This is a genomic window from Janthinobacterium salmonicoloratum (assembly GCF_051380845.1).
In the GTDB taxonomy this organism is placed as follows: Bacteria; Pseudomonadota; Gammaproteobacteria; order Burkholderiales; family Burkholderiaceae_D; genus Janthinobacterium; species Janthinobacterium lividum_F.
This window is the reverse complement of the sequence record NZ_JBNYXV010000003.1, coordinates 1-57,671: the sequence shown is the minus strand read 5'-3', so window position 1 is coordinate 57,671 and position 57,671 is coordinate 1. Positions and strand designations below refer to the sequence as shown.

Below are 57,671 nucleotides of genomic sequence, written 5' to 3'. Positions count from 1 at the left end.
GCCAAGGCCGTGGCGGCAGCGGCAGCGGCGGCATCATTGGCCGAGATGACACCCAGCGCCGCCGCATCGGTCAGTGCCGCCTGGGTGTTGGCTGCAGTGGCGACCACGTCGGCTGCATCGGCGATGGCTTGCAATGCCGGGGCGTTGGTCTGGTCCGCTTGTGTTTGCGCCGCATCGGCCGCGGCGTGCGCGGCGGCGGCGTTGGCGGCGGCCGTGACGGCAGCCGCATCGTCATTTTGCGCCGACGTGGCGGCGGCCTGGGAAATGGCGGCGGTAGCTGCAGCTGCAGCGGCCGCGTTGTCGTCATTCGTGGCGACGGTAGCGGCCGCTTGCGCGCCGGGGACGACAGCGGCCGTGCTGACTGCCAGTGCATCGTCGCTGGTGGCGCTATTGGCAGCGAGCAAGGCTGCCGCCGCTGCAGCGGCGGCTTGTGCCGCCAGTTGGTCAGCCAGGATGGCGGCATTCGCCGCTGCCAGCGAAGCTGCTGCCGTGGCTGCTGCCGCAGCGGCGCTGGCGTCATCGGCCAGGGCATTGGCGGCGGCCGCCGCGGCTGCGGCGGCCGCCAGCACGGCCGCGTCGGTGACGGGGATGGTGGTGGATTGATTTCCCGTGCCACCCTGGCCGCCGGTCGAGCCACCCGTACCGCCGGTGCCGCCCGTACCCGTGCCACCTGTACCCGTGCCACCTGTGCCGGCGCCGCCAGCTGCGGCGCCGCCTCCGCCGCCACCGCCTGCTGCGGCGGCAACCAGACCAAGGCCGCCCAGCGCGCCCAGCACGCCAAGTCCGCCCAAGCCACTGGCAGCACCCGCGCCGACGCCACCACCCGCGCCAGCCGACGCCCCGGCGACATCCACGACACTGCCGCTGGGGATGCCGGCGGCGCCTGCACCTGTGCCCGCCGCACCAGCGGCGCCGCCATTGTTATCGCTTTGCGGCGTGCCGAGGTCGGCGCTGCCGTTGCCGGCCTGGCCAGCGGCCGCGCCACCGCCTCCCGCTGCCGCAGCGGCTGCAGCCACGGCGGCCGCCGCGCCCAGTGCGCCGGCATTGCCGCTATCGGCGCTTCCCGTGACTTCCACGACATTTTCAGGCGGCATGGTCGCGCTGGCATCGGTCCCTTTTATCAGTTCGTCTTCGTCATACTGCTTGCGGTCGCCATTTTTTGGATTGACGGCTTTTTTTGCGGGCGTCGTGATCTTGGCGGCAGCGCCTTCGGCATTGACGGGAACTTGTGCTGGATTTTGGGTGGTGGCCATTTGAAAGTCTCCGGAAAAGGTTATGTATTCGTCGAATTTTCTAAAAATAATAAAAAATCAATAATCTGTTTCGATTCCTTGCTTGCTCCGGCGAGGCTTGGGCCGTGGTTGAACTTTGGTGTTTCCGATGTTGATAGTGGCAAGTAAAACATAATTGGGAAAAAAACGCTGGCGGACGAGAGCGCTTCTTCAGTCGTATTAAAAATGTTATTTTTATATTTGTTTGATGTGTCGCCGTTTTCCTGTATTTTGGTGCGCTGACAACTGGCTGATCATGCGATGCACACTGGCAGGTAGCCGTATTTGCACGAGGCATGCACTTGCTTTCACTCTGATGGTAGTTTCAATTTTGAAACTTTCAATTTTATTTTGATCATTTTCCATGACACTATTCTGTCAATACTTTCACTAGCGAATAATCACAGATTGTCACGAAATCGGGCTATTCGGCTGAGTCTGCTTCCGTGCTCCAGTATTTATGCGGCTTTCATCCAAAAAACTATCTTGCTATCGAATTGCTAGTTGTTGTTTTTTTGCCTATCGATTATTAAATTTGATTACTAATAAAATACGATAGAAATAATTATTTGTAATTTTTATATCTATTTAACGCTATCAATTGAATAGTCTTTATGTGTGAAGGGGTCTTCATAATAACTATCAGTAAAGTAGTTATTATTTCAGGGGCCTGAATGAAGTGAAAATGGAAAACGCCCCGGCGGGCGGGGCGTTTTGTATGGGGCAGTGATAGTGCGCTGTCAGCCTTCCTCGCGCCAGCTTCGCAGGCGGATGGCGGCGCAAATCAGCGCCGCGCCTGCCGCTGCGCCCAGCCAGGCGGCTGGCAAGGCCAGGCTGGACCAGGAATTGCTGAACACATCGATGCGTGTCATGTGCGACCCCCCTTCTGCCATGGCGTGCATGCGCGGCAGCAGTTCCGGCTCGAACAGGTACCAGCTGCCGGGGAGAGTGCCCAGCAGGGCGCGCCCGATGACATTCATCTGTATCCAGCTGAGATCGTTTTCCGTCTGCGTCAGCTTACCTGCCCAGACTGTCAGGATCAGCAGCAGCAGCGGCACGCCGACGGCCCACACGAAGACTTTCGACTTGGCCCAGCTCGATACCATCAGCAGCCAGCCCACCGTCGGCAAGGCCCACAGGCAATACACGGGCAGCAAGCCAAACACGCGCAGCGGTCCCAGGTACAGGCCGGAAGAGCCGAGCAGTTCGGCACACACGTGGATGCCGTTGGCCGCCAACACGCCGCTCAGGATCAGGATCAGGGCCAGCGAAGTCAGGCTGGCGGCAGCGGCCACGATCAGCGGCGCGACCAGCAGGGCGATGGCCGCTTTTGACAGCACCGTCTGCGTGTCCGAGACGGGCAACGATTTCCAGAACAGCACGCTGCGGTCGCGGCGGTCGTCATGCAGGGCGCTCAGGCAATAGAAAAACACCAGGAAGCCCAGTGCCAGGAACAGCGGCGCAGCCGCGTACGTGTAGTTGTTGGCGACGGCGTCGATGAATTCCGTGCGGCGCGGGCCAAAGGTGCGCGTATTGAAGACGGTGCTCCAGGAAATTTCCTCGCCATTGACGATGAGCGCCGTGTGCATTTTGCTCTTTGCGACGGTCGCGGCCGCCATCAGGGCGCCCAGCACCGTCATGACGACGCCGATCAGGGCAGGCGTCCACACCAGCATGCCCTTGTGTTCCCACAACTCACGCCGGATCAGCCATTGCATCTTGTTTGCAGGGGAAATACTCATTGGTACGATCCTTTCATGGTCGCGACAAACAGGTCAGCCAGGCTGGGCGTGCGTACTTCGCCCAGGGCGGCCAGTTGGGTGCGGGCGACGCCATCGAACAGCATCACCGACTTGCCGAACACGCTGCGTTCGCTGATCGGCTGCAGGGCGCGCGCCGGATTGACGTGCTGCGGGCCCACCATCACCTCGCTATAGCGCTCGCCCACCTCTTCCATGCTCGAGGCCAGCACGATCTTGCCGTCACGGATGAACATCAGGTCGCTGAGGATGTGTTCCACTTCCTCGATCTGGTGCGTGGTGATGACGATGGTCTTGTTTTCATCGAAATAGTCTTCCAGCAGGTTCTGGTAGAACTGCTTGCGGTACAGAATGTCCAGGCCCAGGGTCGGCTCGTCGAGCACCAGCAGCTTGGCGTCGATGGCCATCACCAGTGCCAGGTGCAGCTGCACCACCATGCCTTTCGACATGGCCTTGACCTTCATCTTCGGCGACAGTTTGGTGTGGGCCAGGTAGCGCTCGGCCTTGCTGCGGTCGAAACGTGTATGCACGCCGGCAACGAAATCGATGGCGTCCGCCACGCGCAGCCAGCCCGGCAGGATGGCCACGTCGGCGATGAAGCACACGTCTTCCATCAGCGCGTCGCGCTGCACGCGGGGATCGCGGCCCAGCACCGACAGCTCGCCATCGAAGCCCGTCAGGCCCAGGATGGCTTTCAGCGTGGTGGTCTTGCCGGAACCGTTAGGCCCGATCAAGCCGACGATGCGCCCCGGCGCGATATCGAAGCTGATGTCGGCAATGGCCACCTGCTTGCCATATTGCTTGCGCAGGCCGCGCGCGCTGATGACGCTGTCCTTGTTCAATGCATTCATGCGTTCTCTCCGTGTGCGCCACCGTTGCGGCTCGCTTGCAGTAGTTGCTCGAGGTCCAGGCCCAGGCGGGTGATGTGTTCCAGCAAGGCCGGCCATTCTTCGCGCAGGAAGCGCTCGCGTTCACTGGCCAGCAATTTGTCGCGGGCGCCTTCCAAGACGTACATACCGAGTCCTCTGCGTTTTTCCACCAGGGCATCGTCGACCAGTTCCTGATAGGCGCGCGAAACCGTGATGGGATTCAATTGATAATCGGCCGCCACCTGGCGCACCGAAGGCAAGGCGTCGCCAGACTGCAGCACGCCATCGAGCATCATGCCCACCACCCTGGCCTTGAGCTGGCGGTAGATGGGGCTATTGTCGTTCCATTCCGTGCTCATGGGATGCGCTCCGATAAGGGCGGGGCGGTGCGGCGCGTGAAAAATGCTGTAGGCATCGAAGCTCCGTGATGTATTGAGTTGGTGTTGTAGTTAACTATATCAGTGAAAATTCAAATGTCAACATATTCATGTTTTTCTATCCATAAGGAAACTATAATGTTGCGTGTTTGAGAATCTTACTTGATAACTTTTGGCGGAAGTCGTCGCCGGTAACCATGAAAGCAGCAATGATAAATCGATATGGAAAATTGCAAAACCTGTTCAGGCGTGCCGGCTGTGGCGCTGTCCTGTTGGCTGGACTGAGCGCCTGTGGCGGCGGTTCCGGTGATTCTGGCACCCCCACGGCACCCATCGCACCGGCTACCGAAGCGCCGCGCTACCTGGTGGGCGGCACGGTCAGCGGCTTGGGTCCTAGCGCCCAGGTGGTGCTGGCGAACGGCAGCGACAAAGTCACCATCACCGCCAACGGCGCCTTTAATTTTGCGGGCAAGCTAGCGGCTGGCGCCAGCTATGAAGGCAAGATCGACAGCACGTCGGAAGGCCTGGGGTGCATCATTGCGAATGCTGCAGCGACGGTGGGCAATGCGGACGTCAACACGCTCGCCGTGCGTTGCCTACCAGTTGTGCTGGCGGGCGTGCAGGAGAAAATCCAGAATGTGTCCGGCATGGTGCAGGATGCGACCGGCAACTATTACATCGCCGATGCTGTGCGACAAGTCATCCATAAGGTCACGCCTGCCGGCGCCTTGAGCGTGTACGCGGGCATTTCTGGCAAGCCAGGCGCCGACGATGGCGCCGCAACCGCAGCCACTTTCCACATGAGTGGCGGGATTTCGACCCTGGTCATCGATCGCGCGGCGAATCTGTATCTTTTCGATAATTGCAATGCCCTCTTGCGCAAGATTACGCCAGCCGGCGTGGTCAGCACGGTCGCAGGACAGCGCAGCGCGGCATGCGACTGGTCTGCTTCGGAAGCAGTGGTCGCCGATGGGCAAGGTGCACTGGCGCAATTCGGCTGGACTACGGGCATGGCCATGGATAGTAATGGCGATGTCCTGCTTGCTGATGCTGAGCGACAAATGATTCGCCGGGTGACGCCCGCGGGACTCGTCAGTTCCGAGACGCTGGTCGATGGCAAGGGGTTCAATAAATCCCCATCGCAACTGGCCGTCGATGCCAGCGGCACGATCTACTTCAGCGACGGGATTGGCAGCCGGATATATCGTTGGCAGCAGGGAGTGGCCGTCGTGGTTGCGGGAAGTAACAAGCGTGTGAGCGAGGATGGCAAAGGCGCCGCCGCCAGCTTCCGCAATATTCGCGGCATGGCGGCCGACCGTGACGGCAATGTGCTGGTGGCTGACGCCACCGCTATCCGCCGCATGACGCCGGATGGTGACGTGACTACCCTGGTTGGCGGGACGGTGACCGATGCGGCTGGCGCTTCCGCCGGCTGGACGTATCTCAATTCCCTGTTGCTGGAGTCGTCAGGCGGCATGATAGTCCACGATGCCAACAAGCACCGGTTGGTCCGGTTCGATGCGACAAAGGTGTTGTCCGCCATGCCTTTCATGCCGGGCAATATGGGGGTGACCGAAGCTGTCGGCGGGGCGGCCCGCGTGGGTTACGTGGGTAGCTCGGGCATGTGCAGCGATCCTGCGGGCAACGTCTATTTGCTCGATATGACAAACAAGGTGTTGCGCCGTGTGACGCCGGACGGAGCTTTCACTGTCTACGCGGGAATTGCCGGCCAGGCAGGCAGCAATGACGGGCCGCGCGCAAGCGCGACGATGCTTGGTCCTGTCGCGATAGCCTGCGACAAGGATGGTGCCGTGTATTTTGCTGACAAGACAGCTACTGGCACTACGTTTAACCTGCGCAAGATCAGCAAGGATGGCCAGGTCTCGACACAGGAAGCTTTACCTGTCGGCACCGGCAAACCTTTGCAGTATCGGCTGGCGATCGACAAGGAGGGCTATATGGCCTGGCTGGGCTGGGGCCCCGACGGCATCTTCCGCCGCCCTCCCGGCGGAACGTTCTCGGCGTTCCTGTCATTTGAGTCCATGAGGCGCTCGCTGGGCGACACGGGGTATGGCTGGGAGTATATGGACCCGGGCAGCCTGGTTTTTGACAGCAAGGGCAATCTGTATTTTGACGATAATGTGCATCAAGTCGTCTTCAGGGTCGATCGCACGGGCAAGGCCAGCGTTTTTGCCGGTACCCTCAACAAGGGCAGCGGCGGCGATGGTCCGCCAGGCGTAGGCGGCTTGCCGTTTTCGGGGGCGCCCAGCCTGGCCTTCGATACGAGCGACAATCTGTACCTGAGCGGCCAAGGCTGGGTGCGCAAGATCAATACGGCTGGCGTCATTTCCACGCCAGCATTGGCATGGGGCCATCCGGACATCAGTATCCTCGCCTTCGGCAACGGTACCTTGTACGGTTTCACGACCCAGGCGGTGCTGCAGACGCCGTTGCCCTAGGCGCTGATCTGTGCGTGTAAATCCAGCGCATTGAACAGGGCGGCCCCGGCCGCCGTATTGTCGAAGATGCACCAGCTGCCCGCGTGCGCTGGTGTGCGCAATTCGGCGGCCAGCGCCGCCAGGTAATCGGCCGGATAGTCCGAATAATATATTTTCGGGCTGCCATGCAGGCGCAGGTAGGCCACGCTCGTCGTCGGCACGTGCGGGCCCGGCTGTCCCGCGGGCGGATCGGCGCGCACGCGCGTGATGCGCTGCATCGTTAACAGCTCGGTCGCGCCTGCCTCGAACCAGCTGGGGTGGCGCGCTTCGCACGCGAGCATGCCGCCGAAGCGTTGGCGCAGCGCACCGAAAAAATCGGCGGCCACCTCCGCATCGAAACGCAGGCTGGGCGGTAGCTGCACCAGCACGCAGCCCAGTTTTGTGCCCAGTTGCAAGACTTCCCCCGCAAAGCGATCCAGTTCGGCCGCATAGTCGCGCAAACGCCGTTCGTGCGTGATGCTGCGTGGCAATTTCACGCTGAAGCGGAAGTGCTCAGGCACGCTGGCAGCCCAGCGCGCGTAAGTGGCGCTCTGGTGCGGGCGGTAGAAGGAGCTGTTGATTTCCACGCAGTCAAGCACCTGAGCATAGCGCTGCAGGTGGCTGCCATCGCGGGGGAAGTGGCTGGCTGCGGCGCTGGAAAGGCTCCAGCCGGCCGTGCCGATGTAAACAGTATGCATGGCGCCATTACAGCAAGGTCAGGCGGGCGCGGCTATCGGACAAACGCCCGTGCGGTGGTCGGCGCAGGCCTAGTCGATGATGTTGCCGCTGAGATCGTGGCGCGTGATATTGCCGCGCGCATCGATGGCGATCCAGCCGCCGCGTGCTTGTTCCGGCGCTGTCACGTCGCATTCCCAGTCGGGCAAGACATAGCGCAAGGTATTGTCGACCTGGTGCAGGGCGGGGCGGTGCGTATGGCCGTGAATCATGACGGTGCTGGCGTGCTCGGCAAACACTTGCGCGACAGCGTCGGCGGTGACATCCATGATGTCCATGGATTTTTCGCCATTGTGCTCGCGGCTGCTCTGACGCAAACCATCGATGATGGCCTTGCGCTGCGCCAGCGGCATGGACAGGAACTGTTTTTGCCAGGCGGGCTGGCGCACCATGGAGCGGAACTCCATGTATTGCACATCTTTCGTGCATTCGGCGTCGCCATGCAGCAAGACGATGCGCTGGCCGGCAATCGTGGCCACATGCGGTTCACTGAGCAGGGTGGCGCCGGCGGCGGCGGCAAAGCCGGAGCCGACAAGAAAGTCGCGGTTGCCGGCGATCCAGTACACGTGCACGCCCGCATCGCTGACGGCACGGATGGCGGCCGTCATGCGCGCATTGAACGGGTCTTCCAGGTCATCGTCACCGGCCCAGTATTCGAACAGGTCGCCTAATAGATATAGCGCTTGCGCATATTGCGCATGGTGTTCCAGGAAAGAAAGAAACGCCGCGCTGGTGCGCGGGTGCGAGCTCTGCAGATGCAGGTCGGAAATAAAGAGTGCGGCAGGCATTGTCATCGTTCAACGCTCCCAAAAAGTGAAGTGCATGGAGAGGCGAAAACGCTGCAATGCCTGTTATTCATGATGCAGTAGCCGAATTAAACAGCTTCTACCTTCTCGATGATGACGTCCGTCACTGGCACATCGGCGAACATGCCGGCGCGCGAGGTTTTCACGGCGCGGATGGCGTCGACGACTTCCTTGCCTTCGGTGACTTTACCGAATACGGCGTAGCCCCAGCCGTCCTGACCTGGATAGTCGAGGAAGCTGTTGTTCTTGATGTTGATGAAGAACTGGGCCGATGCCGAGTGCGGATCCGACGTGCGGGCCATGGCCAGCGTGTACGTATCGTTTTTCAGGCCGTTCTTGGCTTCGTTTTCCACGGTGGTGTCGGCTGGCTTTTGTTTCATGCCTGGCTCGAAACCGCCGCCCTGGATCATGAAGCCGTCGATGACGCGGTGGAAAATCGTGTTGTCGTAGTGACCGGCTTTCATGTAGGCCAGGAAGTTGGCAACCGTTTTCGGCGCTTTCTCGGCGTCCAGTTCAGCGGTGATCTTGCCCAGATTGGTGGTGATGATGACGGAGGTCATGATGATCCTTAATAAATTGGATGATAAATGATTCAACGGCCCCCGTGGTTCAGGGCCGCAAAAACGCTATTTTACAGTTTTGCGGGCGCGGACTTGAGTAAAGTCGCCGATTCGATCACCACGGGGGTAACCGGCACGTTCTGGTGCGGGCCCTTGTCCGCCACGGGAACGGCCTTGATCTTGTCGACCACGTCCATGCCGCTGACGACCTTGCCGAACACCGTGTAGCCGAAGCCGTCGCGGCCAGGGTAGTCGAGCGGGCCATTGTCGTTGACGTTGATGAAGAATTGCGCGGTGGCCGAATGCGGGTCGCCCGTGCGCGCCATGGCGATGCTGTAGGTAACGTTTTGCAAGCCGTTTTGCGCTTCATTCTTGATCGGCGCCTTGGTGGCTTTCTGCTTCATGTTCTTGTCGAAGCCGCCGCCCTGTATCATGAAGCCGTCGATGACGCGATGAAACACGGTGCCTTTGTAGTAACCGCTCTTGACGTACTGCAAGAAATTGGCCACGCTTAGGGGCGCTTTTTCCTGGTCCAGTTCCAGCACGATCTCGCCCATGCTGGTTTTCAGGGCCACGTGCGGCGTGGGGTCGAGGGCAGCCGTTGCTGCGGCCGTTGGCGCTGCCGCCACGACGGCTCCGCCCAGGGTCAGGCCGGCAAACAGGGTGCAAAAGCGGGCCAGGAAAGACAGGCGTTTCGATTTGATTTCTTGCATGAAGGCGTCCTTGATCGTTATTTTTCTTTAAACTTGCTTTAATTGTAAAGATGTGAAAATTCGGTTGAACATCGTAAAAACCTGATTCATATCGGGCCAGTATGGTTTTTATCAATGTTATACTTGACCGCTAACGCCCTAATTCTAACAAACAAGAACAACAATATAGCGGGTCGTACAGTCTCGGCGCACACGGCAGTTCAGTGGCGCGGCACCCCTGGTGTCCGCGCCTGTCTGTCGTTTTGCCAGGCTGGCGGCCGCTTCACTTGCAAAGCACGATGAGCAATCTAAAGATTTACAACACCCTGGCTCGCGAAAAGCAGGTATTCGTCCCGATGGAAGCGGGCAAGGTACGCATGTACGTGTGCGGCATGACCATCTACGATTATTGCCATATCGGCCATGCGCGCATGATGATGGCCTTCGACGTCATCTACCGCTGGCTGAAAGCCTCCGGTTTCGACGTCACCTATGTGCGCAACATTACGGACATCGACGACAAGATCATCCGCCGCGCCGTGGAAAACGGCGAGACGATTTCCCAGCTGACGACGCGTTTCACCCGGTACATGGATGAAGACACGGCCGCGCTGGGCATCCTGACGCCCGACCACACGCCGCGCGCCACCGAATACGTGCCGCAGATGCTGCGCCTGATCGAGCAGCTGGAAGCGAAGGACCTCGCTTACCAGGGTGCGGATGGCGACGTCAATTACGCCGTGCGCAATTTCCCCCACTACGGCAAGCTGTCGGGCAAGTCGCTCGACGACCTGCGCGCGGGCGAGCGCGTGGACGTCAACACGGGCAAGCGCGATCCGCTCGACTTCGTGCTGTGGAAGTCCTCAAAAGAATCCGAGCCGGAAGAAGTCAAATGGGACTCGAAATGGGGCAAGGGCCGCCCGGGCTGGCATATCGAGTGCTCGGCCATGTCGTGCGCCTTGCTCGGTGAACAGTTCGACATTCACGGCGGTGGCGCGGACTTGCAATTTCCGCACCACGAAAACGAGATCGCCCAATCCGAAGGCGCGTTCGGCCATACGAGCGTGAATTACTGGATCCATAACGGCTTCGTGCGCCTGGACAATGAAAAAATGTCCAAGTCGCTCGGTAACTTCTTCACCATCCGCGAAGTGCTGCAAAAGTTCGATGCCGAAGTGATCCGCTTCTTCATCCTGCGCGCGCACTACCGCAGCCCCCTGAATTACTCGGACGTGCACCTCGACGATGCGCGCCTGTCCTTGACACGCTTGTACACGGCGCTGGCCGACGTGGTAGTGGAAGAGGGCGCCATCGACTGGAGCGAAGCGCATGCCGTGCGCGTGGCCGAGGCCATGGATGACGATTTCAATACGCCGCTGGCTGTGGCTGCCCTGTTCGACCTGGCGACGGAAGTCAACAAGAGCAAATCCCCAGCCCTGGCGCGTCAATTGAAGGGCCTGGCGGGCGTGTTCGGTTTGCTGGAACGTACGCCGCAGCAATTCCTGCAAACGACCGTCGGCGCTGTCGCCGGTGGCGTCGACGAGGCGGCCGGCATCGAAGCGGCGATTGCGGCGCGCAGCGCGGCGAAGAAGGCGCGCGACTTTGCGCAGTCCGACAAGATCCGCGCCGAACTGTTGGCGGCGGGCATCATTCTTGAAGACAAGCCTGACGGCTCGACCAACTGGCGCCGCGCATGATGCCAACGTCCAGGGAAAACGGGGAAGCCCCGGTGGTGGCGCAGGTGATCCAGGTGCCGCATTACTGGGAAGAGGCGAAGATCGAGCTGATGAAGCGCGACCGCATCATGAAAAAGCTCATCCCGCAATTTGGCGACCTGCACCTGGTCGGCCATAGCGACCCGTTTACTACCCTGGCCCGTTCGCTGGTGGGGCAGCAGATTACGCCCAAGGCGGCGGATGCTGCCTGGAAAAAGCTGCTGCTGGCTTGCCCGAAATGCACGCCTTCGCAAGTATTGAAGGCAGGCGCCGAGCAACTGTCTGCCTGCGGCTTGTCCAAACGCAAGACCGAATACATCCTCGACCTGGCTGACCATTTCAAGGCCAAGCGCGTGCACGCGAGCCAGTGGGACCAGATGGATGACGAAGCCGTCATCGCCGAACTGGTGCAGATCCGCGGCATCGGCCGCTGGACAGCCGAGATGTTTTTGATATTTAATCTGCTCCGGCCGAATGTCTTGCCGCTCGACGACCCCGGTTTGATCCAGGGCATCAGCGTCAATTACTTCTCCGGCGAACCAGTTTCCCGCAGCGATGCGCGCGAGGTTTCCGCCAATTGGGAACCGTGGCGCACCGTGGCGACGTGGTATCTGTGGCGCAGTCTCGACCCTGCAGCCGCCCCTGCCGCACCCGATGCAGCCCCCGGCGCAGCAGCCGGTACGGTAAAATAAACATAGATGACGCCGCGCGCCCTGGCGCCGTGGCCGGTAAAACCTGGAGGTACAATGACTAAAACGACTTTCCTCAATTTTGAACAGCCGATCGCGGAACTCGATTCCAAGATCGAAGAGTTGCGCTTCGTGCAAGACGATTCGGCCGTCGACATCTCGGAAGAGATCGACCGCCTGGCCAAGAAGAGCCAGCAGCTGACCAAAGATATCTACGCCAAGCTGACGCCTTGGCAAGTGGCGCAGATCGCGCGCCACCCGCAGCGCCCCTACACCATGGATTACGTGAATGAAATCTTTACCGATTTCCACGAATTGCATGGCGACCGCAGCTACGCGGACGATCTGTCCGTCGTCGGCGGCCTGGCCCGCTTCAACGGCCAGCCGTGCATGGTCATCGGCCATCAAAAGGGCCGCGACACGAAAGAGCGCGCCATGCGCAATTTTGGCATGCCGAAACCGGAAGGCTACCGCAAGGCCATGCGCCTGATGAAAGTGGCTGAAAAGTTCAACTTGCCCATCTTCACCTTCGTCGACACGCCAGGCGCCTTCCCCGGTATCGACGCGGAAGAGCGCGGCCAGTCGGAAGCCATCGGCCATAACCTGTACGTGATGGCTGAACTGAAGGTACCGCTGATCGCCACCATCATCGGTGAAGGCGGTTCCGGCGGCGCGCTGGCCATTGCCGTGGGCGATGCCGTGCTGATGCTGCAATACTCGACCTATGCCGTGATTTCGCCGGAAGGCTGCGCCTCGATCCTGTGGAAGAGCGCCGAGCGCGCCTCCGACGCGGCCGAAGCGCTGGGTCTGACTGCCCACCGCCTGAAAGCCATGGGCCTGATCGACAAGATCATCAACGAACCGCTGGGCGGCGCCCACCGTGATCCGAAGCAGATGGCGACCTTGCTAAAGCGCGCACTGGCCGACACCCTGCGCCAGTTCCACGGCATGAAAACCAAGGACCTGCTGGCCGCACGCCATGAAAAACTGCTGAGCTACGGCAAGTTCAAGGAAACGACGCCGAGCGAGTAAGCGATCGCCGGCGCAGACCGGCAGCAAGAACACCAGGGACAGGCAGCTAAACGGATCCATACGTTTGGCCACCTGTCCCTCTTTGCATTCCAGGAGTCATATGAAAAAGCAACAAACCGCCACCGTGCCCGACATCTTCGCCCGCGCACTGGAAACCTGCGGACCGCAAGCCGGCGAGACGATCGGCATCGCCCTGAGCGGCGGCCTCGATTCCTCGGCCCTGCTGCACCTGGCGCATGCCTGGGCGCAAGAGAACGGCGTGAGCCTGCACGCCTTCCACGTGCACCACGGCCTGAGCCCGAATGCGGACGCCTGGCTGGCGCACTGCGAGCAGTTGTGTGCCGGCATGGGCATTGCCTTCGAAGCACGCAAGGTCACCTTGGAAAAGAATGCGAAGACGGGCACGGAAGAGGCGGCCCGCAAGCGCCGTTACGCGGCCCTGGGCGAGTTGTGCGCCACGCACGGCGTACGCCTGCTGCTGACGGCCCACCACCAGGATGACCAGGCTGAAACGGTGCTGCTGCAATTGCTGCGCGGCTCCGGCACGGCGGGCCTGTCCGGCATGGATGGCGCCAACAGCGCGCCTGAGCTGCTGGGCAATCCGGACCTGGTGATGGCGCGCCCCTTGCTGCCCGTGTCGCGCAGGCAGCTCGAAGCGTATGTGGCGAAACATGCGATTGCGCACATCCACGATGAATCGAACGATGATCCCCGTTTTGCCCGCAATGCCTTGCGGCACCAGGTGATGCCCGTGCTGGCGCAGGCCTTTCCCGGTTTCCAGGAGCGTTTCGCCCGCAGTGCCCAGCATGCCCAGTCGGCGCAGCGCCTGCTGACGGAACTGGCGACGCAGGATATGACAAACTGTCTGGACGGCGATTGCCTCGAGCTGGCGAAATTGCGCGAGCTGAGCGCGGACCGCTGCTACAACCTGCTGCGCCACTGGTTCGGCACGCGCGGCTTGCGCATGCCGTCGACGGCATGGCTGGCGGAAATGCTGGCGCAACTTTTAGAGGCGCGGCCCGATGCGCAACTGCTGGTGACGCATCCCGAATGCCACGTGCGGCGCCACCGCGACCGGCTGTACCTGACGCCGAAGCTGAATGACCTGGCCGGCATGCGCGACAAGAGCGATGCGGGCATTCCCGGCCTGGAAAAAGCCAGCCAGCAATTTTCGTGGCAGGGCGAAGCGAGCCTGGCGTTTCCCGCGTATGGCGGCGTGCTGCATTTCGATGCGGTGGAAGAGGGCGGTCAGGGCATCGATATTGCCTGGTTGCAGGCACAGACCTTGACCATCGACTTCCGCCAGGGCGGCGAGCGCCTGAAACTGGCCTTGAACCGTCCCACGAAGAGCTTGAAATACCATTATCAGGCGTTTGACGTGCCCGCCTGGGAGCGCGAACGCCTGCCCCTTGTCTGTGCGGCGCAACAATTGCTGTTCGCGGCGGGGATTGGTCTCGATTGCCACTGCCTGAGTCTGCTGGATCGTCCCCGCGTCGCCTTGCGCTGGGTCTCCTGCTGAGCGTAAGGGCGGCCGCTACGGCCACTCCCGGGGTGGCCGCCAAGTGGCTGTCCATGCGCTCCCGACTGCATGGATTGGTTATTTCCATATGCGCAATCGGTATGAGCTAATGCGCTTTTTAGCTTGTTATTTTGCATTGCGGCATGTAGAGTAAAGCCCTCCTTTTTTATTCTTCTTGAGCGGAAACTTCACTCTTATGGCTTTAATCGTCCACAAATATGGCGGTACGTCGATGGGCTCGACTGACCGTATCAAGAATGTCGCCAAGCGCGTTGCCAAGTGGCACGACGCTGGGCATCAAATCGTGGTGGTGCCATCCGCCATGTCGGGCGAAACCAACCGCCTGATTGGACTGGCCAAGGAAATCATGGATCAACCCGATCCCCGTGAACTTGACATGATCGCCTCGACAGGCGAACAAGTGTCCGTCGGCCTATTGTCGATGGCACTGCTGGCGATCGGCAAACAAGCCGTATCCTATGCTGGCTGGCAAGTCGCGATCAAGACCGATTCCGCCTTTACCAAGGCACGCATCCAGTCGATCGATGACGAAAAAGTCAAACGCGACCTCGATGCGGGCAAGATTGTCATCATTACCGGTTTCCAGGGCGTCGACGAACACGACAACATCGCGACCCTGGGCCGCGGCGGTTCGGACACGTCGGCAGTGGCGATTGCCGCCGCCATGAAGGCGGCCGAATGCCTGATCTTCACTGACGTCGACGGCGTCTACACGACCGACCCGCGCGTGGTCTCCGAGGCGCGCCGCCTGAAGACCATTACCTTTGAAGAAATGCTGGAACTGGCTTCGCTGGGCTCCAAAGTGCTGCAAACGCGTTCGGTGGAATTCGCCGGCAACTACCGCGTTCCCACGCGCGTGCTGTCGTCGCTGACCGACCCGATGTTGCCGCTGGAAATAGAAGCCAATTCAGGCACCCTGATTTCGTTTGAGGAAGATACAAACATGGAACAAGCAGTCATCTCCGGCATCGCCTTCAACCGCGATGAAGCCAAAATCACCGTGCTCGGCGTGCCCGACCGCCCAGGCGTGGCGTACCACATCCTGGGACCAGTGGCGGATGCGAACATCGAAGTCGACATGATCATACAGAATCAGTCGGTAGACGGTAAAACGGACTTCACCTTCACCGTCTCGCGCGGCGAATACACGCGCGCGCTGGCCGTGCTGGAAGCGAACCGCGAAGCGCTGGGCGCGGCCAGCATCACGGGCGACGCCAAGGTGTCGAAACTGTCCGTCGTCGGCGTGGGCATGCGCAGCCATGTTGGCGTGGCATCGCAAATGTTCCGTACCCTGTCGGAAGAGGGCATCAACATCATGATGATCTCCACTTCCGAGATCAAGATCTCCGTGCTGATCGATGAAAAGTACATGGAACTGGCCGTGCGCGCGCTGCATAAAGCGTTCGAGCTGGAAAAAGCTTAAATATCCAAAAATATTGCCCCACGCCCTTGACCAAAGGGGGGGCAATCGATATTATGACGTTCGTCGCTGCAGCGCAGTTAGCTACAGAGACATAGTTGAGTAATCAGCTAGGAGACGTGGCCGAGTGGCCGAAGGCACATCCCTGCTAAGGATGCATACGGCTTATACCTGTATCGTGGGTTCGAATCCCACCGTCTCCGCCAGAATCAAATAAAAAAGCCTCCCCTGCGGGAGGCTTTTTTATTTGTCTGGACGGAACGGTGGGATTCGAAGGGCTGGGCCGTGCCGGCCCAGCCCTCTCCGAATCGCCCAATCACCGCGCTCCGCGCGGGCCGTTGGCCGCGCAGCGGCCAACGCCGTCCCCTCATCTCAGGCTCCAGCAGCCAGCTCCGCCGCCGGCCCCCACCCGCAAGCCAGAAATCCCAAAATACAACAAGTGACTTAGTGTGAGTATTGACTCTTTGTCATTATGGATAATGGCAATGTTACTAATTAAAAAAATACGCATGCCCAGCCATGCTTCCATTGCCGAGTCCAATCGAGGAGTTGTCATGTCCAATCGCCTTCCCCGCAGCTATGTGTCGCTGTGCCTGGCCGCCATGCCGTTCGCCTGCGGCGCCGCCTTCGCCGCGGACACCACGGTCAATCTGAATCTCGACCTGAACCTGAAGTCCGTGCCCAAACTCGAGCTGCGCCTGCTGCAGGAGCCGCCGAAACTGAAGGCGCGCGCCAGGCCCGCGAACCGCGCGGCGAGCAAGCGCGACGAGTACGAAAAGTCGTACGACCTGTACATCCGCTATGCCAACGGCACCATCTATAACCCGACCACGGCCAAGCATGACAAGGTGCGCCTGCGTTCCTACCAGCAGACGAACGGCCTGGCGCTCGATGGGCGCGACGAGAATGCGGCCACCTTCATGGCACCCACCGTGGTGATGGCGCCGGGGCAGACCGTGCGCTTCAAACTGTACAACCAGTTGCCGGCGCTGCCGGCCGAGCAGTGCGCTACAAAAGATATCAATGCGGCACGCCCGCGCGGCTGCTTCAACGACACCAATCTGCATTCGCACGGCCTGTGGGTGTCGCCTTCGGGCAATAGCGACAACGTGCTGATATCGATCAAGCCGGATGTAGATTTCGAGTATGAATACAATATTCCCATCGACCATCCGGCTGGCACGTTCTGGTATCACCCGCACCAGCATGGCGCGACGGCGATGCAGGTCGCCAGCGGCATGGCCGGGGCGCTGGTAGTCGAAGGCGACCGTTATCCGACGGTCACGGCGAATGGCGACCTCGACGTCGTGCTGAAACAATTCCAGCCCGACGATGGCAGCGGCAGCGCCGGCGAAGTGATGCTGCTGCAGCAAATTCCCTATGATTGCCCCAGCAACAGCCTGACGCCGGTGAAGCCGTGCGCCATGGACGGGGTCGGCGTGCTCGAGGATTTCGCTCAGGTCGACGATCCGAATGCCTGGCTGAAGTCGGGCCGCTATACCTCGGTCAACGGCAAGGTGCAGCCTGTGCTGGAGATGAAGACGCAGCGCCTGTACCGCTGGCGCATGATCGACACGGGTTTTCAGGCAACCGTGGTGCTGCGCATCCGCCGCGCGAATGATCCGCAAAAACTGTTCAAGGCGCTCAGCGTGGCCAACCAGGACAAGGACGTGATGGAGCTATGCGATGGCGAGGACGTCACGCAGTTCGAGGTAGCCAGCGATGGCTTGACGCACGACAGGATCATTCCCAAGACGCTCAATTACCTGCAACCGGGCTACCGCAGCGATATCCTGTTTTCGCTGCCGAAAGCCGGCGCCTATTGCGTGTATGCGGAAACCAACGTCAACAACATGACGACAATGCATGACGTCAACAACACGCGCCTGATCGGCGTGATCGCCGCCAAGACCAACGCCAAGGCATCGGCACGCGCCAGGTCGGGCGAGTCGCCGCGCGATTTCCTGCTGGCCGAGCTGCGCAATGCCGTCAAGAGCCTGCCCGGCGCCCAGTTGCCCGATAGCGTCAAGAGCACCATCCTTGGCGACCTGGAGAATGGTCTCAAGCTCGGCAAGTTCGTCCCGCATGCCAGCTTCAGCGAGGCGGCAAAGGAAGCGATGCGCGGCAAGACGAAAGAGTACGCGACCTTCAACATTGCCAAGGTGGACGGCACGACCCGTTTCATGGTGGAAGGCAAGCCGGAAGACTCGCCGACCCCCGAGATGAAGTACGTCTATGATCCGCACCGCGTGGACCATACGCTGGTGCTGGGCACCGAGCAGATTTGGGAGCTCGCTTCAAAGAATGGCAACCATCCCTTCCATATCCACGTTAACCCCTTCCAGATCATCGGCATCACCCGCACCGACGGCGGCACGGTCAATGCGCAGTACAAGGATCTGATCGGCACGTGGAAAGACACCTTGCTGGTGATGGAGAACCACAAGATCGAGATTGCCACGCGTTATCAGCGCTACATCGGCGAATACGTGCTGCATTGCCACATCCTCGAACATGAAGACCAGGGCATGATGCAGAACGTCAAGGTGGTACTGCCGGATGGCAAGGGTGGCGGCGACGCGGGCGGACACGGACACTGACCGTTCCTGGCGGGAGCGCCTGCCGCGCTGCCGCCCCTCCCAACCTGCCTCTGGAGCAACTGCCCATGTTACGCATGAAAACCTTGACCTTTTCCTTGCTGGCCGGCTTCTCGCTCGCCGGTGGCCATGCCAGCGCCGGCACGGGCGACCTGGCTGTCCCACGCTGCGCCCCCGAGCCGCTGGCCCAGGCGGAGCAGGGCGCACGCGTCGTGCGCTACCGCAAGAATATCGATGAGCTGACCCCGGACGAGCTTGACGCCTTCAAGCATGCGGTGAGCGAGATGAAACGCAAGAGCCAGGAAAACGTATACGACCGGCGCGGCTTCCTGTGGCAAGCGTGGGTGCATAACTGCACCTCCGTCGACGTCTTCAATGACCGCCAGGCGGCCTTGCCTGGCGACAGGCTGAAGCAGTTACTGGGCGATCCGACGCGCAACAGCTGCGACGTTGCCTATTTTCTTGACAAGGTGGCGACCGAGGACAACGCCCACGAGGAATTCCCGGGCGAGTGTGAACACCAGAAAAACACCTTCCTGCAATGGCACCGGGCGCAGCTGTACTTTTATGAGCAGGCCTTGCAGGCAGCCGACCCGAACGGTGAACGGGGACCCAGCACGCGCAATGTCGCGCTGCCGTACTGGAATTTCACCCGCAAGCCTTCCGGCGTGCGCTATCCGAAAGCCTTCGAGGACGTCGATTCACCGCTGTACGACGCCACGCGCAAGAGGGAGGGGCTCGACAGTTCGCTGGCCACGGCCTCACCCAACTTGCTGGCCTACCAGATCTACTACATGGATTGGGCCGATTTTGGCGGCGACGAATACGGCAGCCTGGGCGGCGGCAACCTGGAGACAAAAATCCATAATCATATGCACGCCACCTACATGGGCGGCAATATGGCCGACAACGTCACGGCCGGCCTCGATCCGCTGTTTTATGCTTTCCATAATTTTCTCGATTACAGTTTCGAGAAGTGGCTGGACGAGCATGGCGATGCCGGCATACGCGGCAGCGGGCGCACCAGCTACATGCGCAGCGAGCAGGACGCCAGCCTGCGCCGGCCGATCGGCTGGAACGCCGGTAGCGGCGATGACCAGCGCAGCGATTCGGGCGACTACACGGCCAACATGGGCCAGGCGGGCCTGTACTTCGACACGATCCGGCAGGGCTATGGCTTCCAGCCGCGCTATGGTGGCGAGTTTGCCCGCAAGAAGGATATCCAGGCCTTGATCGACCGGCACCAGCAAGCGGGCTTTGTGTTCGGCGCCAACCAGAAAAGCCTGTTCGCCGCCCTGCTCAGCGACGATGCGGCCGATGGCGCGGTTGCCAGGCCCGACCTCACCGTGACCGCTGCCTACAAGATACCGGCGCGGCGGGTGGCCAGCGACAAGCGGGCCAACATGGTGCTGGACCGCGCGCATGCCGACGAAGACTACAGTTTTCAGGCTGATATCTACATGTATCCTGCCAGCGTGAGTGCGCGTATCGGTGACAAGTCGTTCCGCGACCGCTACCTGGTCACCAGCACCAGCCACTGGGCCTTGTCCGGCGCCCACCAGCATGACAAGTATGTCATCGAAACGGATATCACCGGCATCGTCGACAGCCTGGTTCCCAAAAAGCGCGGGCAGACCTGGCGCATCACGGCCGCCATCACCACCAACGACAAGGGCCGCAGCCTGATACGGCAAGGCGATTTTTCCACGCCCGTGATCCGGCTCGTCGACCGTCGCAAACCTGCCGAACCCACGTATGAGGAGAGCAAGCCATGAGCGAACGGACCAGCTTCAAGCGCGATGTGCAGGGCCTGTTTTCCCGCTACGTGGCCGACATGAACAAGATCAAGCTGTCGAACCCCGCGTCGACGGGCGTGCAGCGCCTGTATCTGAACGACTATGCGAGCGTGAAGGCATTTGCCTGGCAAATCCAGGTGGCCATCCATGGTTACGACTATGACAGCCGCAACGAAAAATGGCTGGTGGACGCCGGGCACCGCCTGCGCGCACCGGGAGGGCGGGAAGGCGAGTATGTCATGTCCGCGCCGCATCCGATGCCGCCCGACGGCCCGATGCCGCAGGAAGGCATCGATATCTTCGACCAGTGGGTCAGGGACGGCATGCAGCCGTGACTCGTTGGCCAACCGGCACAGACACCCTTGATGATCAGGAGTTCAGCATGGCATACACAGGTTTGAGAATTCACCCGACCATCGGCATCGCCCGCGTCGGCAACAGTGAAGAATACTATCTGGGCCCGGAAAGCCTGGCCGGCATGCCGCTCGATGGCCAGGATGGCACGGGAGGCTTGCCGATCCGGCCCGGCACGGAAGACACGACCATCGCCAGCAGCGAGTTGCGCGATGCCAGCGGAAAGCTCAAGCGGCAGGCGGCCCGCTTCCGGATCTACCAGTATGCGTTCGACGCAGCGGACGGCGTGGAAAGCTATCCGCTGGGCAGGCGGGGCGCGGCGGCCGAAGTGGCCATCGGCAGCATGGTCGATGGCAAGATCGTCAAGGACATCGTCTGGACTGTGCACCTGGCCAACAAGAAAGCCAATAGCTGGGAGGGCGGGGAAGGCGTGGCGCCGTTCGACAAGCAGCGCGCGCCAGCCCTGCGCAATCGGGATTTCGGCGAGCGCGGCTCGCCCCACTTCGGCACGCCGGCCGACCCGCTGCGCCTGAAGCTGCTGGTCATCGACCCCGGACCGCGCACCGCGCAGGCATCGCTCCAGGCCGTGCAGCGGTTCGATGCCGCCACGCCGCCGTCGTGCGCGGATGCGGCCAGCGGCGCCGTGCGCAGCCTGCCCGCCTATCCCGTGTCGTTCCCGCGCGACGGGCAGCCTGGCGCGCCGGCGCAGGGCCCAGGCGCCATCATCGCGTCGTTGGGCGCTATCACGACGGAAAAGAACGGACGCCTGCTGGTGCTGGGCGGCTATGGCAAGGCCAGCGGCTTTGACGCGCAAGGCAATTATTCGACCGCCGCCGTCCTGCACGACAATGTCAACAACGACAACTGGTTCGATGACGTGGCCGATGGTCCCGTCACGGCCATGCTGCTCTTCGCCGACGGCACGGCGCGCGCCGTCGAGGGCAGCGCCTGGGTGGTGTCCAGCGACCCGTCGTACGCGCCGCAAACGGCGAACGTCGTTTCGTTGTGGGACGACCTGTACTGCACCTGGCTGGAAAAGATGGCACTGCGGCCCGCCGTGTATGCCGATGGCAGCTACCAGGCGGGCTACCAGAGCAACTTCAGCACCGATGTCCAGCCCATCCTGCGCGCGGCCTCGCTGCAGCGATGGACGACCAGCCTGCCGCCCAGGGCGATCAAGGAGCACGACTTGCTGGGCAAGATGAAGGCCGAAGGCCTGACCTACCCGATCATGAATTTCATCCGCCATCCCGACCAGACGGGCGCGCCGTCGCTGAAGCCGCAAATGCCGCTGTCGCTGGGTGATGCGGGCAGCAGCCTGCTGACATTGACCCGCGCCCAGTATTTTTTCATGGATCAGTGGGCGCATGGCCATTATGTGGCCGACAGCGGCAATTTCCTGCTGGGCGCGGGCGAAGCGCTCGATCGTACGGTTCTGTTCAACTGCCTGGGCGGCCGCTACAGCCCTGGCATCGAGATGGGTTTTATCGTGCGCGACCCCGGCCTGTACCGGCAAGCGTGGCGGTGCCATGATGCTGGCGGCCCGTTCCGCATCAATGCACAGCATCTCGATTACTCGGCTGCCGTCAGGGACCAGCCCTTTCTCGGCGTCGGCTATATGCCGCTGCGCGGCGGCGAGGTGCAGCCCGGCGACGTGTCGAAGTTCATGGCCTTGCCGTGGCATACCGATTACAACTCGTGCGCCACGCATTTGCCCGATCCGAATCCCGGCGGCACGGTGCTCAATAACCAGCAGGCGATCGATGCCGCCACGGCGCTCAAGGGCAATGGCTACAATACCTTGCTGTATTCTTCCTGGCCGGCGCAGCGGCCCGTGGCCGTGTACACGTACGACGACGTCGTCGCCAATGGCGGCGAATTGGGGACGTCGCGCTACTCCGTGCGCGGCAAGGGCACGCGGGCCGATGAAGTGCCGTCGACCACCCCGGAAAATGCGGAAATCGACCGGCCCGCCATGCATGTGGGCCGTTACCAGGACCGCGCGCAGTTCCTGCTGAACTGGCACCGCATCGGCGTGGTCGTGCAAAGCACGGCGATAGCGCGCAAGGCTGGCGAGAAGGCCATCTGCAAGGATTACTACCTGGAAGTGGAAAGCCTGTTCGACAGCGATGAAAGCAACCTGGTCGAGTATTGGCGCAACACGGCCATCGACAAGATGTACCGGCCGAAGCCGCAGCCGAAACCGAAACTCTGATGCCGGCGCAGGCAGAAAGCTCCGCTGCGGCGGGGCCGTCGCGGCAGCGCTACCGGGTCGCCGTCATCGGCGGCGGCCCGGCCGGCTGCGCCTGCGCGCTGGCGCTGGCGCAGCATGGCGTGCATGATGTGCTGGTGATCGAGGCGGGCGATTACGCGCACTTTCGCATCGGCGAGAGCATCCCGCCCGAAGCCAACCGTTTGTTCCAGGCGCTGGGCATTGCGCAGGAATTTTTCGCCGAGGCGCACGCGCCTTGCCATGGCAGCTGTTCCTGGTGGGGCAGCGACAGGCGCGGCTACAACGACGCGCTGCTGCATCCGCTGGGCCACGGCTGGCACCTGGAGCGCGCCAGGTTCAATCGCTTCCTGGCGCGCCAGGCGCGCCTGCGCGGGGTGGAAGTGCTGATGCGCGCCAGCCTGGCCGCGTCGGTTCCGGCGCAAGGCGGCGGCTTTGCCCTGGAATTGATGCTGGGTGATCCGGTGCACCGGCGACCGGCCACCATCCATGCCGATCTGGTGGTCGACGCCAGCGGCACGCGCGCCGTCTTCGCGCGCCAGCGCGGCAGCCGCAAGGTGGAAACGCTGCCGCTCGTGTGCCTGGCCAAGCGCTTCGCCGCGCCCGATGGTCGCCGTTCCGGCCTGACGCACCTGGAAGCGGTTGAACATGGCTGGTGGTATGGCGCCTATCTGCCCGACGCCACCTTGCTGCTGGCGCTCTATAGCGATGCGGCCACCGTCAAGGCGCGGCGCCTGCAGCATGCCGGACACTGGCTGGCGTGGCTGGCGGCCGCGCCCAATACGGCCGCGCTGGCCCGCGGCGCGGCGCCGCTGGCAGGTGGCGTGCAGAGTTTTCCCGCGCCGTCCTACTGCCTCGACCAACTGCATGGCGACGGCTGGCTGGCCATCGGCGACGCGGCCTCGGCCTACGATCCCGTCACGTCGCAAGGCATCGTCAAGGCGCTCGCCAACGGCATGGCGGCCGCTGGCGCCATCGCCGGCCACGCCACGCTGGACGCGGTGGCGCATACGGTGGCGCAGCGCCATGCGCAGTATCTGGCGCAGCGCCAGCAGTATTACGGTTGGGAGCAGCGCTGGCCCACCGCGCCGTTCTGGCGCCAGTTGCATGCGGGCGCGCAGGCGCGCTAGCGGTCTTGTCGCCGCTGCGCCTCGCGTTCGAGCGTATCCCTGCCGATGATCTTCAGCCTGGCCCCGCCCTTGAAGGGCAGCGCTTCCTCGCTACCCGCCGTCTGGATGCCGGCCGAGACGCCGATGTCGGCCGTCACATCGACAAATTCCGTACGGAACATGCGCAGCTCCGTATGCTTGATGATGCTTTGCAGCGCAATCGACTGGCCCGGCGCGATGGTCGTGAAGGCGCGCTTGAGCGCATGATTCGCCAGACCCGTCTTCAATACCTGGCTTTGTTCGCTCACGTTGTCGATCAGGCGCATATTGGGCCCCCGCGCTTGCATGTATTGGAGCGGATAGCCGACTTCCCCATTGCCGATATTCTTGATGACCACCTCGATGCGCATGTCGCTGCCCGTGAAAATGCAGGCCGGATTATCGATGCAGTGGGCGCTGATGGAGAGGATTTCGTTCGGCATGGCGTTTCCTGGGAGTTGTAGGGACACTGCGAGCAGTGCGATTAGGAGCCGTTCAGGATGATATCGCATTTGATCTTCCGTCCTATTTTCGTCCGTAGCAATTCCTGTACTTCGATGGCGATCTGCCAGGCATGCCGGTCACGGATGACGATGGAGCCGGCCGAGTTCATGATGTTGGCGGCGGCCGGTTCCGGTTCCTCATCGTCCGAGAGCGAAGGCACGGGCGCATCCCAGCTGCCGTCCGGCTTTTTGTATTTGACGGTCTCGTCGTCGCCTTCCACATACGAGTATTCATCCGGCAAGCCATAGCAGTGACCGAATTCATGTGCGTGTGTCTGGCCATCGGTCGAGGCGGACACGTCGATGATGGTACCCGTCACGCTTTCGCGGTCATAGCGTTTGTGGATCTGCATGATGTAGTGCTCGTTGCTCTCCACATAAACGACGCGGTAGACGATGGGCAGGACGCGCGTGCCGCATTCGGGATCGCTGATTTTCATCTGGAATTTATTGTTCCAGTGGCTTTCCAGCCCCGTGGTGGCGATGCCCTTGACGTACTTGATGACGGCGGCGCGCTGCTTGGCCCGCGTGGCGGCCTGTGGGGTACCCTTCTCGCGGTCTTCCAGCGCCTGGTCGGCCGGCTCGAGCACCGTGATCACCTTGACGCGCAATTCGGCGATGATGCCGGTATTCGACTTGACGGGCACGTAGATCTTGTAGCGCACATTGTCGAAATAGTTATGCGGCGCGCCGCTGGCGCCAAAGGTGTTGTTGTAGCGCGGTACGCTGGAGACGCTAATCTCCTTTTCATAGTCGGCGATCCAGCAGGCGGGGCGCTTGATCAGCACTTCCTTGCGCTGTTTGTTATCGACGGGGCTGGTGCTGGAAGTACCCGTTTCCTTGAATTTCGGCTCGGGCTTGGGTGGCGTCTTTGCCGTCGTGCCGGGCGCGGGCGCCTTGGAGCGCGTGTCCGACGTGGGCGCAGGGGGCGGGCTGTCCTCCGTCTCGGGCACCTGGCCCGGCGATTTGAGCAGTTCGATCACCAGCGCCTCGACGGCGGCAGCCGCCACGATGTGGGTCAAGCCCCTGGCGTCCGTCATGCCCGTTTCGATACTGCCGTCGGCGCGCTTGACGCGATACGGCTGGCGCGGCATCAGTTCACCCGTGTCGCGGTCTTTCAGCACGAAGCCTTCGTCGAACAGTTTCAAGCGGCTGTCCGGCAACGGTGGAAGGCCGGCGGCGACGCTGGCACCGCCGTTGAAGACATGCTGCCCGCCCTTGACCGTAAAATGACCGGGGCAGCGGAAGGTGATGTCGCCGCCTTCGAGCGTGATCGAAGATTGTCCCGCCTGCAGGACGATTTTCTGGTTGGCCTTGATGTCGATGCTGTCGCTCACGGAGATCACCGTGACGGCTTGATCGGCAAGGATTTCCAGCTGGTCGGTATGCGCTTCGAGCGAGACGGGACCGTTGCCCGCGACGGCCTTGATGCCGCCTTCCTGACTGAACAGTGTGACCGCGTTGGCCGCCACTGAGGCGACCGTCTGGCCGGCCGTCATGTGCAGGTCGGCCTGCGCCGTCCAGTGCAGTTGCTGGCCCGCGAACAGCACCGTCGACGCCGGCGTGGCCCAGTTGATGCTGCTGGGCGACTCCATCACCACGAGCGGCTGGGCGTAGCGTTCCACGGGCTGCGCCGTATCAGGCGCACGCGTGCCGCTGCCCGCTTTGCTGGCTTCCTGGCCGCCGACATTGGCCTGGTACTTGCCGTCCTGCAGCGGGTCGATCTGCGCCGCCATGTCCAGCTGCGCCTGGTTCGCATCCTTGCTGACGAGGGCTTTTTGCTGGCTTGCCGACGTCGCCACCGTCTTGCTCAGTTCACAGGCGCCGCGCAGCAGTGCCAGCGCTTCCTTGGTGTCGAGCTGGCTCGACGCCACGCTGGCGCCCTGGCGCGCGCGCGCCGTGGTCGAGATCAGCATGCCTTCGCCGGCGCGCGGCATGGCCCAGGCATCGGTGCGCAATTCAAAGCCGCTGCCGCGGTAGCTGCCCCGTTGCGCCGAGTTGGCGCCTTGCTGCACCAGGTAGCCCAGATTGAGCTCGGTGGCGGCGCTGCTCGAAGCGAGCCGGGTGCGCAGCTGGCCCTGGGTATCGTCCAGTACCCACTGGTTGTAGCCGGCGCCGTCGAAATTGTGGCTGTGCATGCCCGACAGGACGCCCGCGTGGTTGACGCCCGAATTCTCGCCGGCCGCATACGGCGGCGTGTCGCTGCCCGTGTAGAGCTGGGCGACGACCAGCGGGCGGTCCATGTCGCCCTCGACGAAGTCGACCAGCACTTCAGTGCCAAGGCGCGGCGTGAATTGCGAGCCCCAGTTCGGGCCGGCCAGTGCTTCGGCCACGCGCACCCAGGCGCCGGACGCCTCGTTGCCGGGCGCATTGCCCTGCTGGTCGGTGTTGTGCGCCAGGCCGCCCGGATTGGCGGCGCTGCCGCGCTGCCAGGCAAACTGGATGCGCACCTGGTGGTCGCGGCCCGTGGTGGCCACGCTGTCGGCCAGGCCCACCACCAGCGCTGTCTGCGGACCCAGCGCCACGGCCGGCGCGCGCGCGGCGGTGGCGCGCGGCACGATGGCCACGCTGGCGCGCACGCAGCCGAAGCGGTTGCGGTAGGTGCCTGGTTCGATCTGGCCGGCGATCCAGTCGGCGACGCCGCCCAGGCCGGCCGTCCTGGCCAATTTCGACAGCATGTCGCCCAGGCCGGCGCCGGCCGGCCCCGTATTGTTGCGCGCCTGGTGCTCGGCCCACAGTATGGTGAATGCGTTGGCGCCATCGGCATGCTGCTCGTGCTGCAGCAGGCGCATGGCGTGGCCGGCGGCCAGGCGGCGCACGGCGCCGGCGCCATCGAACTGCTTGTTGTCCAGCTCCAGGGCTTGCAGCATGCGCTCGCTGTGTGGCCCTGCCGCCGCGCGGTCGGCGTGCAGGCGCTCGCCGGCGCCGTCATACACGGCCAGTTGCGGCAACTGCCCGGCTTCCAGGCTGGAGACCTGCTCGGCGGCGGGCGCCGTCACCTGCGCCGGGTCCCAGCTGCTGATGCTGACGGCATTCGATTGCACCTGGCGGCGCGCGCCGAAGCGGTCGATGGCGTCGTCGGTATCGGTGGCGCGCACGCCGTGAAAGCGCATGTCGGCGCCGCCCGGGGTCTGCGGCGCGGTGGCCTTGCTGTCGAAGATCACCAGTTTGTGCCTGGCCTGTGCCTGGCCATCGCCGCCTTCCTGCGCGCCGCCGGGCTGGTCGTGCTCGAAGCGCCAGCTCAGGCCTTCGGCGGCCAGCAGGCGCGCGAAGAATGCGAAGTCGCTTTCGCGGTATTGGGTACAGATGGCGCGCGTGGCCAGCGCCTGGCTGACGTCGAATTCAAAGCGCAGCTGCGGGTAGTCGGCCAGCAGCTCCGTGACGATGTCGCGCGCATTCTTGTCCTGGAAAATATAACTGTCGCGGCGCAGCTGCAGCAGGGCCAGGGCCGGCTCGAGGCGCAGCCGGTAGCGCGCCACGCCGCCGTCGGCGCCCAGCCAGGCGCAATCGGTGCAGATGCCGTGCCAGGCGCGCTGGCTGCCGTCGGGCTGCAGCAGGCAAAGCGTCATTTCCTCGCCGATGAAGGAGGCAAGGTCCAGGTTGGCGGCGGTGCTCAGGGCATCGACTTCGAAGCGGAACAGTTCATTGACGGCCTCGCGGCCTTCGAACTGTTCCGCCATCAGCGATTCCGGCTGCCCGGACTGCTGGGCCGTGGCCAGGGTGATGAGCCGTGCATGCTGGCTCAGGCCGGTGCCGAACTGGCCCGTTGCCGCGGGGGCTGGTTGTGCGCCGCCCATCACGGCAGGGTAATGCTCAGGTTAGCCACGCGCGGCGCCAGCTTGACGATGTCGTTGTAGGCATTGATCTGCGCTTCCGTCTGTTTGGCCAGCATGGTGCGCAGCCCCAGGTAACCCAGTGCGCAGATCAAGGCGAACACCGAACACAGCACCCATGGCGGCACGTTGTTGCGCAGCTTGTGGATGATCTGGTCGGGCCGCTCCGCATGCGGGGCGAAGCCGGTTTTCTTGCCCTTCATCTGGGCGATTTCATCGCCCAGGCGCGCCGTCAGGTAGTTGAGTTTTTCCGGGCCTTCGAGGATATAGCGGCCCTGGAAGCCCAGGAGCAGGCACATGTGGAATACCTCGAGCGCCTGCAGGTGCGCGCTGCCGCGCGCGCGCAGCGCTTCGAGGCGGATGAAGAAGTTTTCGCCGGCCAGCTGGTCGCCGAACAGCACCAGCTGCAACGGCCGCCGCGCCCATGCGTCGCGGATGCTGTAGGGCGAGCGCAGGATGATCTCATCGACGGCCGCGCAGAACGCATATTTTGCGGCGTCGATGTCGTCCGCCGAGGCGCCCTGTTTTTTCGCGCCGCGGCCGAACTCATCGAGGAAGTGCGTCATCTTGCTGATGAAATCGGCATTGTCTTGCGGCCCGCTGCCGTTCTTCAGCATGAACAGGGCGTAAAAACCGTCGTACATCAAGTCCATCAAGGTGTGTTCGGTGCCGGGACCGGCAGCCATGCTGGAGGCATAGGCGGCCTGGCTGCCGGACATCAGGGAAGGGGGAGCGCTGGAGTGCATCGTTAGACCTCAGGAAGTGACGGCGACAAGTTCGAGTTTCAGTTCACGCATGCCGGAAGGGACGTAGATCAGCAGCGACTGTGCCTGCAGCATGCGTTCGTACATCTGGCCCTTGGCTTCTATGGTGAAGTAAAACATGTCGGGGCGCACCGGCACGGCGGCCGGCACCTGCGGCGCATGCTGCAGGCGCACCCCGGGCAGGGCGGACAGGACGAATTTTTCCACATCGTCCGGCGCGCCCACCTTGAAGCGCAGCGGCACCACGTCGACCAGTTCCACGCCGGCCATGTCGGCGGACACGCCCAGGTAGAACGCCGTCTTGGCATCGATCTTTTCCGAGTCCAGCTTGCCGTGATGGTAGGACGGCTTGGTTTCCGTCAGCGCGATGGCGAAGTATTTCGACGAGATCACGGTGTCGAGCAATTCGCGGATCATGGCGTGCAGCTGGGCGAACGACGGTCCCGGATCGGCATGCCGGTACGGCGGCAGGTCGGCCAGCGCATGGCTTCTTGAAAAGGTCATCAAGCCGCCCGCCAGGGCCAGCAGCTGTTCGTACAGCCGCTCCGGATGCAGCGCCGGATGATGGAAATAATGGCTGAGCGAGGCGTAGGCCGCGCTGGCCGTATGCAGCAGCCAGAACGAGGACATGTCGCCCGAGCGAAATTCGATCACGCTCTTGCTCGGCTCGCGGTGATGCCCATACAGCGCGTTGACCTTGGCCTGCAGCGCGTCGATCAGGCGGCGCAGCTGCAGGAACAGCAGGGGCGCGCTGCGGATGGACAGGCTGGGGGGTACGAAGGCCGGATCTTGCTCGAAGCCGCCCGTCGACAGGCGCCGCAGGCGCAGGAGGGGGAAGCTGACGTAGGAATCGCGCGGTTCGGAATCGGCGACCAGGCGCAGGGTTTTTTTCAGGTAGGTCAGTTCGGCCTGCGCGGCCTGGGTGTACAGGTCCGGCGTGCTGAGATTGGCCTGGGCGTAGCGCGCCGCGTTGTTGGGCTGGCCGCTGGCGGCGAAGTTGCCGCCGAATGGCTTGAAAGCCGGCAAGGCGGCGTGGAAAGTCACCGATTGCAGCGACGACGGCAAGTTGCCCAGGTCGAGCGCGTCGGGCAGTTCATCGCTTCCGGCAGCATTGTAGATTTCGCCGTCCTGGAAGACCAGCGACAGTTCCAGCAGGCGCAAGCTGTTGTTGGCCAGCGCATCGCGGTCGATCTGCAACTGGTTCACCCCCCACGCATACGGATGCAGCGCCTTGACGCTCTCGTGCAGGCGCTGTTCGTGATACTGGTCTTGCTGCTGGAAATGCTGGGGCCGCAGGAACAGCCCTTCGCCCCATAACAATTTTTTTGCCATGCTCATGGATTGCCCTCTATACCAGACACAGTGAGGCGCGCGGCAGCGACTGAAAATCATGCCTCGCATCGCGCAACTTGGTGCTTTTTTCGCAACTGCAAGAACCTTAACATTATCTTGAAGAATGGTGCGTACTGTAGGTTTTTAGCATCAGAAGTGTGAGTTTTCGCGTATTTTCTATTGAACGCAGTGAATTTTCAAATCATGCTACGCTCCGGAAAATAAATAATTGGCAACTATAAAAAGCAACTTTTCAGTCCCCAAAACGGTCTTCTTTTTTGAAGGAAAGCTCAACATGACACGCTCGGTTTCGCTACGCACTCTTGCAGTTATCGCCTGTGCTTTTACCCTCAGCGCCTGCAGTACGGCGCCGGTGGCCAAAGCACCGCCCGTCGTGGCGCCGACCTTGGAGGAGCTGATGGCCAAGGCCACGCAGGCGGTGGACACGGGCAACAAGGCGGCGGCGCTGGCGCTGTGGCAGGAGGCCGCCGCCACGGCGCCCGCCGACAAGCAGCCCTGGGTGCGCATGGCGCAAAGCCGCTACGATGCCGGCCAGTATGGTGAAGCCATCCTCAATGCCCAGGAAGTGCTGGTGCGCGATCCTGCCGACAAGCTGGCCAACAGCGTGATCGCCATTAGCGGACTGCGCCTGTCGACGCGGGCGCTGGCCGACCTGAGCCGTCAGAACAACCTGTCCGGTCCGCTGCGTGCGGAATCGCAGGACCTGGCCAAGCTGCTGCGCGAGAGCCTGGGCGAAACCGTGCTGGTGCCGCCACCGGACAAGCCGCCCGTGCGCGCATCCCGCAAACAGCCAAGCAAGCGCACTGCCGATGAGGGCAGCGCCAATCCATTCAATGCCCTGAAGTAGCCAGCCAGGCACAGGTACGCCGCAGTTCAACAGGCGCATCGCCGATGCCGCCAACATTTTGGGAAGGGGATGTCATGTCGAAAAAAGATAGTGTGCAGAAGCGCTTGCAAAAGGTACGCCCGCCACGCGTGCAGATGACCTATGACGTCGAGATCGGCGACGCCATCGAAAACAAGGAGCTGCCCTTCGTGGTGGGCGTGGTGGGTGATTTCGGCGGCAATTCCGAACTCGAGCAAAAGCGCCTGAAGGACCGCAAGTTCGTCGATATCGACCGCGATAATTTCGATGAAGTGATGAAGGGCATCGAGCCGCGCGCCACCTTCCGCGTGCCCAATGAACTGGGCGCCGGTGGCGGTCAGTTCGGCGTCGAGCTGAAATTTCGCGCGATCGCCGATTTCCGCCCGGAAGCGGTGGTCGAGCAGGTCGAGCCGCTGCGCAAGCTGCTCGAGGCGCGCACCAAGCTGGCCGACCTGCGCAACAAGCTGGCCGGCAACGACAAGCTGGAAGACATCCTGAATGACGTGCTCAACAGCACGGAAAAACTGGCCCAGCTGGAACAACATTCCCACGTCAGGAAAGATTGATATGTCCGCACAACTGACCCCCGCATTGAGCGCCGCCGGCACCGCCGAAATCGACTTGCTTGACCAGATCGTCGAGCAGAGCAAGGTGGCCAAGTCCAGCGTCGAACACGCCCGCGCCAAGGATCTGATTTCCGAACTGGTCAGCCAGGTCATGGATGGCACGGTGGTGGTATCGAATAACCTGGCCGCCACCATCGATGCCCGCGTGGCCGAACTGGACCAGCTCATTTCCGCGCAGCTCAGCGCCATCATGCACGCTCCCGAATTCCAGAAGCTGGAAAGCAGCTGGACGGGCCTGCATTACCTGGTGAAGAACACGGCCACCGGCACGAATCTGAAAATCAAGATGATGAACGCGACCAAGCGCGAACTGGTCAAGGATTTCCAGAGCGCGCTGGAGTTCGACCAGTCGACCATGTTCAAAAAGGTCTACGAAGAGGAATTCGGCACCTTTGGCGGGGCACCGTTCGGCACCTTGCTGGGCGACTTCGAATTCAGCCGCCAGCCGGAAGACATGTATTTCATCGAACAGATGTCGCATGTGGCCGCCGCCGCGCACGCGCCGTTCATCTCGTCCGCGTCGCCAGAACTGTTTGGCCTGGAAAGCTACAGCGATCTGGGCAAGCCGCGCGACCTGGCCAAGGTATTCGACACGGTCGAGTATGCGAAGTGGAAATCCTTGCGCGAATCGGAAGACGCACGCTACGTGGGCCTGACTTTGCCCCGCTTCCTGGGCCGGTTGCCGTTCAATCCGCTCGATGGCGCCACCGTCGACGGCTTCAATTTCGTCGAGGACGTCGACGGCACCGATCATCAGAAGTACCTGTGGTGCAACGCCGCCTACGCTTTCGGCACCAAGCTGACGGCCGCCTTCGAGGATTACGGCTGGTGCGCGGCGATCCGCGGCGTGGAGGGGGGCGGCCTGGTGGAAGACTTGCCGACGCATACCTTCAAGACGGACGAGGGCGAGGTGGCGCTGAAATGCCCGACCGAGATCGCCATCACGGACCGCCGCGAAAAGGAATTGAGCGACCTGGGCTTCATCTCCCTCGTGCACTGCAAGAACACGGACTATGCCGCGTTCTTCGGCGCCCAGTCGGCGCAGAAGGCGAAAAAATACAATACCGACGCCGCCAACGCGAACGCCGTGCTGTCGGCGCAGCTGCAATACATCTTCGCCGTGTCGCGCATCGCCCACTACATGAAGGCCATGATGCGCGACAAGATCGGCAGCTTTGCCGCCGCCTCCAACGTGGAAGATTTCCTCAACCGCTGGCTGACGCAGTACGTGTTGCTCGACGATAACGCCAGCCAGGAACAGAAAGCCCAGTTTCCGTTGCGCGAAGCGTCGGTGCAGGTGTCGGAAGTGCCGGGCCGTCCCGGCGTGTACCGCGCCGTGTCCTTCTTGCGTCCGCATTTCCAGCTGGACGAATTGTCCGTTTCACTCCGTTTGGTCGCGGAGCTTCCGCAGTCGACCAAATCGTAATGTATTTTTCTTCACATCCTTGAAAGGAATAACATGGCAATCGACGTATACTTGCAAATTGATGGCATCAAAGGCGAATCCACGGATAACAGCCACAAAGATTGGATCGAATGCAAGTCGGTCCAGTGGCAAGTATTGCAACCCAAATCGGCGACCGCCTCGACGGGCGGCGGTCATACCGCCGAACGTACCGAGCACAAGGATATCGTCATCGCCAAGATGGCCGATCTTGCCAGTCCCTTGCTGCTGCAAACTTGCTCCTCGGGCAAGACCATCCCGAAAGCCAAGCTCGAGTTCCTGCGCGCCGATGGCCAGGGCGAGCGCATCAAGTACTTCGAAATCGAACTGGAGAATGTGATGATCAGCAGCGTGGCGCCGTCGGTGGCTGCGGGCGACATTCTTGGCGAAGACCTGGCACTCAAGTATTCGAAGGTCAAGTGGAAGTACACGCAGCAAAAAGTGGGTGGCGGTTCGGGTGGTAACACCTCCGGCGGCTGGGATCTGTCGGCCAACAAGACAGCCTGACCGTATCTGACCGCGTATGCCAGCGGCGCGCTGCCGCCGCTGGCTTTCCTGGCCGCCGGCAGCGGTGTCCACGCCACCCATGAAACGGGAAACCCATGAAAGGTTTTACGCCGGGCCTGTTCGACCGCCTGATGGATACGCCCGTGCACGGCGCCTCCAGCGGCACCGTCTCGCGCCTCTCGCTCGAAGACTTGAAAGACACCGTGGCGCGCGATCTCGAAGCGCTGCTCAACACCCGCGCCGTGCTGCCCGAGGCGCTGCTCAAACCCTTTCCCGAGTGCGGCAAGTCGATCATCACGTACGGCTTGAACGATTTCGCCGGGCTTAGCCTGTCGAGCACGGACGACCGCGCCTATATCTGCCAGTGCCTGGAAAAGGCCATCGCCCGCCACGAGCCGCGCTTGCGCCAGGTGCGCGCATCGCTGGAAATCGAGGAAGGCTCGATCAACCGCCTCAATTTTGCCATCAGCGCGCTGCTGGTGGTGCATGCGGCGCACGAACCGGTCAGCTTCGACGCCATCCTGCAGCCTTCCAGCCTGCATTACACGATCAGCAAGGGGCGCCGCGCCGCGTCCACGGGAGCCTGACCTTGGAAGAATTGCTGCCCTACTACGAGCGCGAACTGGGTTTCCTGCGCCGCTATTCGCGCGAATTTTCCGAGCGCTACCCGAAGATCGCCGGCCGCCTGCTGATGGGCGGCGAGGTGTGCGAGGATCCGCACATCGAGCGCATGATCCAATCCTTCGCGCTTCTCAATTCGCGCATCTCGAAGCGCATCGACGACGATTATCCCGAGTTCACCGAAGCGCTGTTCGAGGTGCTGTATCCGCATTATCTGCGGCCTTTTCCCTCGTGCTCGATCGCGCACATGGATTACGCCGCCGCGGCGGCGCAGCTGACGGCGCCTGCGGAAATAGCCCGCGGCACGGAGCTGACGACGCGCCCGGTGAAGGGCGTGGCCTGCACCTTCCGCACGGCCTACCCCGTGACGGTGGCACCGCTGGCGCTCACGCATGCCGCGTTTTCCGCCATCATCGAGGCGCCGGAACAGGTGCTGCTGCCCGCGAATGCCACGTCGGGCGTGCGCATCACCATCGAGTCGAGCGCCGCGCAGTTATCGTTGGGCCAGTTGGGACTGGCGTCGCTGCGCGTGTTCATCGATGGCCAGCCCTCGTTTTGCGCGGCGCTGCGCGACGCCCTGTTCATGCGCACCGTGAAGGCCTACGCCGAGGCGGACGGCAGCGGTAGCTGGGTCGCGCTCGACGGCATTCCGGTGCGCAGCGCCGGCTTTGCCGAGGACGATGCGCTGATCCCGTTTTCCGCCCGCTCGCATCCGGCCTACCGGCTGCTGACCGAGTATTTCTGCTTTCCCGAAAAATTCAATTTCTTTGACATCGATCTCGGCGCGCTGTGCGCCGCGCTGCCGTCCGGCTGCCGCCGCATCACCTTGCACCTGGCGCTGAGCGGCTTGCGCACCGATTCGAATACGGCGCGCCTGCTGGGCACGATGAACACGCATAACCTGCTGCTGGGCTGCACGCCCGTGGTCAACCTGTTCCGCCAGCGCGGCGAGCCTATCCGTCTCACGCATATGGCGGCCAGCTATCCCGTGCTGGCCGATGCGCGCCGCGCCTATGCGTTCGAGGTGCAGTCCATCGACTCGGTCAAGCTGGTGCGGCAGACGCCGCAGGGCGAATCCGTGGTGGAGTTCCGTCCATTCTATTCACTGCGCCATGGCGAGACGCCGGCCAGGGATGGCCATTACTGGGTCATGCGGCGCGACGAGATCATCGCCGGCAAGAGTCCCGGCTACGAAACGCAGATCTCGATTGTCGACATCGATTTCAATCCGGCCGCGGTAGAAACGGATACGCTCAGCCTGGAGCTGAGCTGCACCAACCGCGACTTGCCGGCGCAGCTGACCTACGGCTTGCACGGCGGCGACCTGTTCCTCGAAGGCGGCTCCAGCGTGCGCAGCATCAGCCTGCTGCGCAAACCCAGCGAGTCGCACCGTTTCGAACGGGGACGGGGCGCTCACTGGCGTTTGATTTCGCATTTGTCGCTGAATCACCTGTCGCTGGCCGGCAGCGGCCTGGAAGCGTTCCAGGAAATGCTGACCCTGTACGACTTGCCGCGCTCGGCCACTTCGCAGCGGCAAATCCGCGGCATCACCGCCGTCGCCCACCAGGCCGTCAATGCCTGGCTGCCAGGTAATCCCTTCGCCTGCCTGGTGCGCGGCGTCGAAGTGCGGTTGACGATAGACGAAGAGGCTTTCGTCGGCAGCGGCATCCACGCCTTTGCGCATGTGATCGAGTGCTTCCTGGGCTTGTATGTGCATGCGAACAGCTTCACGCAACTGGTGGTGCTGGCAAAAAAATCAGGAGAGGAGCTGTGGCGATGCAAACCACGCAGCGGCGATTCGAGCCTAGTGTAATCGAGCGCCTGTTTGCCCAGCCTTACCGCTTCCAGTACTTCCAGGCGGTACGCATGCTGGAGCTGTGGCTCAGGCGCAATGGCTTGCCGCACGACGATGCGGTGGCCAGTTTCCTGCGCTTTCAGAATTCCGTCTCGCTCGACTTCGCTCCCAGCCAGATCGAAGTGTTGGCGCCCGAACCGCGCGAACTGGCCACGGACGTCAGCGCCCTGGACGCGGCGCTGCGCAGCGGGCAGCTGAAATACGTGCGCGTTACGCCGGCCTTCATGGGTTTTCTCGGCGTCGCCGGCGCGCTGCCGCTGCATTATACGGAACGCATCGCCACGCATCAGCTGTATGAAAAGGACGAGGGGCCGCGCGCCTTTCTCGACACGTTTTCGAACCGCGCCCTGGCCTTGTTCTATGAAGCCTGGCGCAAGTACCGGCTGGAGCTCAAATACCAGCTCGACGGCAAGGACCAGTTCCTGCCGCTGCTGCTGTCGCTGGCGGGGCTGGGCAACGCCTCGCTGCGCCAGCGCCTGGCGGGGGACGGCACGGGCGTGCTCGACGAATCGGTGGGATTTTTCGCCGCCGCCATGCGCCACCGGCCGCCGTCGGCCGTGCTGATCGGCCAGGTGCTGTCCGAGTATTTCGGGCAGCGCATCGCCGTCAGCCAGTTTGTCGGCTGCTGGTACGACGTGCCGCGCGAGCAGCAAAGCACCTTGGGTGGTAGCAACGCCTTGCTGGGCGCCACCGCCATGGTCGGTGCGCGCGTCTGGCAGCGCGACTTGCGCCTGCGGCTGACCATTGGCCCGCTGGCCCGCTGCCACTTCGACGCTTTCCTGCCTGGCGGCGCGGCCGCACTCGCGCTTGAGAATATGCTCGCCATGTTCACCGGCTTGTGCCTGGAATACGAAGTGCAGCTGGTGCTGCGCGCCGCCGATGTGCAGGGCATGACGCTGGCAGTGCCGCGCAGCGGCGGACGGCTGGGCTGGGACAGTTTTTTGATCACCGGCGGCGAGGCGCGCGACCGCGCCGATGTCCGCTATGAACTGCATGCGCTGGCTTGAACACAAGTCACGCCATCGATTTCGCCAACTATCACCCGACAAGGACCGCCGCCCCATGAGCATCAACCTGAAAACATTGATCAGCAAGTTGAACGACACCTGCCGTACGGCCGCCACGCGCGCGGCCAGTCTTTGCGTCAGCCTGGGGCAGTATGAAGTCGACCTGGAGCACGTCTTCCTCGCGTTGCTGGAGCAGCCGCGCAGCGATTTCGTGCTGATTGCCCGCAGGAGCGGCGTCAGCGTGAGCATGCTGGAAGCGGATTTGCGCGCCGAAGTGGCGCGCCTGCAGACGGGCAACGCCCGCACGCCCGTGTTTTCCGTGCGCCTGCCGAAGCTGTTCGAACATGCCTGGCTGATCGCTTCGCTCGATTTGCGGGCCGGGCGGCAGGTGAGCATCCGCAGCGGTCACCTGCTGCAGGCGCTGCTGACCGAGCCGGAACTGGCGCAGCTGGCCTACCGGGGCTCGGCGCTGTTCCACGAATTCAAGCTCGACGAGATCAAGCACGGGCTCGACAAGCTGACCGAGGGTTCGCAGGAAGCCGGCGTGGCTGCCGCAGGGCAGGATGAAGCGGGCGACGCCGGCGGCGATCCCGTGGGGGAATTGGCAGGCGGTGCGGCGGCGTCGAAAACGCCGGCGCTGGACCAGTTCACCGTCAACCTGACGGCACGCGCGCGCGCCGGCAAGGTCGATCCCGTGATTGGGCGCGACATGGAAATCCGCCAGGCGATCGACATCCTGATGCGGCGGCGCCAGAACAATCCCATCCTGACGGGCGAGGCCGGCGTCGGCAAGACTGCCGTGGTCGAGGGCCTGGCGCTGCGCATCGTGCAGGGCGACGTGCCCGACATCTTGCAGGGCGTGGAAATCCATACGCTGGACATGGGCCTGCTGCAGGCCGGCGCCAGCGTCAAGGGCGAGTTCGAGAACCGCCTGAAAAACGTCATCGCCGAAGTGGGCAAGAGCGCGCACGCCATCATCCTCTTCATCGACGAGGCGCACACGATGATCGGCGCCGGCGGCAGCGCCGGCCAGAACGATGCGGCCAACCTGCTGAAACCCGCGTTGGCGCGCGGCGAGCTGCGCACGATCGCCGCTACGACCTGGGGCGAATACAAAAAATATTTTGAAAAGGATGCCGCACTGGCGCGCCGCTTCCAGGTCGTCAAGATCGAGGAGCCGAGCGAGGAGCTGGCGTGCGCCATGTTGCGCGGCATGGCGCCGCTGATGGAGCAGCATTTCAAGGTGCGCATCTTCGACGAGGCGATCACCGAGGCCGTGCGCCTGTCGCACCGCTACATCGCGGGCCGCCAGTTGCCGGACAAGGCCATCAGCGTGCTCGACACGGCCTGCGCCAGGGTGGCGCTGGGGCAGAGCGCCACGCCGGCCTTGCTCGACAGCGTGGCGCGCCGGCGCGAGCGCATCGATGCGGAAGCCTCGGCCCTGACGCGCGAGGAGAGCGGTGGCGCGCGCCACGGCGCGCGGCTGCAGCGGCTCGACGCCGAACGCGGCGCCGCCACGCAGGAGCACGCGCAGCTGGCCGCGCGCTGGGATAGCGAAAAGGCGCTGTCGGAACAGATCCAGGCGATCCGCCGGCAGCTCGAGGAGGGCACGCCGGCCGACGCGGGCCAGGGGCGCGAGCTGCTGGCGCTGCAGGCCGAACTGGCGTCGCTGCAGGGCGAGACGCCGCTGGTGCCGGTGCAGGTCGATGGCCACGTGGTGGCGGAAATCGTCGCCGGCTGGACCGGCATCCCGCTGGGCAAGATGGTCAAGGATGAACTCAAGACGGTGCTGCGGCTGAAGGATTTGCTGCAGGAGCGCGTGCTGGGCCAGCCCCATGCGATCGAGGCGGTGGCGCAGCGCGTGCGCACGGCGCGCGCCAACCTGGACGACCCGGACAAGCCGAAGGGCGTGTTCCTGTTTGTCGGCCCGTCCGGCATCGGCAAGACGGAAACGGCGCTGGCGCTGGCAGACGTGCTGTACGGCGGCGAACGCAAGCTCATTTCCATCAACATGAGCGAATACCAGGAAGCCCACAGCGTGTCGGGGCTGAAGGGTTCGCCGCCCGGCTATGTCGGCTATGGCGAAGGCGGTGTGCTGACCGAGGCGGTACGCCGCAATCCGTACAGCGTGCTGCTGCTCGACGAGGTGGAAAAGGCGCATCCCGATGTCATGGAGCTGTTCTTCCAGGTTTTCGACAAGGGCGTGATGGACGATGCCGAGGGACGCGAGATCGATTTTAAAAATACCATCATCATCCTGACTTCGAACGTGGCGTCGGCCACCATGATGCAGGCGTGCCTGAACCTGGCGCAAGAGCAGATGCCGACGCCGGAGCAGCTGGAGCTGGCCATCCGCCCGCAGCTGCTGAAGGTCTTCAAGCCCGCGTTCCTGGGGCGCCTGAAGGTGATTCCCTATTATCCGCTCGGCGACGATGTGCTGGCCCGTATCATCAGCCTGAAGCTGGGCCGGATCGCCGCCCGCATCGCCGTCAATCACCAGGCCGAGTTCGTCTACGACGAGGCGCTGGTCGAGGCAGTGCTGGCGCGCTGCACCGAAGTCGATTCGGGCGCGCGCAATGTCGACAATATCCTCAATGGCAGCCTGCTGCCGGAAATCGCCGAAGCCGTGCTGGTGCGCATGGCGGAAGGGCAGGGCATCAGCCGCATCAAGGCCAGCGCCGGCAAGCAGGGGCAGTTCCGGTATACGATCAAATAAGCGTCAAGCCGGCTCAGTGGCCGCTGCCGGGCGCAATGCCCAGCAGCTCTTCGATGTGGGCCAGCGAGGCGCCGTCCTTGACCACGCCGCGCAGCCATTCGTGCAGGTTCTGCTCGCCCGCGTTGGCGGCCTTGTCGGCGAAGTAGGAGACAGGGCTGTGCGGTTCCGTCTGGCGGAAGTACTGCGCCACCTGGCGCAGCTGCGCCAGCGCCTGGGCGCGGCTCTGCAGCTCGCCGGGCGCCGCCGGTAGCAGCGCCGGCACGGCGGCCCCCGCCGCTTGGGCGCCGGCCGGCATCGGCGCGGCGGCTACGCTGGAGGCGGGGATGGCCGCGGCCGGGGCAGGTAGGGCGAGCTGCATCGCCTGCAGCGCCTCGCGCGCCATGGAAAAGCCCGGGCTATCCCTGCCCAGGCGGCTGTCGACGGCCTGTTCCAGCTCGGCCAGCGCGTCCAGGCAGAACTGGGCGTCGGCGGCAAAGGCGGCGCGGAACTGCGCCGACGTGCCGCGCCGCGCCGCCTCCATATCCACCAGCTTGGTGCCGTTGATGCCATCCTGGTTGCTGGCGGCCCGCTTGCGCGCCGTCTCGAAGTCGACCGTCGACCAGCCGCCCGATTGCTTGTCCGTCACGGCCATGGCGCGCACGAGGGACGGCGTGCGCGCCAGGATCCAGCTCAGGTTGCCGATGCGCTGCTCGTGGTCGTCGCCATCGGGTTGCGGGTACAGGCCCAGGTCCCAGTACTGGCGCAGCAGGCCGGCCAGCAGGCGATAGCCTTCGCCCAGTCCGCGCAAATGGTCTTGCCTGGCGCAAGCTTCGGTCAGCCAGGCGGCGAGCCGCAAGTCCTTGCTCTTTTCGCCCAGCAGGGCGGCGCAGCGCTGCAGTACAAAGGCCCAGTCGGCTTCCTTCAGGTCGGTGACCCACTCGCCCTGGTCGAGCGTGGGGTCGTCAAACTTGCGCGCCTGGCCGATGGCGTCGAAGTCGGGGGAGAAGGACAGGTCGATGCCGCATGGCTGCTCGGCGCTGATGGGAAGTAGGAGCTGGTCGGCTGAAATCATGTGTGTTCTCGGCAGTGGGGCGGATAGCTTGCTGGAGGCGCGGCGGCCTTACTGGACCATGCGAAATTCGATGCGGCGGTTGCGCGCGCGGCCATCGGCGCTGTCATTGCTGGCGATGGGACGGTCCGGGCCTTGTCCGGACGCGCTGAGCAGGTCGCCTTCGATGCCCTTGCCGGCCAGGTAGCTCTTGACCGCCTCGGCGCGCGCCTGGCTCAGGTTCTGGTTGCTGGCACGCAGTCCCAGGTTGTCGGTGTGGCCGATGATGTCCACCTTGCGGCCCGCCAGCTTGTGCAGCGCCGCGCTCATTTCGTCGAGGATGGCGCGGCCCGACGGCGTCAGCGTGGTCTTGCCGCTCTCGAATTCGATGGTGCGGTTGGCCAGCGTGCCGTCGAGGATGTTCTGGTCGGAGGCGGACACGCGCAAGCCGTTGTTGACGGTGTATGTGGGATTGAGGCTGGTGGCGAAGTCGCTGGCGATCTTTTGCCGCTGCGCCTCGTTGGCCACTTCGCCGCGCACGCTGACCACGCTGCCTTCGATCTTCAGCTGGCCGCGGCGAATCTGCTTGAGGTCCGCCGTCAGCAGCTTTTGCACATAGGCGTTCCAGTTTGCTGGCTGCGCGACTTGGCCGACGGCGATCTGGTCGACCACCTTGTCGGCGCCATACAGCTCGCGCAGGCGCACCAGCACCGCCGCCTTGGCAGCTTCGTCCGGCACCGTGCCGCTGGCCAGGACCTGGCCCGGTTGCGGCGTGGTGGCGGCCGGCGCCGAGACAGTGGCCGCCGGCGCGGCGGCGCTTTGCGCGTAGGCGCCGGCCGGCGCGCATATGAGGCTGAGAAGGATGGCAAGGCGGATGTGGCGCATGATCAGGTCCCGATGAAGGTCGCACGAAACGTGTCGTGCGCCGATTTGAGTGACAGGTTGGCTTGCGCGAGGTAGGCCGAGGCTTTCTTGATGGCGTAGTCGCTGTCGGCCTGTTCCTCGACCCAGGCCAGGTCGTCGAAGGCGATGTGGTGCTCCAGCGCCGCCTGCGGTTCCATGATGGCGTGCAGGGTTTGCGCCGAGGCGCCGCAAAAGCCCAGCACCAGCGCATGGCGGCCGCGGATGCGGGTGATGAACAGCGCCAGTTCGAAGTCGGCGCGCGCCAGGAACGGGGCGATCAGGTGCATCCAGAAGGCCGCCACCAGGTTGCGGTACAGCGGGTCGGCCGGCAGTGGCAGTTCGAGGCTTTTTTCCAGCCGGCTGGAGCTGCTGGCCATGACGGGCTGCAGCAGCATGCCCAGAGCCAGCAGCACCTGGCGCACGGAACCGCCAAAACCCGTGGGCGCCAGCAGGGCGTCGAGCGCGCCTACCGTCTGCAAGCCGAGGAAATCGTCGAAGGCGGCATCGTAGGCGCTGCCGCGCAGGTCCAGTTCGATGCTGGCGCCCGCGGCGGCTGCCGGCAGCGCGGCGCCGGCTGCCGCGCCGCACATCTCGGCGCTCATGGCATCGAGGCGGTTCCACAGGCGCGACAGCACCAGCGGACTGGTCGGCACGAAGCCGGCCGGCTGCGCCACTTCCATGGCGCCCATCATCAGGAAGGGAAAGCGGCGCGAGGAGGCATCGCTGCTGGCGGCGATATGCCCGGCGATGGCGCGGCCGCGGCGCGGGCCGATGAAGGCGAAATGCAGCGGCGGCAGCGCATCGTAGGTGAGCTTCCAGCGCGCATCGGCCGTCATCAGTTCCATGGCGTTGGCCAGCCACTCATCGAGCATCTTCAGCAGGGCCGGGTTGTCGCCGTGCTTGATGAAGTCGCCGCGGCTGGGGATCTTGCCGAAATAGCCGATCTGGCTAACGGTAGGGCGGCTCATGGCGTGTTCCCGGCAATGGCAGTAGCGGTTTCCGGCGCGCCGATGACCACCGATTCCGGCAGTTTCAGGCCACGGAAACCCTGGTTGCCGGCGGAGGCGGAAGTGGCGGCCGGCGCGGGTGCGGCCACGATCTTCAGGTTGGCCATCACGGTGACGCCGCTGTTTTCCCAGCTCAGTTCGAATACGCCGCCCTCCTTGCGCGTGCGCCTGGCCGAGTCGATCATCTTCTTCAGGCCGAAATGCCCCGGTTCGTTCAGCAGTACCACGGTGCGCCCTTCCGGCGTGATGGCGCTGATGCGCGAGCCGGGCACGCCCTGCGGGTTGGGCCAGACCATGTGCACCCAGGGCTGCGGCTGGCCGCGCCAGCGCAGCGCCTGGCCATCGATCTCGATCGTATATTCGGTGGCGCCGGGCGCGCTCAGCGCCTGCAAGTCGAAGCGCGTCTGCGCTTCGGCGGCGCCGGCCGCCGTGGCCACGCCGTTGGCGCTGAGTGGCGCGACCCAGCCGGGCAGGCTGGCCACCACCGGCGGCGCCAGGGTGATGCCCATCGCGGCCCAGGTCCTGGCGCTGATGGCGTCGCCGCGCCGCACGACCAGCGGGCCGATGGTGGTGTTGAAGAACTTGGCGATGGCGCCTTCCGGGCCGAATACCTGGCCGATGTCGGCATTGCTCGCCTCGATGCGCGAGTCGGGCGCGAACGGATATTTCGGCGCCAGGGTTTTCTGGAACGGTTCGAGCACCTGGGCCAGCCAAACCTTGTTGATCTCCGTCTCGGTGGGCTTGACGATGACGGCGAACGTCTGCATCAGCGGGCGTACCAGCAGCGGGCGGATGGCTTGCTTTTGCTGGTCGCTCATGCCGGTCAGCATCTGCTCATCCACGTATTTCAGCGCGTCGGCCAGCTCCGAGCCGCTGCCGTCGAGCGTCTGCTGCATCAGCTGCTTGGCGCCGGGACCGGTGTCACCCTGGTTCTTGATCTGATTGAAGCGCACGCGCAGCTTCGACAGGGCCGCCAGGTAGCCGCGCATGGGCGAGGCTTCCTTGTCGCGCGCCACCACCAGGCGCGCCACGCCGGAAAATTCGCGCCCGACGGGCCCCATCGGCATGGCGCTGCCGGCCTGGCCCACCGCCGTGGCGGCGGGCTTCTGGCGCAGCACGGTTTCGCGGAACCAGTCCATCGCCCCGCGCTGGGCGCGCTGCAATCCCTGTCCCAGCAGCGAAGGGTTGTCCCACGAGGTTTCCTGGTACACCGTCTCGATCAGCTTGTTGAGGGGCGAGCCCTGTGGATCGCCGAGGCGGTTCATCGCCTGCGCCGCGTTGTCGAACCCGTTCAATTCGCGGATGCTGACGCCCTGGATGAATTTCTGCCACTCCCTGGCGTAATCGGTCTTGTACAGCTCCACCAGCGCCTTCTGGATCTGTTCCGGGCTGCCTTCCAGGGTCAGGTCATCCTTCGACGCGGTCTTCAGTACCCAGTCGGCGCTTTGCAATTCGCGGTTGGCCGCTTCCTGGAACGCTTGCTGGATGTATTTTTCCCAGGCGTCGCGCGTAAAGGTGCCGGGGATGGCGTAGCTGCCCAGCACGAGTTCCTTGTCCTGCTCGCCAACGATGCGCGCCACCGTCATCGACGGGAAGCGCGTGGCGGCGCGCGCCTTCACGTCCGCATACACGCGGTCGCGCGCCGGCATGCCGCGCACCACGCGGCGCAGGCTGTCGCGCGACTGGTCGGCCAGGGCCCGCTTGTTCTCGATCTGCGGCCAGGACGGGTCGTCGATCTGCGTCAGGTAGAACGAGATCAGGCGCTCGGCGCTGCGGATCATCTGTTCGCGCGGCATGTTGCCCCGGTTGGCGTCGAGCCAGCCGCGCCAGTAGCGGGTCAGCTGGTCGTTCAGGTGACCGGCCTCGGCGCGCGACTTGTCGCCCAGCATCAAGTAGGTTTTCAGGGCATTGTAGGCATCCTCCACATTCGTCGGCGCGGCGTCCTTGAAGGGCTGGCTTGTTGTGCTGGCTGCCGTACTGACTGCGGTAGCGGCCGTCGTGCCGGCCGGCACGGCGCCGGCGGCCGGCGTAGCGGTTGTCGCTGGCGCGGCTGGCACGGCCGTCAGCGGCTGCAGCCGGTCGGCGCCGGCGTTCACTTCCGCGAGGAACGACTCCAGCGACTGCGCCACCGGCGCGAGCATGACTTCCTTGAGGCCGGAAAAATACTCCTCGCGCAGTTTGCGCTCCAGCAAGTCACCCTGGTACAGGCCCAGGCTGAGCGCCAGCGGCCGCTTGCTGCGGTACGATTCCAGCTGCTCGATGCGGTCCTGCATGATTTCCAGGGCCTGGAAGCGCGACTGCAGGTCCAGGCGCTTGTCCTGCACCTTGATGGCCTGCTCCAGGTCGGCTTGCACGTTGGCCGCCAGCTGGCGGTTGGCCAGGTAGGACCAGCTCCAGCCGCCCAGCGCCAGGCCGGCCAGCGCGATGGCGGTGAAAAACGTGGCATAGCGCAAGCGCGTCTTGCGCGGACTGGCGTATTGCGCCACCAGTTCCCTGTCGGCGAAGATCACCTTGCGAAACAGGTTCAGCAGGAAGTAGCCGTGCTGGTCCTGGACCTGGACCGCCTTGTGTTCCTGCGGCTGCGGCTTGAGGTCGAAGCGCTGCGCCACCCGTTCCGACGAGGCGGAGACGGAAGCGCCTTCTTGCAGGGCGCTGGTGAAATAGAAACCGCGGAAGACGGGCTTGAACTGGAAGGGATTTTCCTCGAACAGGGTGGCGATGAAGGCGCGCAGCGGCCCCTTCACGGAACTGAATTCCAGCGGGAAGGTGAAGACACCGGGCGGCATGCGCTCGCGTCCCAGCAGCGACATGCTGGCCAGGCTAAGGTCCTTCAGACCATCGTACAGCTCGTCGAAGCGCTGGTCGAACTGCTCCAGCACATCCTGCTTCGAGCTGTTGACGCTGTAGGGCAGGGTGGCGCCCCAGACCTTGTCGCGTTCGGCGCGCTCGGCATCCTGGAAAAATTCGCTGAAGCCGGTGATCAGGTCGGCCTTGGTGAATACCACGTACACGGGCGCATGGACTTCCAGCTTTTCCGTCAGTTCCTGCACGCGCTGGCGCAGGTTCTTGGCCAGTTCGATGGCAAATTCGGGCTTGCTGCCGGTCAGCTCGGCAATGCTGACGGCGATGATGATGCCGTTGATCGGCGCGCGCTTGCGGTGTTTTTTCAGCAGGCCGAGAAAGCCGAACCACTCGGCGCGGTCTTCATCGTTGATGGCGTAGCGCCCGGCCGTGTCGAGCAGGATGCCGTCGGTGGTGAAAAACCAGTCGCAGTTGCGGGTGCCGCCCATGCCTTGCACGATCTTGCTATCGACAAAAGGAAACTGCAGGCCCGAATTGGCGATCGCCGTGCTCTTGCCGGCGGCGGGATTGCCGATGATCATATACCAGGGCAGTTCATACAGCGCGGCATCGCCCGACAGCTGGCCCAGCCGCGAGGTCTTGATGGTATTGATCGCTTCGAGCATGCGCTTGCGGATGGCTTCGGTTTCCTCGCGCTGCACCGGGCCAGCCTTGGGCGCGGCGCCGGCTGCCTGTTGCTCCAGCATGTTGTTGAAGCTGGCGCCCTCGCGCCTGCGACGGCGGCGCCGCAGCCACCACAGCAGGGTGCCCAGCAGCGCCGCCGCGGCCAGCAAGGGCAGCAGCCGGATGGCCGGCCAGTCGAAAATGACGGCGCATGCGAACAGCAGCAGGACGGCGGCCGCGATGCCGAGGATGAGCAGGCTGGTGCGTGAGGTCAGGAAGTGCCAGAATCGTTGCATCATAGTTTTATAGTGTGCAAACCGTTAAGGTGCGTGAATGGGACGTCGCCGTATCAGGTGGAGCTGTGACTGTTTTCCGCAGGTGGCCCAATGACGAGCGCGCCGCGCTGGAGTGGATCGAGATTGCTCAGACATAAAACGTGCGCGCCGTCGTCGGCCGCCGCCTGCCGCGCCAAGGCCAATGTGGCCAGCGTCGTGACGGCGCCGCACTGGCCGCATGCGGTGCCGACGCCCAGCACCTGCTCGCCCAGGTCCAGCTGGGGCAGCAAGGTGCCGGCGCACTGCATCAGTTCGAGCATGCGGGGGGCGCGCTGGTCGGTATCGGCGCTGACCAGCGCGATGCCGGCCGCCGCATCGCCACCGGCTGCCGCCAGCGCCTGCCTGCCCAGGTCGGCCAGCATGGTCTTGTCCGCTCCTGCGCGCTGGCTGGCGCCTTGCGGCAGTTCGCCCGTGGCCGCGCGGTGCAGCAGGACTGGCGCCGGCTCGTCCAGTGACGCCGCTGCGCCAGGGCCGGCCAGCAGCAGGCCGGCCGCGCCTTCGCCGGGAATCTGTCCGTTCGCCTGCCCGGCGCTGAACAGCTGGCCCTGGCTCGACAAGGTGTGCACGCGCAGCTCACCCAGCCAGGAATCGCAGGCCAGCACGATGGCCAGGCAGGGCGGCTGCGGCGGCGCCGCGTGCCCGGCAAGCTGATTCAACAGGGCAAACGGCGCTGGCTGCCGGATGGCTGGTTCGGCAGCCGGCAGCAATTTCTGCGCCGGCCAGCCTTGCTCGCGCGCCAGCTGGCGCAGCCAGGCGTCGCCGGCCTGGCGCTGGGCGGCGCTCCACGAGGCCGGCATCAGCAGGTACAGCCGCAGCATGGGCAGCTCGCTCGCCTGCGAGACCGGCGCGCCGGCGGACAGCGCATGCTGCAGGGCTTCGTCCAGCAGTTCGGCCAGCACCACGGCACCCAGGGCCAGCGCGCGCAGGTCTTCCGGATTGAAGGGGAAGGGTTCGCTGGCCAGGCCGGCCTGCGGATGCTCGTGCAGCCAGGCGGCCAGCACTTGCTGCTGCCCCTCTTCGTCGATGCCATCCACCCTGCCGCACAGCAGGGGATAGCCGTCTTCATCGAGGAGCAGGCCGTCGAGCGCGGGGCGGGCTAGTCGGGAGCGCATGGCGGCCAGCAATTCTGCCGGCGTGGCGCCGCCTGGCATGCGCAGGGTGGCGGCCACGATATGCAGCGGCGCCGGTGCCGCAGGCGGAGCCGCCGCCTCGGCCTGGAGTGGGGAGGCAAGACCCGGCGCCGCGGCCAGCGCGGGGCCGGCCAGCAGCCTGGCCAGCAGTTTTTTACCCAGCCACAGCATCAACAGCAGGGCCAGCGGCAGCGCCAGCATGGCGCCGGTTAGCTCGCCCGGCGTCGGCATGCGCGTGCTGTCGCGCCAATAAGCGATGGCGCCCGCCCAGCAGAGGGCAAAGGCGGACACGGTCAGCAGGCAGCGTCGCAGCCAGGGGCGCATCAGCGGGCTCCTCCGCATATCGGCAGGGCCGTCATGCCTGGTCAGTGGTGGCTTGCTGGCTGGCGATCAGCAGCGCGCCGCAGCTGGTCTTGTCGCCATGGCGGGCTACGGGCTTGCCATCGACGATCAGGCTGGGGTCGCCGCTGACGATGGGGCAGATGTCATGGCCGGGCAGGGGACAGGATACCTTGTCGCCGACCCGCGCCATGCCGATGCCGCCGCTGTCGCTCACCGTCGATGCTTCCAGCACGGTGCCGCCATGCGATGTCTTGTCGCCTAATCTGATTACCGGACCAGCCATACGCGTTCCTCTCAGTGTTTTTTCATTACGCCGGGCAGGCGCAGTTCGGTATGCCCGAAATCCATCATTTTCCAGCGTCCGCCCCAGGTCATGCCGACCGATTCGGCCACTTCGCCATACAGCTGGTAACCGCGCATGGCCCACGGGTCCTTCTCTGAAATGATCAGCTTGCCATTGCGCAGGAAGGCGCAGTCGGCGGCCAGGCCGTACTGGTGCCAGCTTTGAAAGGCGGCCGCGTTGCTGACGTTGGGCCCCATGGCCGCCAATGTGTTTTGCCGCTCGGGACTGCGGTAGCCTTCCAGCAGCGCCATGTCGTAGCCATGTTTTTCTTTCATGATCTTGAAGACCAGCAGCAAGCGCTGGGCGTATTCCACATTCAGCAAGGTCCAGTTGCGGCTGGCCGATACCAGCAGCGGGCGCTCCTGGCGCACTTCTTCCGTGGCAAACACCAGCGGCGGCAGGTCGACGGGCGGCACCAGTTGCTCGCCCTGCAGCAGGCTGGCCACCTGCGTATTCATTTCCCGCGTCGATACCTCGTAGGCGCCCAGCATGGATTTACTGTCGGCCATCAGGGCCAGCAGGGTCGGCAGGCTGATCGCGGCCACGCCCGCGAGACACAACAGATAATGACGGCGCAGCAGGTCGGCAGTGCGGGCCAACAGCCTGGCGCTCTGCTGTCCCAGGCTTGCCATGCCCGTCTGCTGGCGCCTGGCCACGCGCTGCAGGCAGGCGGCGAGGCGCTGCTCCGCGCCATTGACGGCGTGCAGCACGAAATCGCGCCCGGCAGGGAACAGGATCAGCCAGCTGATCAGGCATGCCAGGATGAAATACAGCGCTACCGCGAGTAGGAACACGCTAACCTCAATCAGGAAATGTTTGGCTGCGGGGAACGGTGCTGTCCATCGGGTAAAAACAGGGAGGCGATGGATATTGCCTGGAAGTATATCTTACAAAACTGATAATTAAGGGGGGCTTTTTTCAATTGTGCGGGGGGTGCACACTGTTGATTTTATGGCACGCGTCATGATTTTGTTGAATAGCGTAAAGTCTTGCAAATATTACAGGAGCGCACATTTTGCGAACTCATGACGATAGCCCCCGGCTCCCGGTCCGGCCCAGTCTGCTGACGCAGACGCAGCAGGTGGAGGCCGACCGTAACCGCATCCTGACCACGCTCGAGGGTGGCAATATCGGCTCGTCCGCCAAGGCCAGGCGTGGCAGTCTGGCCCTGCGCGGGGGCATGGGAGCGGCCGCCGCGCTGCTGCTGTTATTGGCCGCTGGCGTCTGGCTGGGCCAGCGCGGAGAGCGCGCTGGAGACGACGATGCGCTGGCCGCGCCGCTTTCCCTGCCTGTCGCCACCACCGCGCCCGCCGCCGTGGAAGCGCCGTCGGCCGTCGCCAGCATCCGTGATGAGGCGCCCCAGCAGAGCCTGAGCGAGATGCTCGATGCCGGCGCCGCCGCCACAGCCGCCACTGCCGCTGCCAGGAACGCGAGTGCCGCCCACCCCGGCGATGTGCTGAGCAAGGCGCTGGAAACGCCATCGCCACCTGCCGCCGCCTCGAAACCCGTCTCGAAACAGGTGGCCAAGGCGCCCCGTCCGGCAGCAAAAAAACCACCGGCGAAAGGGCCTGCGGCAACCCCCGCCCGCCGCGCGGAAGACAGCGATATCGCCCTGCTGTCGGCCCTGCTGGCCCACGCGCAGGCCGCGCCGGCGCCGAAGAAAACCGCTTCCGGCCTGCGGGCCCAGTTGCAGCACTGCGCTACGCTCAAGCCCGATGCCGCCTTGGCGTGCCGCGCGCGCGCCTGCCAGGGCCATGGCGACAACGCGCAATGCAAAGCCGGACAAGCTGCCGCAAAAGGCGGGTAATGAGTGCCGCAAGCGCCGATCAGGTCAACGCTTCCCTGGCTGGTTTCAGCAGCGTGACGCGCTTGTATGAGCTGTCGCTGGACGGCGGCGAGGGCGGGACGGCTCAGTGGCTGGTGGAAGCGTTTGCCGCCGACGAGCAGTTGCAAACCGTGGGCGTGCGCGACATCATCGTGCTGTCCACAGATGCCAATGTGGCGCTGGCGCCGCTGCTGGGCAAGCCGGCCGCGCTGCATGCCAGCCTGGCCGACGGCAGCCGCGCCGTCTTCAGCGGCTATATCAGCGAAGCGGCGATGCTGGGCAGCGACGGCGGACTCGCCCGTTTCCGGCTGCGCCTGACGCCGTGGCTGTGGCTGTTGAGCCAGGTACGCAACAGCCGCGTCTGGCAAGACAAGAGCGTGATCGAGATTGTCGACAGCGTGTTCCAGGCCTACGCGCCGCAAGCCGACTGGCGCTGGAGTGGCGACACGGGGCCGTTCATGGCTGAGGCGCAGCCGCGCAGCTATTGTTGCCAGTACCGCGAGTCGGACCTGGCCTTCGTCACGCGCCTGTTGAGCGAAGAAGGCCTGGCCTGGCGTTTCGAAGAACACGAGGGCGGCCATTGCCTGGTACTGTTCGCCGACAGCAGCGCCTTGAGCGCGGTGCCGGAAGACGCCAGCAGCGCTCAAGGCGGCGGCATCCGTTTTCACGGTGCGCGGGCCATGGAACAGGCCGACTCCATCCAGGCGCTCAGCCGCGCACGCGTCTTGCGCACGTCGGTGGCGACCGTGCTCAGCTACGATTACAAGGCCAAGAAAGCCGTCAGCGCCAGCGTGCCGACGCGGCTGGCGCCGGGCGGGAAAAACGCGCCCGTGCTGGAAAGCTATGACACGCCAGGCCAGTATTTCTATGCCGATGCGGCCCAGGCCGAACGCTATGCCTTGCTGCAGATGCAGGCGATGGAAGCGCGCGGCGAACGCTGGCAGGCGCGTTCGACCGTGCGCACCTTGCGTGCCGGCACGCGCTTTACTTTGACGCAGGGACCGTTGCAGCAGGAGGGCGCCGAGGCGCCGGCGCTGGTCGTGCTGCGCGTGTGCAGCGTGGGCGTGAATAATTTGCCGGCGCCCGCCAGGCAGGGCCTGGCTGAACTGTTCGGCCCGATCCCGGAACTGTTGCAGGAAACCTTGCAAACGGCGTTCTCCGGCCTGGCCTCGCCATCGATGGGCGTGCCGCCTGTCGACCAGCTGATCGCGCAGGCCGTCGAGAGCGGCTACGCGAATCATCTTGACGCCATCGCGGCCGACACGCCATGGCGGCCGCTGCAGGACGGCGGCGACCTGCGCCACCATCCGAAGCCGACGGCCTGCGGCAGCCAGAGCGCCATCGTGGTCGGTGCCGACGGCGGCGCCAGCGCCAGAGGCGGCAGCGAGATCCATTGCGACAAGCTGGGCCGGGTGCGCATCCGTTTCCACTGGCAGCAGGAAGGCAGCGCCACCTGCTGGGTGCGCGTGGCGCAGCGCTCGGCCGGCGGCGGCATGGGCAGCCAGTTTCTGCCGCGCATCGGCCAGGAAGTGCTGGTGCAATTCCTGGAAAACGATATCGACCGGCCCCTCATCGTCGGCGCCCTGTACAACGGGCAGGGCGAGGGCGGCGTCGCACCCACGCCGGGCGGCATCACGGACAAGCCCGCGGACGCCAGCGTATTCGACCCGGCGCGCGACCATGCGCCGTCGGCGCAGGGCAACGTTGCCGGCGGCAACAGCCCGGTCTGGCATGGCGCGGCTGGGGGCAGCGCCGGCCACCGCAACGGCGCGGCGCAATGGGGTATCCGCAGCAAGGAATTCGGCGCCGCCGGCTCCGGCTCTGGCTATAACCAGCTGCTGTTCGACGATACCGACCAGCAGGGGCGCATCCAGCTCAAGAGCAGCCATGCTGCAAGCGAACTCAATCTTGGCCACCTGATCCATGCGGCCGACAATTACCGGGGCAGCCTGCGCGGCACGGGCGCCGAGCTGCGCACCGATGCTTACGGCGCCGTGCGGGCCGGTGCCGGGCTCCTGATTTCCAGCTACCTCGTCAACCATGACGCGCAGGCGCGCGATCCGGCCGGCGACAATGCGCCGGGCATGGTCTTGCTCAAGCAGGCCGCCAAGCTGGGCGAAACCTTCAGCGCCGCCGCCGTCACGCACAAGACGGTCGCGTACGCCAGCCACCTGGGGCCGGCCAAGGCGAATGCCAGCATGCTGGACGAAAAGGCGGCGCCCTTGCCAGCGTTTCTGACCAGCGTCTCCGGCATGCTGAGCCAGGACAATACGGCCGCTGCCAGGCGCGATGCGGCGGGCAAGCCGACCAGCCCCGGCGACGACAAGCTGCCGCACAGCAGCGACGCCATCATCGCCATCGCCGCCCGTGCCGGGCTGGGCGTGTTGGCGAGCCAGGATATCCAGCTGGCGAATGGCGAAACAACCTCCCTGATGAGCGGGCTGGACACCCAGTTCGTCGGCGGCGGCCAGCTACGCGTGCACAGCGGCCAGGCCATCGGCGCCCTGGCCGGCGTGGTCAAGGCGGGCGAGAACAATATCGGCCTGCAACTGATCGCCGCCAAACAGGCCGTCGACCTGCAGGCGCAGGCCGACGTGCTCAACGTGCAGGCGCGCGAGGAAGTCAATATTGTCAGCGCCGCCGCGCACATCGACTGGGCGGCGGCCAAGAGCATCCGCATGTCGACGGCGGGCGGCGCGAATATCACGATCGAGGGCGGCAACATCACCGTTCAGTGTCCGGGCAAGATCACGGTGCATGCCGGCAAGAAGAGTTTTATCGGGCCATCGCGTGAAAGCTATCCACTGCCGGTAATGCCTCGCAGTATTTGCAAGGAATGTCTGTTAAATGCGGCCAGGAGCGGCTCGCCCTTTGCCGCGAAAGGGGAGTAATCATGCACGACAACGATGGCGAGTCCCCCGCGTGTGGCTTGCAGTTGCTTGCGCTGCTCAATCGCCATCCTCTCGACAAGGGCGTGACCCTCTACAGCTTGATTGATGGTGCCAAGTTTGAGGGTTTGGCCCGTATCCGCTTGCCAAGCGATCACAGCGTCGAGTTGTATTCCTTGTTAGGTGAATTGGCCGAGCCAGACGCCATGGACGCTGGCCCGATATTGTTGCGGCATCTCAAGGGCGAGAAATGTCCCTTGCTCGCCAAATTGCTTCGCACTGCCGGCAGCGCCAATTGTATGTCGCTGATTGTGTCTGACGAGCCCCTGCCACAATTATTAGAACGGCTGGCTTGGTTGACAGAGGTGGTGCACGATGACGGTACCGAGTGGATCATGCGCTACTACGATCCGCTTATCCTGCCGCACTGGCTGGACGTGCTGGCAACGGCGCAGCGCAAGGCTGCACTCGCAGAAATGACAGCATGGTTGTACATGGACGTACGCGGGCAGCCACAAATTGTACCTGGCGAGAAGAACGAGGCGCCGGCACCCCTTGGAAGTGAACGCATGCTTTTGACACAACATCAATATGTCGAACTGATGAATAGAGCATCGCCGTACATGCTGATGAAGCAAATGGAGAACGATGATCCGCAGGCGCTCGATGGTTTGCCTCCGTATCAGCGCTACGACTTTTTTTTTCAACAGCTGGGCAGGGCGCAGGCATATGGATTAAGTTCGCCCACAGACTTGAAAAGTTACTGCATGTTGTCGCTACTGTTAGGTGCCGATTTTCATCTGGCCCCACTCGCCGCCATCGCTTTGCAGGCCGCAGGAACGGCGCAGTCATTCAGTGACCGGATCCTGGCCTGGACTCCTCAGCAATGGGCTGCACTCGAAGAAATTTCCGCTTCCAGCATATGAATGCGATCCAGACATGAAAAAATTGACCTCTATCGTGTTGTGCCTATTTATTTTGGCCGCTTGCAATTCCAAGGAAAAGGAAGATCGCTTGCAACAAGAACTAAGCGAGAAAACCTTCACTACCACGTCATATAACTACACGCCGTATGATATTTACTCCATCACATTCAAAGGTATTTCACTGCCATTCAATATCGATGAAGCTCCCAGCGGTGGTTCCATTTTTTTTCGCGACGCGAGCGAGGCGAAAATGGACAATGGTGAAAAAGTCAGTTTCAGTAGCGGAAATTGCTGTTTTATCTGGGACACTCCTGTGGATAAACCGCTGAGAGTGCGCGTGGTTTGGAGCGTGGTTTTCGATACTGCCTACCACGATGGAAAATCGAGTGTTGACTATGACGAACGCACTTCCAGGATGAGTTCTCCCGGAAGCCGCTGGTGTCAGGCTACTGTTGACATCCTGCCAGCAAAAGGGCCCGAGCGCCCAAGCACCGTGGTTTTTCACTTTCTGAGCGATGGTACAGTGCAGGCACATCTGGGCACATTCAAGACGCAGGCACCGCTTGCTGCCGAGCAGGTGAAACTGCATTCCGCGCGCCTTCCCCAAGGCCAGTTCTGCAAGCAGGAAATCGAGAATCCTTTTTATGGCATACCTCGCACACCGCATAGGGAATAGACCATGAGTAAACCAACGATACGCCGGCTTAGCGACGTCACGAAGAGTGAAAGGCTTGCTCGAGGAATTTATCGCAAGGAACTGGAGAAATGTGCGAAGGAGTCGGATTGCCGAAAACCCGTCTGGATCAGTTGTTTTTTTGACGGGACTGGAAATAATTTCAAAAAAGATGGAAATGGCTCGCTGGCTTCGTCGAATGTAAAGTACAGCAATATTGCGAAATTGGGGAAATTTGCGCATCCGGCCGAAGACGAAAAAAACAAGACATACGCGATCTATGCACCGGGGGTCGGCACGCCGTTTCCGGAGATTCAAGACAGTGGTGATGGAATCGATGGGGCACTCGGCATGGCATCGGCTGCAAAAGGGCAGGCTCGGATCAGCTGGATGCTGAAGGAGTTGAAGATGCGGGTGGACAAACACATGCCGCATGTAAATCAAATCAATGTTGCGGTGTTTGGCTTTAGTCGCGGGGCAGCCCAGGCGCGGGCCTTTGTGCGTCAGTTGGCTGCACAGTGTTATCAGCAAGGAGATGGACTGATCTGGATCAAAAGTGGCGGATTTATTCAGCCGCGTCTGGTGATTTACTTCCTCGGCATTTTTGATACTGTGGCATCGGTGGGGTTTGGCGGTAGTCGCCTTGAGTCCGATCTCAAATATTACCTGGGACCTGTCTGGGGTGGCGTGATGTATTTGGCAGACGAGGGCGGCCATGCGGAATGGGCATCCGATCTGCGTATTCCACCGTACGTGCGTTTCTGCGAACATTATGTCGCAGCGCATGAAGTGCGAGAGAAATTTCCATCCGACTCTATTCGAGTCGATCAGGCCACTGATTCGAACTGTCGGGAAACCCTCTATCCCGGGGCACACTCCGACGTAGGCGGCGGTTATGACGACATGAATCAGGAAGGGCGGTCAAACGAACTGTCGCGCATTCCGCTGTGCAATATGTATCTGTCGGCATATGCAGCAGGGGTGCCGTTCAAGTCTCCCGAAGAGGTTCTTCAGGATTATGGCTCGCTGTTTAACATTAGCACTGAATTGCAGGCATGTTTCGAAATCTACATGAAGCACATCAGCGCAGACAAGCGGCTTGAAACGCAAGTCATCAGCCACATGAACAATTACTACCATTGGCGCTGGGGACGCACAGAACGTCAGCGCGCAGCACGCAAGGAACGCGAAGCCATCATCGCAAAGGGGCAGTCCGTTATGTATGCCACGCCTGATAAGTACATGACCACTACGGACAGCGAATGGGAACGCGACGTGCAGAATATCGCAGAAAAGAAAACAGGCTTTTTTCGCAGTGCGACGGAACCGCTGGAGGACGCGATCTACGATGCCTGGAAAGGTAAGCTCCGTAAGTCGATGTCGGTTGCGGAGCGGAGCTTATTTGACAAATTCTTCGATCGTTATGTGCATGATTCTGTTGCGGGATTCAAGAATCAGATGACTGACGCCAGTATCGGCTTTGTTGAAGCCAGTCGCTGGTCTCGAAACCGGCAGTATTTCATGGGAAAAAGAGGCAAGAAATATCTGTACTGGCGATATGAAGGTTCAAAACCGGCATTGGGCGGCGTAAAAGAGGCGATGCTGGTGCCGAAAGAAGCGTCGACAGGTGGCGACACTGCGATAGCCTAGCAGAAACGGGCTTTGCCGCTATGCTGATGTCTTTAAGAGAACGTTGTTGACGCGCCAGTTCCGCGGCCAGCACGGCTTTGCGCTCGGCAGCAGGCAGGGCCGGATACAGCCTGGCATCCTCCGTCATCGACAGCGACGCGTGCGGGGCGCGAAATTCCAGCGCCAGCTTGCCATCGGCTTGCACGACGACCAGCAGCTCCTCGGTGGCATTGCCGACCGGCAGCCAGCGGTACTCGATGTTCAGCTGCACCGGTTTGTGGGGTGTGGCCAAATGCCCGGGAAAGGGGCACCGGCGGCGTGCGACAGCGCGGGCATGGCGAAGATTAGGCAGGCTGCGATCACGGCGGGTTTGTGGCTCATGCCGGCTCCAATCGCATACAGGCTGGCTGACGGTGGAATGCCACCAGATCGGCGGGATAGAATTTGGCGTTGCGATAGCTGCTGTCGTCGATATCGAGCAGGCAGGTGATGGCCGCCGCTTCCCATGACCAGTAGCCTGAAAAGGAGGTGTCGCGCGCGTGGCTGTCATAGTAGGGTTCGCGGCGGCTAGCGTCATACCATTGCATCAGGTAATCCTGCATCAATGCCGGACGCTCTTTTTTCTCTGCCGAAAATATCTTGAGCGTCTTGACGTAGGGCAGGTGGCGCGTGCATTCCGGCCAGTCGGTATCCCTGTTATCGATGGAAAATGCCAGCAGGCGTTCGACCAGCCCATCTTTTGCATGGTTGTTGAAATCGATGATCGGCGCCAGTCGGGGCAGCAAACTGCCCCAACCGAGGAGAATGCCAAGGCAGATCATCCGGTTGACCTGCTCGTAGCCGTCACCAGGTAGGGCGAAGTGGGGAAATCCCTGTTCAACGGCGCTGGCCTGCACGTCAAATCTATGGTCACCCTCCCTTTTGCAAGCTGATTTTGTATGATGTGAGCAGGCTTGCTTAAATCTATCCGGCGTCTGGTTGGAGATGGTTCTCCGCGCCACGATGAGAGTCGCGCC

The 57,671-nt window shown here is 63.2% G+C and carries 44 protein-coding genes and 1 tRNA gene (1 of these 45 running past the window's edge); 25 read left to right on the top strand and 20 right to left on the bottom strand.

What is annotated here, in order from left to right:
* The 4 genes from ACQ4WY_RS16965 to ACQ4WY_RS16950 all read right to left on the bottom strand — a co-directional run.
* Positions 1 to 1,253, bottom strand: the beginning of a protein-coding gene (locus ACQ4WY_RS16965) for a hypothetical protein (RefSeq protein ID WP_436505038.1). 5,752 nt of this gene lie to the left of the window's left edge; only the first 1,253 of its 7,005 coding nucleotides appear in the window; the start codon lies at positions 1,251 to 1,253; the stop codon falls past the left edge of the window.
* 758 nt (positions 1,254 to 2,011) lie between these two features.
* The gene (locus tag ACQ4WY_RS16960) at positions 2,012 to 3,013 is read right to left on the bottom strand and encodes a hypothetical protein (RefSeq protein WP_436505037.1); all 1,002 of its coding nucleotides are present in this window, start codon (positions 3,011 to 3,013) and stop codon (positions 2,012 to 2,014) included.
* Positions 3,010 to 3,882 carry an ABC transporter ATP-binding protein gene (locus ACQ4WY_RS16955; protein ID WP_436505036.1) on the bottom strand — a complete coding sequence of 291 codons (873 nt, stop codon included), beginning with the start codon at positions 3,880 to 3,882 and terminating at the stop codon, positions 3,010 to 3,012. Before ACQ4WY_RS16955 ends, ACQ4WY_RS16960 begins: the two co-directional genes overlap by 4 nt.
* Positions 3,879 to 4,259 carry a GntR family transcriptional regulator gene (locus ACQ4WY_RS16950; protein WP_353657926.1) on the bottom strand — a complete coding sequence of 127 codons (381 nt, stop codon included), beginning with the start codon at positions 4,257 to 4,259 and terminating at the stop codon, positions 3,879 to 3,881. Before ACQ4WY_RS16950 ends, ACQ4WY_RS16955 begins: the two co-directional genes overlap by 4 nt.
* Before the next feature lie 290 nt (positions 4,260 to 4,549).
* Here ACQ4WY_RS16950 and ACQ4WY_RS16945 point away from each other — a divergent pair, with 290 nt between their 5' ends.
* Entirely contained in the window at positions 4,550 to 6,736 is a 2,187-nt protein-coding gene (locus ACQ4WY_RS16945) for an NHL repeat-containing protein (RefSeq protein WP_436505035.1), read from the top strand.
* On the opposite strand, the gene ACQ4WY_RS16940 is transcribed toward ACQ4WY_RS16945, so the two are convergent.
* The 4 genes from ACQ4WY_RS16940 to ACQ4WY_RS16925 form a co-directional block, all read right to left on the bottom strand.
* Positions 6,733 to 7,452, bottom strand: coding sequence for a DUF72 domain-containing protein (locus ACQ4WY_RS16940; protein ID WP_436505034.1), 720 nt, complete (start codon positions 7,450 to 7,452; stop codon positions 6,733 to 6,735). The genes ACQ4WY_RS16945 and ACQ4WY_RS16940 overlap by 4 nt on opposite strands.
* A gap of 69 nt (positions 7,453 to 7,521) precedes the next feature.
* Positions 7,522 to 8,277 carry a UDP-2,3-diacylglucosamine diphosphatase gene (locus tag ACQ4WY_RS16935; protein WP_436505442.1) on the bottom strand — a complete coding sequence of 252 codons (756 nt, stop codon included), beginning with the start codon at positions 8,275 to 8,277 and terminating at the stop codon, positions 7,522 to 7,524.
* 86 nt (positions 8,278 to 8,363) lie between these two features.
* Entirely contained in the window at positions 8,364 to 8,855 is a 492-nt protein-coding gene (locus tag ACQ4WY_RS16930; protein WP_034784044.1) for a peptidylprolyl isomerase, read from the bottom strand.
* Between the two features lie 71 nt (positions 8,856 to 8,926).
* Positions 8,927 to 9,568 carry a peptidylprolyl isomerase gene (locus ACQ4WY_RS16925; RefSeq protein ID WP_436505033.1) on the bottom strand — a complete coding sequence of 214 codons (642 nt, stop codon included), beginning with the start codon at positions 9,566 to 9,568 and terminating at the stop codon, positions 8,927 to 8,929.
* Positions 9,569 to 9,846: 278 nt separating this feature from the next.
* Between ACQ4WY_RS16925 and cysS the strand changes: the two genes are divergently transcribed.
* The 11 genes from cysS (at position 9,847) to ACQ4WY_RS16870 (ending at position 24,050) form a co-directional block, all read left to right on the top strand.
* Positions 9,847 to 11,244, top strand: coding sequence for a cysteine--tRNA ligase (gene cysS / locus ACQ4WY_RS16920; protein ID WP_436505032.1), 1,398 nt, complete (start codon positions 9,847 to 9,849; stop codon positions 11,242 to 11,244).
* Positions 11,241 to 11,954, top strand: coding sequence for a DNA-3-methyladenine glycosylase family protein (locus tag ACQ4WY_RS16915; protein WP_436505031.1), 714 nt, complete (start codon positions 11,241 to 11,243; stop codon positions 11,952 to 11,954). Before cysS ends, ACQ4WY_RS16915 begins: the two co-directional genes overlap by 4 nt.
* Before the next feature lie 54 nt (positions 11,955 to 12,008).
* Positions 12,009 to 12,983, top strand: coding sequence for an acetyl-CoA carboxylase carboxyltransferase subunit alpha (locus ACQ4WY_RS16910; RefSeq protein WP_034756951.1), 975 nt, complete (start codon positions 12,009 to 12,011; stop codon positions 12,981 to 12,983).
* Positions 12,984 to 13,083: 100 nt separating this feature from the next.
* Positions 13,084 to 14,502, top strand: coding sequence for a tRNA lysidine(34) synthetase TilS (gene tilS, locus ACQ4WY_RS16905; RefSeq protein ID WP_436505030.1), 1,419 nt, complete (start codon positions 13,084 to 13,086; stop codon positions 14,500 to 14,502).
* 196 nt (positions 14,503 to 14,698) lie between these two features.
* Positions 14,699 to 15,946, top strand: coding sequence for an aspartate kinase (locus tag ACQ4WY_RS16900; protein ID WP_152252529.1), 1,248 nt, complete (start codon positions 14,699 to 14,701; stop codon positions 15,944 to 15,946).
* A 110-nt stretch (positions 15,947 to 16,056) separates the two neighbouring features.
* Positions 16,057 to 16,149, top strand: a tRNA-Ser gene (locus tag ACQ4WY_RS16895).
* A 348-nt stretch (positions 16,150 to 16,497) separates the two neighbouring features.
* Positions 16,498 to 18,543, top strand: a complete 2,046-nt coding sequence (locus ACQ4WY_RS16890) for a multicopper oxidase family protein (protein WP_436505029.1) — start codon at positions 16,498 to 16,500, stop codon at positions 18,541 to 18,543.
* Positions 18,544 to 18,608: 65 nt separating this feature from the next.
* Positions 18,609 to 20,315, top strand: a complete 1,707-nt coding sequence (locus ACQ4WY_RS16885) for a tyrosinase family protein (RefSeq protein ID WP_436505028.1) — start codon at positions 18,609 to 18,611, stop codon at positions 20,313 to 20,315.
* Positions 20,312 to 20,671, top strand: a complete 360-nt coding sequence (locus tag ACQ4WY_RS16880) for a hypothetical protein (protein WP_436505026.1) — start codon at positions 20,312 to 20,314, stop codon at positions 20,669 to 20,671. Before ACQ4WY_RS16885 ends, ACQ4WY_RS16880 begins: the two co-directional genes overlap by 4 nt.
* A gap of 47 nt (positions 20,672 to 20,718) precedes the next feature.
* Positions 20,719 to 22,905: a LodA/GoxA family CTQ-dependent oxidase gene (locus tag ACQ4WY_RS16875; RefSeq protein ID WP_436505025.1), complete on the top strand. Its 2,187-nt coding sequence runs from the start codon at positions 20,719 to 20,721 to the stop codon at positions 22,903 to 22,905.
* Positions 22,905 to 24,050, top strand: a complete 1,146-nt coding sequence (locus tag ACQ4WY_RS16870) for an FAD-dependent oxidoreductase (protein ID WP_436505024.1) — start codon at positions 22,905 to 22,907, stop codon at positions 24,048 to 24,050. The genes ACQ4WY_RS16875 and ACQ4WY_RS16870 overlap by 1 nt, the downstream gene beginning before the upstream one ends.
* On the opposite strand, the gene ACQ4WY_RS16865 is transcribed toward ACQ4WY_RS16870, so the two are convergent.
* Genes ACQ4WY_RS16865 through tssK form a run of 4 tightly spaced genes read right to left on the bottom strand, consistent with a single transcriptional unit; the run spans position 24,047 to position 30,506 of the window.
* Positions 24,047 to 24,511 carry a hypothetical protein gene (locus ACQ4WY_RS16865; RefSeq protein WP_436505023.1) on the bottom strand — a complete coding sequence of 155 codons (465 nt, stop codon included), beginning with the start codon at positions 24,509 to 24,511 and terminating at the stop codon, positions 24,047 to 24,049. The two genes, ACQ4WY_RS16870 and ACQ4WY_RS16865, sit on opposite strands and share 4 nt — an antisense overlap.
* A gap of 41 nt (positions 24,512 to 24,552) precedes the next feature.
* Positions 24,553 to 28,368, bottom strand: coding sequence for a type VI secretion system Vgr family protein (locus ACQ4WY_RS16860; RefSeq protein ID WP_436505441.1), 3,816 nt, complete (start codon positions 28,366 to 28,368; stop codon positions 24,553 to 24,555).
* Positions 28,368 to 29,150, bottom strand: coding sequence for a type IVB secretion system protein IcmH/DotU (gene icmH / locus ACQ4WY_RS16855; protein ID WP_436505022.1), 783 nt, complete (start codon positions 29,148 to 29,150; stop codon positions 28,368 to 28,370). The genes ACQ4WY_RS16860 and icmH overlap by 1 nt, the downstream gene beginning before the upstream one ends.
* Before the next feature lie 9 nt (positions 29,151 to 29,159).
* Positions 29,160 to 30,506, bottom strand: a complete 1,347-nt coding sequence (tssK, locus tag ACQ4WY_RS16850; protein ID WP_436505021.1) for a type VI secretion system baseplate subunit TssK — start codon at positions 30,504 to 30,506, stop codon at positions 29,160 to 29,162.
* A 289-nt stretch (positions 30,507 to 30,795) separates the two neighbouring features.
* Here tssK and ACQ4WY_RS16845 point away from each other — a divergent pair, with 289 nt between their 5' ends.
* The 8 genes from ACQ4WY_RS16845 (at position 30,796) to tssH (ending at position 40,162) form a co-directional block, all read left to right on the top strand.
* On the top strand, positions 30,796 to 31,368 hold the full coding sequence (locus ACQ4WY_RS16845) for an outer membrane protein assembly factor BamD (RefSeq protein WP_436505020.1): 573 nt from the start codon (positions 30,796 to 30,798) through the stop codon (positions 31,366 to 31,368).
* Between the two features lie 74 nt (positions 31,369 to 31,442).
* A complete protein-coding gene (tssB, locus tag ACQ4WY_RS16840) occupies positions 31,443 to 31,952 on the top strand; it encodes a type VI secretion system contractile sheath small subunit (protein ID WP_436505019.1) in 510 nt (169 codons plus the stop codon).
* 1 nt (position 31,953) lies between these two features.
* The gene (tssC, locus tag ACQ4WY_RS16835) at positions 31,954 to 33,438 is read left to right on the top strand and encodes a type VI secretion system contractile sheath large subunit (protein ID WP_353657911.1); all 1,485 of its coding nucleotides are present in this window, start codon (positions 31,954 to 31,956) and stop codon (positions 33,436 to 33,438) included.
* Between the two features lie 33 nt (positions 33,439 to 33,471).
* Complete coding sequence (locus ACQ4WY_RS16830) at positions 33,472 to 33,963, top strand: Hcp family type VI secretion system effector (protein ID WP_035817450.1); 492 nt, start codon at positions 33,472 to 33,474, stop codon at positions 33,961 to 33,963.
* A gap of 95 nt (positions 33,964 to 34,058) precedes the next feature.
* Entirely contained in the window at positions 34,059 to 34,550 is a 492-nt protein-coding gene (gene tssE / locus ACQ4WY_RS16825) for a type VI secretion system baseplate subunit TssE (protein ID WP_035817453.1), read from the top strand.
* 2 nt (positions 34,551 to 34,552) lie between these two features.
* Positions 34,553 to 36,397: a type VI secretion system baseplate subunit TssF gene (tssF, locus tag ACQ4WY_RS16820; protein WP_436505018.1), complete on the top strand. Its 1,845-nt coding sequence runs from the start codon at positions 34,553 to 34,555 to the stop codon at positions 36,395 to 36,397.
* The gene (tssG, locus tag ACQ4WY_RS16815) at positions 36,361 to 37,446 is read left to right on the top strand and encodes a type VI secretion system baseplate subunit TssG (RefSeq protein WP_436505017.1); all 1,086 of its coding nucleotides are present in this window, start codon (positions 36,361 to 36,363) and stop codon (positions 37,444 to 37,446) included. Before tssF ends, tssG begins: the two co-directional genes overlap by 37 nt.
* Before the next feature lie 55 nt (positions 37,447 to 37,501).
* The gene (tssH, locus tag ACQ4WY_RS16810) at positions 37,502 to 40,162 is read left to right on the top strand and encodes a type VI secretion system ATPase TssH (RefSeq protein WP_436505016.1); all 2,661 of its coding nucleotides are present in this window, start codon (positions 37,502 to 37,504) and stop codon (positions 40,160 to 40,162) included.
* Positions 40,163 to 40,175: 13 nt separating this feature from the next.
* On the opposite strand, the gene tssA is transcribed toward tssH, so the two are convergent.
* The 7 genes from tssA to ACQ4WY_RS16775 are packed head-to-tail and all read right to left on the bottom strand — an operon-like array spanning position 40,176 to position 49,508.
* Positions 40,176 to 41,213 (bottom strand): type VI secretion system protein TssA, encoded by a 1,038-nt coding sequence (tssA, locus tag ACQ4WY_RS16805; protein WP_436505015.1) that lies wholly within the window; start codon positions 41,211 to 41,213, stop codon positions 40,176 to 40,178.
* A gap of 48 nt (positions 41,214 to 41,261) precedes the next feature.
* Entirely contained in the window at positions 41,262 to 42,074 is an 813-nt protein-coding gene (locus ACQ4WY_RS16800; RefSeq protein WP_436505014.1) for an OmpA family protein, read from the bottom strand.
* A gap of 2 nt (positions 42,075 to 42,076) precedes the next feature.
* On the bottom strand, positions 42,077 to 43,060 hold the full coding sequence (tagF, locus tag ACQ4WY_RS16795) for a type VI secretion system-associated protein TagF (RefSeq protein ID WP_436505013.1): 984 nt from the start codon (positions 43,058 to 43,060) through the stop codon (positions 42,077 to 42,079).
* Positions 43,057 to 46,860 carry a type VI secretion system membrane subunit TssM gene (tssM, locus tag ACQ4WY_RS16790; RefSeq protein WP_436505012.1) on the bottom strand — a complete coding sequence of 1,268 codons (3,804 nt, stop codon included), beginning with the start codon at positions 46,858 to 46,860 and terminating at the stop codon, positions 43,057 to 43,059. Before tssM ends, tagF begins: the two co-directional genes overlap by 4 nt.
* Positions 46,861 to 46,913: 53 nt before the next feature.
* The gene (locus ACQ4WY_RS16785) at positions 46,914 to 48,353 is read right to left on the bottom strand and encodes a hypothetical protein (protein ID WP_436505011.1); all 1,440 of its coding nucleotides are present in this window, start codon (positions 48,351 to 48,353) and stop codon (positions 46,914 to 46,916) included.
* A 31-nt stretch (positions 48,354 to 48,384) separates the two neighbouring features.
* Complete coding sequence (locus ACQ4WY_RS16780) at positions 48,385 to 48,654, bottom strand: PAAR domain-containing protein (RefSeq protein ID WP_436505010.1); 270 nt, start codon at positions 48,652 to 48,654, stop codon at positions 48,385 to 48,387.
* Between the two features lie 11 nt (positions 48,655 to 48,665).
* Entirely contained in the window at positions 48,666 to 49,508 is an 843-nt protein-coding gene (locus ACQ4WY_RS16775) for a M15 family metallopeptidase (protein ID WP_436505009.1), read from the bottom strand.
* 221 nt (positions 49,509 to 49,729) lie between these two features.
* Between ACQ4WY_RS16775 and ACQ4WY_RS16770 the strand changes: the two genes are divergently transcribed.
* The 5 genes from ACQ4WY_RS16770 to ACQ4WY_RS16750 are packed head-to-tail and all read left to right on the top strand — an operon-like array spanning position 49,730 to position 56,676.
* Complete coding sequence (locus tag ACQ4WY_RS16770) at positions 49,730 to 50,521, top strand: hypothetical protein (protein WP_436505008.1); 792 nt, start codon at positions 49,730 to 49,732, stop codon at positions 50,519 to 50,521.
* Positions 50,521 to 53,430: a type VI secretion system Vgr family protein gene (locus ACQ4WY_RS16765; protein ID WP_436505007.1), complete on the top strand. Its 2,910-nt coding sequence runs from the start codon at positions 50,521 to 50,523 to the stop codon at positions 53,428 to 53,430. The genes ACQ4WY_RS16770 and ACQ4WY_RS16765 overlap by 1 nt, the downstream gene beginning before the upstream one ends.
* A gap of 2 nt (positions 53,431 to 53,432) precedes the next feature.
* Positions 53,433 to 54,353 carry a DUF4123 domain-containing protein gene (locus ACQ4WY_RS16760; RefSeq protein WP_436505006.1) on the top strand — a complete coding sequence of 307 codons (921 nt, stop codon included), beginning with the start codon at positions 53,433 to 53,435 and terminating at the stop codon, positions 54,351 to 54,353.
* A 13-nt stretch (positions 54,354 to 54,366) separates the two neighbouring features.
* On the top strand, positions 54,367 to 55,029 hold the full coding sequence (locus tag ACQ4WY_RS16755; protein ID WP_436505005.1) for a hypothetical protein: 663 nt from the start codon (positions 54,367 to 54,369) through the stop codon (positions 55,027 to 55,029).
* A gap of 3 nt (positions 55,030 to 55,032) precedes the next feature.
* Positions 55,033 to 56,676, top strand: coding sequence for a T6SS phospholipase effector Tle1-like catalytic domain-containing protein (locus ACQ4WY_RS16750; RefSeq protein WP_436505004.1), 1,644 nt, complete (start codon positions 55,033 to 55,035; stop codon positions 56,674 to 56,676).
* Between the two features lie 356 nt (positions 56,677 to 57,032).
* Here the strand turns inward: ACQ4WY_RS16750 and ACQ4WY_RS16745 are convergent.
* A partial coding sequence (locus ACQ4WY_RS16745) for a PoNe immunity protein domain-containing protein (protein WP_436505003.1) occupies positions 57,033 to 57,671 on the bottom strand: 639 nt, incomplete at its 5' end.

Excerpts from the sequence above, each read along its gene's own strand:
- tagF (WP_436505013.1), bottom strand. The coding sequence starts at position 43,060 with ATGAGCCGCCCTACCGTTAGCCAGATCGGCTATTTCGGCAAGATCCCC.
- tilS (WP_436505030.1), top strand. The coding sequence starts at position 13,084 with ATGAAAAAGCAACAAACCGCCACCGTGCCCGACATCTTCGCCCGCGCA.
- ACQ4WY_RS16925 (WP_436505033.1), bottom strand. The coding sequence starts at position 9,568 with ATGCAAGAAATCAAATCGAAACGCCTGTCTTTCCTGGCCCGCTTTTGC.
- tssM (WP_436505012.1), bottom strand. The coding sequence starts at position 46,860 with ATGCAACGATTCTGGCACTTCCTGACCTCACGCACCAGCCTGCTCATC.
- ACQ4WY_RS16930 (WP_034784044.1), bottom strand. The coding sequence starts at position 8,855 with ATGACCTCCGTCATCATCACCACCAATCTGGGCAAGATCACCGCTGAA.
- ACQ4WY_RS16935 (WP_436505442.1), bottom strand. The coding sequence starts at position 8,277 with ATGCCTGCCGCACTCTTTATTTCCGACCTGCATCTGCAGAGCTCGCAC.
- ACQ4WY_RS16875 (WP_436505025.1), top strand. The coding sequence starts at position 20,719 with ATGGCATACACAGGTTTGAGAATTCACCCGACCATCGGCATCGCCCGC.
- icmH (WP_436505022.1), bottom strand. The coding sequence starts at position 29,150 with ATGCACTCCAGCGCTCCCCCTTCCCTGATGTCCGGCAGCCAGGCCGCC.
- ACQ4WY_RS16870 (WP_436505024.1), top strand. The coding sequence starts at position 22,905 with ATGCCGGCGCAGGCAGAAAGCTCCGCTGCGGCGGGGCCGTCGCGGCAG.
- ACQ4WY_RS16865 (WP_436505023.1), bottom strand. The coding sequence starts at position 24,511 with ATGCCGAACGAAATCCTCTCCATCAGCGCCCACTGCATCGATAATCCG.
- ACQ4WY_RS16900 (WP_152252529.1), top strand. The coding sequence starts at position 14,699 with ATGGCTTTAATCGTCCACAAATATGGCGGTACGTCGATGGGCTCGACT.
- ACQ4WY_RS16830 (WP_035817450.1), top strand. The coding sequence starts at position 33,472 with ATGGCAATCGACGTATACTTGCAAATTGATGGCATCAAAGGCGAATCC.
- tssH (WP_436505016.1), top strand. The coding sequence starts at position 37,502 with ATGAGCATCAACCTGAAAACATTGATCAGCAAGTTGAACGACACCTGC.
- tssB (WP_436505019.1), top strand. The coding sequence starts at position 31,443 with ATGTCGAAAAAAGATAGTGTGCAGAAGCGCTTGCAAAAGGTACGCCCG.
- tssC (WP_353657911.1), top strand. The coding sequence starts at position 31,954 with ATGTCCGCACAACTGACCCCCGCATTGAGCGCCGCCGGCACCGCCGAA.
- ACQ4WY_RS16915 (WP_436505031.1), top strand. The coding sequence starts at position 11,241 with ATGATGCCAACGTCCAGGGAAAACGGGGAAGCCCCGGTGGTGGCGCAG.
- tssG (WP_436505017.1), top strand. The coding sequence starts at position 36,361 with ATGCAAACCACGCAGCGGCGATTCGAGCCTAGTGTAATCGAGCGCCTG.
- tssA (WP_436505015.1), bottom strand. The coding sequence starts at position 41,213 with ATGATTTCAGCCGACCAGCTCCTACTTCCCATCAGCGCCGAGCAGCCA.
- ACQ4WY_RS16785 (WP_436505011.1), bottom strand. The coding sequence starts at position 48,353 with ATGCGCCCCTGGCTGCGACGCTGCCTGCTGACCGTGTCCGCCTTTGCC.
- ACQ4WY_RS16755 (WP_436505005.1), top strand. The coding sequence starts at position 54,367 with ATGAAAAAATTGACCTCTATCGTGTTGTGCCTATTTATTTTGGCCGCT.
- ACQ4WY_RS16910 (WP_034756951.1), top strand. The coding sequence starts at position 12,009 with ATGACTAAAACGACTTTCCTCAATTTTGAACAGCCGATCGCGGAACTC.
- ACQ4WY_RS16890 (WP_436505029.1), top strand. The coding sequence starts at position 16,498 with ATGTCCAATCGCCTTCCCCGCAGCTATGTGTCGCTGTGCCTGGCCGCC.
- ACQ4WY_RS16780 (WP_436505010.1), bottom strand. The coding sequence starts at position 48,654 with ATGGCTGGTCCGGTAATCAGATTAGGCGACAAGACATCGCATGGCGGC.
- ACQ4WY_RS16760 (WP_436505006.1), top strand. The coding sequence starts at position 53,433 with ATGCACGACAACGATGGCGAGTCCCCCGCGTGTGGCTTGCAGTTGCTT.
- ACQ4WY_RS16940 (WP_436505034.1), bottom strand. The coding sequence starts at position 7,452 with ATGCATACTGTTTACATCGGCACGGCCGGCTGGAGCCTTTCCAGCGCC.
- ACQ4WY_RS16765 (WP_436505007.1), top strand. The coding sequence starts at position 50,521 with ATGAGTGCCGCAAGCGCCGATCAGGTCAACGCTTCCCTGGCTGGTTTC.
- ACQ4WY_RS16885 (WP_436505028.1), top strand. The coding sequence starts at position 18,609 with ATGTTACGCATGAAAACCTTGACCTTTTCCTTGCTGGCCGGCTTCTCG.
- cysS (WP_436505032.1), top strand. The coding sequence starts at position 9,847 with ATGAGCAATCTAAAGATTTACAACACCCTGGCTCGCGAAAAGCAGGTA.
- ACQ4WY_RS16845 (WP_436505020.1), top strand. The coding sequence starts at position 30,796 with ATGACACGCTCGGTTTCGCTACGCACTCTTGCAGTTATCGCCTGTGCT.
- ACQ4WY_RS16950 (WP_353657926.1), bottom strand. The coding sequence starts at position 4,259 with ATGAGCACGGAATGGAACGACAATAGCCCCATCTACCGCCAGCTCAAG.
- tssK (WP_436505021.1), bottom strand. The coding sequence starts at position 30,506 with ATGAGCATGGCAAAAAAATTGTTATGGGGCGAAGGGCTGTTCCTGCGG.
- tssE (WP_035817453.1), top strand. The coding sequence starts at position 34,059 with ATGAAAGGTTTTACGCCGGGCCTGTTCGACCGCCTGATGGATACGCCC.
- ACQ4WY_RS16880 (WP_436505026.1), top strand. The coding sequence starts at position 20,312 with ATGAGCGAACGGACCAGCTTCAAGCGCGATGTGCAGGGCCTGTTTTCC.
- ACQ4WY_RS16800 (WP_436505014.1), bottom strand. The coding sequence starts at position 42,074 with ATGCGCCACATCCGCCTTGCCATCCTTCTCAGCCTCATATGCGCGCCG.
- ACQ4WY_RS16860 (WP_436505441.1), bottom strand. The coding sequence starts at position 28,368 with ATGGGCGGCGCACAACCAGCCCCCGCGGCAACGGGCCAGTTCGGCACC.
- ACQ4WY_RS16750 (WP_436505004.1), top strand. The coding sequence starts at position 55,033 with ATGAGTAAACCAACGATACGCCGGCTTAGCGACGTCACGAAGAGTGAA.
- ACQ4WY_RS16960 (WP_436505037.1), bottom strand. The coding sequence starts at position 3,013 with ATGAGTATTTCCCCTGCAAACAAGATGCAATGGCTGATCCGGCGTGAG.
- ACQ4WY_RS16955 (WP_436505036.1), bottom strand. The coding sequence starts at position 3,882 with ATGAATGCATTGAACAAGGACAGCGTCATCAGCGCGCGCGGCCTGCGC.